Origin of the sequence: Helicobacter trogontum, assembly GCF_000765905.2 — a bacterium.
Taxonomy (GTDB): domain Bacteria; phylum Campylobacterota; class Campylobacteria; order Campylobacterales; family Helicobacteraceae; genus Helicobacter_A; species Helicobacter_A trogontum.
In genome coordinates, this window is sequence record NZ_JRPL02000004.1 from 57672 (window position 1) to 115342 (window position 57671).

Sequence of the window (57671 nt, forward strand, 5' to 3'; positions counted from 1 at the left end):
ATTTTGGTATGATATTTTACATATAAACACACACGTGCATCATTTGTCAGAGGTCTTCGTATTTGTATAAGAGTGTCGCTATTTTTTTTTAGAATCCGCTTCATATTAACACTTATCTGAAACTCATCAACAAGCTGTCGTATAGTGATACATTCCTTACAATTTGGACATTGGGGCACAAAGAAATACTCTCCAAAGCGACGATAGCCACGCTCAAGCAAACCTTGATAAAAGTATGGTGTGCAATCCTTGATACCCAAATATCTAAACTGACTTTCTTTATTTGCAAAGTAAGAACAAGGATGAAGCTCTGAAAAAAAATCAAAATATTCCATAATCCACCATTATTTCCTAGTGTAAAATACTTTTTTATAAGTTTTTATTGCAATAAAATAGAAGATAGGAATATCTAATAGATTGACAAGTGATTTAATACCATAATCAAATAAAAAAAGCATAAAAACATCATAGTAGGGCAGAACACCAAAAAATGCAATATGAAAAAATACAAACGTATCAACACATTGTGCTACACATGCACTCACACCATTACGAAACCACCAAAGACTAGGAAATTTTTTCTTCAACTGATAAAATATCACAACATCTAAAAACTGCGCCACAAAAAACGCACTCACACTAGCGACTGCGATACGCAATGCGATATGTGGCTCATTTGAAATAAATGCAATCGCACAAGATGGTAAAAATGCAAATAAAAGTCCATAACGCAATGCCCTCAACACATCTTTTCTACTATGTTTTTCGCTTAACACATCCATAATCAAAAATGAAAGTGGGTAAGTTAATGCCCCATAGGTGACATGATTTAGTTCTAATGTTATGTTGAAAAAAGGGATATGCACACTACCGATTGTAAAACTTACGAGGTAGTTGGAAGCCACTATCACACATGTAAACAACATAACAGCAACAACAAAAGTGTTCTCACTCATTTGTTTTTCTTGTGGCGGCACATAACTCATGCTATTTCTCCCTTGTGCAATTCTGATAGTTTTAACACAAACTCTACTTCACTTTTTGTAATGCGCAACTCCTTAGAAATCGCATCTATCGTGTAACCATTCTTAAAAAGTTCTAGAATCTGCTTTTCATTTCGCTGTTGCGATGGTGCATTAAAATGACCAAGACTTCGCAATCTCTCCTCTAATACCAAAATTTTATCTTCAAAATATTCTCTATCACTTTGCAGTCCATGCTGCAATGATAAAATATCTGCCTTTAAATCTGCTACCGCTTTCAAAGATTCTGCATTTGGTTTTGTATCAAGAGTGCGTTTTTCATTCTCCATAATCCATTTCTGTATCTTATAAATTTCTTTATATATATCTTCAATAGAAGCCTCAAGTCGCACAAACTTTTTTGCACTTTCCTTTTCTTTGAGTGAAACATAAAGCAATACGATAATAATCATAAGAATAAATAATCCTGCCATAATAACACTCATTGTCTCATAGCTAAGATTTGTTGCACTTGTAATATTCATATAGCCCCTTTCATTATTATTGTAGTTTTTGTGTTTTGCGCGCTTTAAGCGCTTCTCTTTCTATCCCCACAATATAACTATCATAATCTCTTAAATCCCTATCCGCCATTGTTTGCACCTGTAAAACCTGTGTATCCTTTGCAACCGCAAATAATGGTACACAACGCACTGGAAATACAGGCAAAAAGAGTCTCACATAATATTGTGAATCTGGTATAAGCGAAGCAGAATCTAAAATGATAATTCCATGCCCTAATTGCTTGGTGTGAATATTGTATTGCAATGGAATATAATGCACCGAAGAACCCGCTATAAGATTCTCAAGATGTTCTAACTTCTTGTAAATATGCACAAGCATTTCACCAAGCACTGCTGTACCACCACCACATTTACAATCGCCACTTTTTGCCTTAAGTGAGGATAGCCATTTATCAATAGAATTTCCATGTAGCTGTGTGATAACTTCATATTCTTTGATAGCCTCTAACCTTATAGAATCATCAAGGACTTGCAGCTCCACATTTAAACTAGCATCAACTAGGCGTGTTTCTAAATCCATACTAAAACCTCACTATGCTGTCCAAAATGATAAAAAATAAAAAAACAAAGCCTAAATATCCATTTGTTGTAAAAAATGCACGTGGAATATTTTTAAAATCTTTTCTCACAATCAAATGCTCATAAAAAAGCATACAGGCTGATAAAATAAGCCCAATGATAGCAAGATGATAAGTTGTGCTAAAACGCAAAAATAATGCCCAAAAGAACACGGTAAGGATATGAAAAATACGTGCAATCTGTAATGCATTCTCAGAACCAAAATATGCAGGTATGGAATATAAATTATGCTTTTTATCATGTTCTATATCCTGCAAAGAATATAATATATCAAAACCTGCCACCCAAAATAATACCCCAAGACTAAGAAAAATAGTCCATAAATGCACCTCACCGCTCACTGCAATATCTCCAGCAATAGGGGCTAAACCAAGTGATAAACCAAGTACCAAATGCGCAAGATAAGAAAATCTCTTCATCACGCTATAAATACCAAGGATAAATAAAAAAGGTATAGAAAGCTTGAAAGCTAAATCATTAATAAAATAACTCACAAGGATAAACAATAATGCATTTACACTACAAAAAAGTAGTAATGCTGAAAACCCTAAACGACCATCAACACTTGGACGATTTTTTGTGCGTTCATTTGTGGAATCTATATCTCTATCGCAAAGTCGATTAAATGCCATAGCAAAATTACGTGCAGTTATTAAGGCTATAGCACACAAAAAAAGCGTTTTAAAACCAAAAAAACCATCACCATGAAATGCATTTGATGATACAATCATAGCAATTACAATAAAACTTGCACTAAAAATAGTATGCTCAAACATTACCAATTCGCTTAAGGTTTGTAATTGCTTTTTTAATTTTTCCATGAGAAACCGCACTTTCATTATAAAACTAATAAACTCTATTATGCTTTACGTCTGCACTTCATACCCATGTATTGCATAATTATTTGTTTAAACTTTTAACTATAACTTAAAATTGCTGAAAAATCAATAAGACAATTTGCCTTTTTACTTATTATACACTTCTTTCAAGCATTGCCTTACTAACATTTATGAGTACTAGCAAAATAATATATAAATAATTGAATTATTTCTATTAATTGCTTATCATTATGAGTAGCCTTAGTGAATCAAAAACATATAATAGCGGCTTAATAAATATTAGCAAACTTGCATACAAATACAATAAACACACTAAAACTTTCCACAAAGATAAAATTCAAATAATCTTTATCTTACATTCAATAACATGCAAATGCATAGTTTTTTGGTATTTTTTGCTAGAATTATAATTCTATGTTTATTTGAATACATTTACTAAAGAGGTTATGTTTTGGAAACAACATTATCACCAAATATTCACATGCTTGAACAAAAGCTTAATTATACATTCAAAAATAAAAAGAAATTAGCAGAAGCATTGGCACACAAATCTTTTAAAAAACCATACAACAATGAACGTTTGGAGTTTTTGGGTGATGCTGTGCTAGATTTAGTTGTGGGGGAGTATCTCTTTGAGACTTTTTCACAAAAAAATGAAGGCTCATTGTCAAAAATGCGTGCATCTTTAGTGAATGAAGCCTCATTTTGTAAGCTTGCCCAATCCATTAATTTAGGTAAATATCTCAATTTATCTGCTTCAGAGATCAATAATGGAGGAAGGTTAAAGGCTAGTATTTTAAGCAATGCTTTTGAGGCTATTATGGCGGTAATCTATCTTGAATCTGGGTTAGAGACAGTAAAGCGTGTGTTTTACCCCATTTTACACAACGAGTTTCATATCGATGAAGAATTATTGTCAAAGGATTATAAATCAGGTTTGCAAGAATATACGCAAGAGAGGTTTGGTTGCACCCCAAGTTATGAAATGCTCTCACAAGAGGGACCAGATCATAATAAAGTCTTTACTATGCAAGTAAAGATTCAAGATAAAATATATGCAAGTGCAAATGGCACAAGCAAGAAAGCAGCTCAACAGGCTGCAGCAAAACTCACACTGCAAATCTTACAACAAACATAATATCCACAGGATAGCACTTTTATAGTCTGCAAGACTAGTGATGTTATGTTATAAGCAGTACTTTGGATAAAAATCAATATATCATCTCTTAAGATTTTGTCAAGTAGCAATGAATTTTAAAGATAGAATCTAAGTACTTCCTATAAAATTATCCAACAAATTGGACTGCAATTTATTCTAAGAAGCCTTATCTAGATTATTTTTTATCAAGCTTTCTCCCTAATTTACATAATAATACTCTTCTATGTAACTTTTTCATACAATTATTTTAAGTATCAAGTACTTAAAATCTAGCCATGATAATGCACAATAATTTAATAATATAAAGACCAACACACATGTCTCACAAGAAATTTTAATACAAGTATAAGTTTTCTTGCATTTATAATGAATCTCACCGCACTCCATATAATAAATATTGTCAAATTTTGATAAGCTTAAATCTTTATGAGAAATAACCTTAAAGATCAAAGAAATGGGCTGATATTTCCATATTACAATCTTTAGGGACTTGAAAATAATAGATCTTTAATTCTATACTGCATTGATAATGACTTTATGCTCTTACATATTTCAATAGATAGAATCTAATATCATAAAATTAATATGAAACAAAAAAACGGGAAACACAAGTTAACTTACATGACCACCTAGAAAAGATACTTAACCATCATATATTATCTCTAAGAGTAATATTCTAAATTGCAATCTTATCTACACCTTTGAAGTATAAAATTTAAAACTATACATTATTGTGCTATACTTTAACACATGAGCTTATCTAACTATACTCTAAAAACATGTGGAATCTTTTTTATAATACAATGAAATCATATAGAAATATCTTCACATACCGTTGCATTCTGTGTTCATAATGCATTAGGTAAATGTATTTAAGAGTTTAGCAACAAATAAACAAAGAAAGGAAAAACATGGCAAAAGATGCAAATGGAGTGACTTTAAATGCAGGTGATAGTGTTAGTGTTATTAAGGATTTAAAAGTAAAGGGTGCACAAAGCACAATCAAACGAGGAACAACGATAAAAAACATACGACTAACAAGCAAAGATGATGAAATCGAAGCTAAAATAGATAAATGTGGTGTCATAGTCTTAAAAACTTGTTTCTTGAAAAAAATTTGACATCCACTACAATCTTTTCTTATCTCTCATTGATAAAAGTTGTTGTATTACACAATATTCTACTAATAGAAATACAAGCAATACAAAGAAGTAGATATTCTTCTGATGTATAGGTTTTAAAACTCGTATGCAAAGGTTGTTAATGGGAGTTTTAGAATCTCATGTCCCCTTGCAACATTACACGCTGCTTATAATAACCTATAAAACATAAAAAAGAGGCAAAACTATTAAATAGAAAACACTAGATGAAAGCTAATATATATAAAGTATAAAAAAGAAAGAGGCGAAAAGCCCCTTTATAGTAGAAGTAAAAACGCTAACACGATACTGTGTAATCAGACTGCACAAATAGATACTAAATACTTATCGCTAAGCCTGATGGTTAAAACAAGTTTATAAACCCATATATTACAACTTAAAAGGATTTTCAACAACCTTTTTCCTATCTACAACATAAGGTATAAGTGCCATATGTCTAGCTCGTTTAATAGCTACTTCAACCCTTTCTTGCCACTTCTTAGAGTTTCCTGTAAGTCGGCGTGGCATAATCTTATAACGCTCTGAGAGAGAATGTTTCAAAAGCTCAACATCTTTATAATCAATAAAATCAATCTTTGCCTCTGTATATTTACAATACCTTTTTGAATATTTTTTTCTTTCCATAATATACTTTTCCTTTCACATAAAATTTATTAACATCTAAAATGGAATCTCTTCTTCGTCAATATCAATAACTGGTGGCTCAATACTGCTACCCTGCATTGTCATGGCATTATCTTGCTGCATATTGGGTGAATATGGATTACCAACATTCCTTTGATATGACTGGGGCTGATAACCTTGCTGCTGAGTATAGTTAGAATCATAACCGCCATTATAGTTAGCTGCCTGTTCATGAGTATTTTGCCCATACTCACCTTGCTGTCTTGTATCAAGCATCTGCATACTCTCAGCAATAATCGTATGCTTACTCCTTTTACCACCTTGCTGATCAGTCCATGTCTCAAAGTTAAGGCGACCTTCTATGAGTACTTTAGAACCTTTCCTTAAATATTGATTTGCGACCTCAGCAGTGCGTCCAAAAAGGGTTACATCAATAAAGCAAGTATCATCCACTTGCATACCATCAGACTTTTTGTATCTACGATTAGATGCTAACCCAAAGGTTGCAAGTGCGGCACCTGTATTTAGATAACGCAACTCAACATCTCTCGTAAGATTGCCTACCATAATCACCCTATTAAACATAGCAACAAGCCTTCCCTAGTATTTTAAAGCTCCGCTTGAGAAGACGAATCCTCACTCACTACACTTTCTTTCTTCTGTGTTTTTTCTACCCTATCTTCATCTTTTCTTAGAGTTCTAGGCTTCTCAGGCTTTTTTGCTCTTTCAACAAGAGTTTTCCACGCTTCTTGCTCTTTTTTGCTCTCATATTTAATTACAATAAAACGCAATACTTCTTCATTAATGCCATACAATCGCTCAAGCTCTGCAATCAAAGTTGGATTTGCTTTAAAGTAAATACCAAAATAATAACCTCGGCTATTTTTCTTTATCTGATATGCTAAGTTACGCATACCCATATCTAAACAAGTCTCAATCTGACCACCATTTTTCAAGATGACTTCTTTAAAAAAATCTATCTTTGCCTTAATTTCCTCTTCGACAAGAGTCGGTTTTAAAATAAACATCGTCTCATAATGACGCATAGAATCTCCTTATGGTTTCCGCCCCAAACAACTAGTGCAAGTTCGGAGCAAGGTTTTGAGACTGAATTGTATCATAAAATTTGTTGAATTGCGATTAAATGTTGCATAACCACATCCTTTCCTTGCAATTGTTGCACACGCCACATATTTATAATATCAAACAGCATAAGATACTTTTCTGTTGTAATCTTAAGACTTCGTTTTTGCCACACATTAAAAAGTTGAGGCGGAGCCTTATAACCCAACACTTCCTTAGAATCCATATTGCCATGCATTCTTGAGTGTCCATAAAGCTTAAATAGGATATAAAAGTATCGCGTAATCTCACGCAAGAGTTCCATGTTGTCCATACCTTCGTCGTGCAATATCTGCAATGTTGAGGTCAAATGTCCTTGTTTATCAAATAAACAATTCAGTAAAGATTCCAATTTTACATCACCAAGACTGTAGCTTAGCTCCTCTATTAACTGCGGAGTAATTGTTTCATAATAAATAAATTTTTCAAGCTCATTATATGCAATAGCCAAATCATCATGTTGCACATCCAGTAAAAAATTAAGCAACGATGAGTCTATTTTTAAACCAAGTTCACATGCTCTATTATACAGAATCTTCACCATATCATCTCGAAATGGGGGATAAAGTCTTACTTCAAACACTTCTTTTAACTTTGCTGTTGGCTTAAAAAGTGTCGCCATAGCCTTAAATCTTTTTGCATATTCAGCATCTGTAATTGTTGGCGACTTTAAAAGTTCTACAATAAGGAAACTATTAGGATTATGTTCAAGTATGTATAATATATCTTGCATTTGTTTTTTATTTAATGTCGCATAAAGTCTTAATACTAGGATATTTATCCCACCAAAAAGACTATTAACACCTAAATAATTCAACACCTCTTGATGGTCATATTCCTCAAAATATATACGCCGACACTCACCATCAAGTTTTTTTAAAATCATATCAGAATAATATGAGATTAAAAAATCACTATCACCATAGAGCAAAATAGCTCGTGGTACCTCATGTGATAAAAGCTTATCAAGCATTACCCTTGTCATATCATCTACTCACATCTCAATCTATATGTATCTAACACAACAGGTTTGTATTATACACCACCTTTACCTCAAGAATCTAAAAACCTGAAACTAAAGCAAAGTATATATCCTAGATTCTAAACTTTTGATAATGGCACTTGCATACTCTCATATAAACTATTATACACATCTTCGCCCATAAGTGCCTTTGCGATAGCTAAACCAAATAAAATAGCAGTTGCAGGACCAGCAGAAGTAATTACATTATCTCTTACCACAACAGCTTCATTCAGTCTTTTTGCATTTATGCCACTTTCACAACCAGGATAACAGGTAAATTCACCCGATATTACACCTGCCTTATTGAGTACAATTGGTGATGCACAAATTGCTCCCACAATTTTCCCTTTTTTATGTAATGTCTGTATAATCTCTATAATCTTGTCATTATTGCAAAGGTTTTTCATACCTTCAGATCCGCCCGCAAGGGCAATTCCATCAAGAGAATTCACATCAACACTTGATAAAGCCACCTCCGCTTTAATCTCAATGCCGTTTGCACCTTTAACATTACCCACAGAATCCAAGCCAGCTATCAAGACTTCTACATCAGTCCTTCGCAATACATCAACAACGCCTATAAATTCAGCCTCTTCAAAACCCTGTGCTAATGGGACTAATACACGTTTCATAATCTCTCCTAAATCTAATTTAATGGTGCTGGATTTTATGCAAAATTATTCAAGGCTTAGCAAATGCAAAATAATTATTGCCTTTCACCTGCAAATAATGTAAAATACGCCAAATTATCATGTATGACTTTTCATCATGATACTTAACAATATTTAGTATTTCAGGATAGTTATGCAATCTTTATTTCACATCGTGCTTGTAGAACCACAGATTCCACAAAATACAGGTAACATCGGTAGGCTTTGCGTTGCAGCACATACGACATTACACTTAATACACCCTCTAGGATTTAGCACAAAACAAAAAGATTTAAAACGTGCTGGACTTGACTACTGGCAATATCTAGAGGTTTATGAGTGGAATAACTTAGAATCTTTTTGGCAGACATATGTGCCAAATACCACACACTTCTTCTTTAGCACAAAAGCAAGCAAGGTATATTTTGATGCAAATTTAAAAGATGGTGGTTTCTTATACTTTGGTAGAGAAGATGCAGGGCTACCTCCACACATCTTAGAATCTTATGCAAATCAAGTCTATAAGATTCCAATGCAAAAAGGAGTACGCAGCATTAATCTTGCAACAAGCGTAGGTGCAGTATTATATGAGGGTGTGCGTCAGTCTTGCGTATATGAACGTTGGAAATAATACTTTAAAATTATCTAAAAAGCCATAAAATTGCATAATGCTTTCAATCAATATAGGGTGAGAATAATAAATTTCAAAAAAATAGATTCTAAAACTTGCTATAAAAACAACAAAACGCTACAATATTTACAATCTATTGTAGGAGTAAGTTATGTTTGATGAAATACAATTTGGAAAAATTAATCGTTTACCAAAATATCTGTTCAGTGCGATTAATGAAATCAAAATGCAGATGCGTCATAACAATGAAGATGTTATTGATTTTTCTATGGGTAACCCAGATGGTATGCCCCCAAAGATTATTATAGATAAACTTTGTGAAAGTGCCAAAAAGCCAAAAAATCAAGGTTATTCTGTAAGTAAAGGTATTTATAAATTAAGATTAGCACTTTGTGAGTGGTATAAACGGCGGTTTAATGTCGAACTTGATCCAAATCTTGAAGTATGTGTTGGCATGGGAAGCAAAGAAGGTTTTGTGCATCTTGTACAAGCAATCACTAATGTTGGCGATTGTGCAATTGTGCCTGAACCTGCTTATCCTATACATTATCACGCTTTTATTATTAATGGTGCTAATGTAAGCACTTTTGGAATCACTTATAATGACAACTATGAACTTGATGAAGAAGCATTTTTTGAATCCTTACAAAAGGCACTTTATGAAAGTTTTCCAAAACCAAAGTTTGTAGTTGTAAATTTTCCACACAATCCTACAACAACAATTGTAAAAAAAGAATTCTATGAAAAGCTTGTAAAATTAGCAAAAAAAGAAAGATTCTATATTATTAGTGATATTGCATATGCAGAGCTTTATTTTGGTGATTTTAAAACACCAAGTATCTTTGAAGTAAAAGGCGCAAAAGATGTTGCTGTAGAGACATATACTCTAAGTAAAAGTTATAATATGGCTGGTTGGCGTATAGGGTTTGTAGCAGGAAACAAGAAGATTATAGAGGCACTACAAAAGATTAAAGGTTGGATTGATTATGGAATCTATACACCAATTCAAGTTGCCGCTACAATTGCCCTAAATAAATGCGATAATGAGGTAATAAAGATCCGAAATACCTATGAAAAACGCATGGAGGTTATGATTGATAGCTTCAAAAAAGCAGGGTGGGAACTGCAAAAACCGCAAGCAAGCATGTTTATTTGGGCAAAGATTCCAGAACAATGTGCACATTTAGGAAGTCTAGAATTTGCAAAACGACTTTTAATCGAAGCAAAAATTGCTGTAAGTCCAGGTGCTGGTTTTGGAAAGGCAGGTGAAGGATATGTGCGTATTGCATTGATTGAAAACGAAAAGCGGATCAGACAAGCTGCAAAAAATCTAAAACAATTTTTAAAGCAATTTAGCGAATAAAATGTTTATTTTTACTTGCTTATTAAATTCTGTCCGTTACAATGAAATCTTCAATAATGAAAGGACATAAAAAATGAAGAAAGTTTTAATTCTTGGTGCTGGTTATGGCAACATAGCCCTCTTAACAAACATCAATAAAGATGTATTTTCCCAAGCAGAATTTACGCTTATTAATAATACCCCCTATCACTATCAAACAATTGGATTGCACGATGTTGCAAGTGGTAAACACGATAAAAGCGTATTGTTTCCTCTACAAGAAATTCTTGATGAAAGAGTGAGATTCTTGCAAGATAGTGTTGTGTCAATAGATTCTAAAAGTGTGAAGTGTATAAATGCTGAATATGAATATGATTACCTAATAGTTGGGCTTGGTTTTAGTGCTGATAGCTTTGGTATACCAGGAGTTGGTGTATATACACAAAGCATCACAAGTTATGATAGTGCAAAAAATATTCATAAAAGTATTGAGGAAAAATTACAAGCCTACATCAATGATAAAGATCCTAAAAATTTATCATTCATTGTATGTGGTGGTGGTTTCACAGGTATTGAGTTTGCTGGTTCCCTAGCACAAGAGGTAAAAAAACAATGTGAAACAAGGGGTATTAATTTTAATCTTGTTAAAATCTATTGTATTGAAGCCATGCCAAAAATTCTGCCAATGTTTAGTGAAAATCTTATGCAACTTGGTGTAAAAAGACTTAGGGAATTAGGTGTTACAATCCTCACAAACTCAAAGATTCTGGAATGCAAGATGAGTTCAGTTGTGATTGAAAAGGATGGAGAGCAAGAAGAAATACCTGCAAATACTATTATTTGGACGGCTGGTGTCAAAGGCAATGAAGTCATAGCAAACTCTAGCTTTTTTAAAAGTGGAAGAAGTAAGGTTGAAGTAGATTCTTATTTGCAACCTATCAATCAAGAAAATATTATGAATAATATTTTTATACTCGGAGATTGTGCAGCATTAAAAGATGAAGCAACAAATAGATTCTATCCACCAACAGCACAATTAGCACAACAACAAGGTGAATATCTAGCACAAATATTAGAGATATATTTATACGCAGAACAAAAGGGAGAGACTTTGCAAAAAGATCTTATCCCTAAATTTGAATTCATCATGCGTGGTAGCGTTTGCTCTATTGGTGCTGGGTATGCAATAGGCGTAATCGGCACAAAAGAAGTAAGCGGATATATTGGCAATATAACAAAGTGGTTTATAGAATCAAAATGGAATTATAAAATTGGAGGTTTTTCAGCAATATTCAAAGATGATTAAAATAAAAGGGTTCTAGGTTGTTTATCACTAGAGAACATAAAAACGTCTCACATTTTGATGCATGATTGTATGATTTAAAAGCCTAGTTTTATTATCTTAAAGCTAGGTAGAATCTCTATAATTAATTATGTCATTCCTTTTTAATAAAGCTTCATATTTTGAACTCATTTGAGATTTTATACAATATTTGCATTACTTTTTGCTAAAATATTATATTTTATGTCCCCTCCCCTCACAACAAGATACATAATAATCCAAAAAGCCGCATAATACACCCTGCAAAATCTTTAGCTTACCTCTCATAAGTTCTGTAACTACATAAACATTATTATCTAGTTATCAACCCATTACATTTTATATTATTTCAACACAATATTATTATCCCTGTATTCTTAATAGTTTAAGCATATATTAAGGTGTGATTTGTATAATTACTAGATTTTTTATGTATTACGAATTATAATTGCAATACATTAACTGACTTACATTAAGGAATACACACATTGCAACAAATTATTGGCTATGTATATAACGATAGCATCATTGACACACAGACAGCAGCAGAAAAGAATCTTGATACAGAAACACTTGAACCAATTTATTTCACCGATACACCAAATGCACATGAAATTATCCGCCATACTTGTGCACACCTACTTGCTGAAGCAATTAAAGCACTTTATCCAGAGGCAAAATTCTTTGTTGGTCCGGTTGTAGATGAAGGGTTTTATTATGATTTCAAGGTAGATTCCAAAATCGGCATTGATGATTTAAGTACAATTGAAAACAAAATGAAAGAAATTGCCAAAAAAGGGAATAGCCTTGTAAAAATACACTTAAACCGCAAGGAAGCAGCAGATAGATTCTGTGGAGACGAGCTAAAGCAAGCCGTTATGAGTAGAATAGAAGGCGATGATTTTAGTATCTATCAGCAAGGCGATTTTGAGGATTTATGTCGTGGTCCGCATCTGCCACACCTTAAATTCTTGCAGGCCTTTAAGCTTACAAAGATTTCTGGAGCCTATTTAGGTGGTGATGAAAATTCTGAGGTTTTAACACGTATTTATGGTATCGCATTTGCAAATCAAGAAAATCTAAAACAATACCTCTTCCAATTAGAAGAAGCAAAAAAGAGGGATCACAGAAAGCTTGGCGTGGAAATGGAGCTTTTCACATTCGAAGAAGATGTTGGAGCAGGACTACCAATATGGCTACCAAAAGGTGCAAGACTTAGGAGACGTATAGAAGAACTCTTAACTAGAGCCTTGATATTTAATGAGTATGAGCCCGTTAGATGTCCTGAGATTCTAAAAAGTGATGTATGGAAGATTAGCGGACACTATACTCATTATAAGGAAAATATGTATTTTACAACCATTGATGAAGTTGAGTATGGTATTAAACCCATGAACTGCGTTGGGCATATTAAGGTATATCAAAATAGCATTAGAAGCTATAGGGAATTACCACTAAGATTTTATGAATATGGAGTTGTGCATAGACATGAAAAAAGCGGAGTTTTGCATGGGTTGCTCCGTGTGCGTGAATTTACTCAAGATGATGCACATATCTTCTGTCGTCCCGAGCAAATAGAAAGTGAAGTAAATAATATCTTGCGTTTTACACACAAGATCATGAAAGCTTTTGGATTCCATTATGAGATGGAACTCTCTACCAGACCAGAGCAATCCATCGGTGATGACTCAGTGTGGGAGAGTGCTACTTTAGCTTTGCAAAATGCCCTTACAAGCAATAATATTGATTATCAGGTTGATGAGGGTGGTGGTGCGTTTTATGGACCAAAAATTGATATAAAGATTACTGATGCAATCGGTAGAAAGTGGCAGTGCGGTACTATACAAATTGATATGAATTTACCAGAAAGGTTTAATCTAAGCTATATTGATGAAAATAATGAGCATGCAATGCCTGTTATGATTCATAGGGCTATTTTGGGTAGTTTTGAGCGGTTTGTAGCAATTCTAACAGAACACTTTGGCGGAGAATTCCCATTTTTTATCGCACCAACACAAATTATTATCATACCAATCAATGAAGATCATGTGAATATGGCACAAAATTTGCAGAACGAATTGCGATTACGCGGTATTTATGCGGAGTTAAATCTTAAAAATGAATCGCTAAACAAAAGAATACGTACAGCAGAGAAGCAAAAGGTGCCTATGATTGTGCTTATAGGCAATAAAGAGCTGAGCAACAATAGTTTAGCGATACGCGATAGACGCACAAAAACAGATTCTGGAGAAAATATGCAATATGAAATGGCTTTGCAAGATTTCCTAGAAAAAACTTCAAATTTACATAGAGAGGTTAGCTTTTGAGCAAAGAAGAAACATTAGTGAATGGAAAAATTCGTTTTGATGAAGTAAGATGTATTGGCGAAGATGGTGAACAACTTGGCATTATGAGTGCGAAGGAGGCACAAAATCTCGCTTATAACGAAGGGCTTGACTTAGTGTGTATATCACCAAATGCAAAGCCTCCTGTTTGTAAGATTGTAGAGTATGGTAAATATCGTTATCAATTAGAAAAAAAACAAAAAGAAGCAAAAAAGAAGCAGAAGCAAGTTGAAGTGAAAGAAATTAAGCTATCAACACAAATTGCTCAAAATGACATAAATTACAAAGTAAAACATGCTAGGGAATTTTTTGAAGAAGGCAAACATGTGAAATTTCGCGTTTACTTACGTGGTAGAGAAATGCAAAATCCTGCTGGTGGTTTTGACATGCTAAAGCGGGTTGTCGCTATGGTAGATGACATAGCACATGCTGATAAAGAAGCAAAAGTTGAAGGGAAATATGCAAGTATCTTGATGATGCCAAATAATAAGCCAAAAAGCTAAAATTTTATGCTACAATTCTAGCTTTATTTTATGAAAGGAGAGATGATGCCAAAGATGAAGACTAATCGTGGTGCTGCAAAGCGTTTCAAAGTGAAGAAAAATGCAGTCAAAAGAGGCAGTGCTTTTAAAAGCCATATTTTGACAAAAAAGTCACCAAAACGCAAAGCAAGACTCAATTCGCCACAATATGTACATGACACAAACTTAGATTCTGTCAAGAGTTTATTGTGTATGAGTTAAATCTAAGGCTATGGCTCTAAATATTGCCTAACTTTTCTAGATCAAAATAGTAGAGTGCGGAATGATATTTTAAGGTGCCATAACCTATATGATACATCCATTATGGATGAGGGTTGTCCCCTTTTTTGTCGCTATGCAATTTTGTATGATTAAGGTTAAATTTAGTCTTATTGTATGGATAGTTACATAAGGGAAAGTTTAAACAATGTGTTTACACCTTAGAAATTTAAGGTAAAGTTACAGGAGAAACCATGAGAGTTAAAACAGGTATTGTAAGAAGACGAAGGCATAAAAAGATTCTAAAGCTTGCACGCGGATTTTATAGCGGTAGGCGTAAACATTTCAGAAAAGCAAAAGAACAGCTTGAAAGAAGTATGTGTTATGCTTTTAGAGATAGAAAACAAAAGAAAAGGGATTTCAGAAAGCTGTGGATTGTTCGTATTAATGCGGCGTGTCGCCTACATGGTATGAGTTATTCGAAATTTATGTTTGCATTAAAAAAAGCAAATATTGAGCTTGATAGAAAGATACTTGCAGATATGGCATACAGCAATCCAAGTGCATTTGCTAATCTTATTGAAAAAATAAAGTAAGGTTAGTTTTGGAGCAAATACACCTTTTGCTTATTTAGATTCTGACTCATGCAACTTAGAATCTAAAGTAAGCAGAATCCTCTAATATTTTTACACCGCGTTATTTTATAGATTGTTTTTTATAATGTTGTAGTTACGGAAAGGATGATCTATAAGCCATGGAATCACATTAAACATATTTAAAGGAATATCATGAGTTTGCATTCTACACTCAATAGCATTTTATTTAATAATATTTTGGAGGCATGTAATGTCAAATGAACATTATCAAAAAGATGAAGTGTTGAAAACAAAAAAGCCATCTTATAAGAACACAAAAGCAATGCGTTATGAAAACACGCGTCAAGATAAACATGATAAGGAATCAAAGAGCGACTATGATGAAAAAATAAAAAGTAAGGACATAGGAAAAAGAACGCATACGCCTGTTGAGGGCTTTAAAATGGAAGATCTACGCATCACGCCTCTGCAAAAGTTGCTAGAGATTGCAAAAACTCTTGGAATCCAAAACCCACAAGACCTGCTAAGACAAGATCTCATTTTTGAGATTCTAAAAAATCAAGTTAGTCAAGGTGGTTTTATCTTGATATCTGGTATTTTAGAAATCACATCTGAAGGTTATGGTTTCTTGCGATCAATTGATGAAAAGTTCTCCGACACACAACATGACACTTACGTCTCACAAAGTCAGATTCAAAGATTTGCCTTACGTAATGGTGATATCATTACAGGGCAAGTGCGTCCCCCCAAAGATCAAGAAAGATATTATGCGCTTTTAAAGATTGAAGCAGTCAATTACTTAGGACTAGAAGAAATTAAAAATCGTCCATTGTTTGAAAATCTCACTCCTCTTTTCCCCGCAGAACAACTAAGGCTTGAATACAACCGACAAAAAATCACTGGAAGAATGCTTGATTTATTTAGCCCAATTGGAAAAGGGCAAAGAGCATTAATTGTTGCTCCACCAAGAACGGGTAAAACAGAGCTGATGAAGGAATTAGCACATGGAATCAGTGAAAACCACCCCGAAGTAGAACTTATGGTGTTACTCATTGATGAACGTCCAGAAGAAGTAACAGACATGGAGCGAAGTGTCAAAGGGCAAGTTTTTTCAAGCACATTTGATTTACCTTCCACAAATCATATCCGCGTCGCAGAACTTGTGCTAGAAAGAGCAAAAAGGCGTATTGAAGTAGGCAAGGATGTGGTTATTTTGCTTGATTCTATCACTCGTTTGGCACGTGCTTACAATGCCACAACACCATCAAGTGGTAAGGTTTTAAGTGGTGGTGTTGATGCAAATGCTCTGCATAAACCCAAGAGATTCTTTGGTGCTGCACGAAATATTGAACATGGTGGGAGCTTGACTATTATTGCAACTGCACTTATTGAGACAGGTTCTAGAATGGACGAAGTTATTTTTGAAGAATTTAAAGGTACAGGTAATGCTGAAATTGTATTGGCACGAAATATTGCTGATCGTAGAATCTACCCTGCATTTGACATTCTAAAATCAGGCACGAGAAAAGATGATTTATTGCTTGGTGATGAAAAGTTACGTAAAGTATGGATGTTAAGAAATGTTATCAGTCAAATGGATGATATCGAAGCACTTAATTTCCTCTACTCAAAACTTGCAGGCACAAAAAATAATGATGAATTTTTAAATGGCATGAATGAAGCTTAGTAGCATTACAAAGGTAGTGTATGTTTGGCTTAACACTAGCAAGACGAATTCAGATAAAGCGGATTCTAAATATTGCAATTCCTAGTGGGTTGCAATCTGCTCTTGATGTGCTTAGTGTATCTTTGGCTCTCTTTTATTTAGGCAACCTCTCTTCATTACATTTTACAGCCCTAAGCACAGGTGCGAAGTATATTATTGTTTTTTATCCCATAAGTGCAATTTTTGGTATTGGCACTAATGTCTTAATGTCACGCCGATTTGGTGCAAAGAACTATGTAGAAATGAATAGGGTGTATGCCACAATTATACTTAGTGCCTCTGGTATATCAGTTCCAATGCTGCTTTTAATCTATCTTGGAATCCCATATTATCTTAATCTTTTGAATCTAAGCGATGAATTATATAATCTTGCCTACAGCTATGTTTCCTTGACTGTTTTTGCCCTACCTGCCATTATTATTAAGAATGTACTCATCTCTGGCTTTGCTGCCACTGGCGATACAAAACGACCATTTTTTATTAAGATCTTTCTTACACTTCTTAGTATGCTTGGCTATTCTTTATTGATTAATGGACTCTTTGGATTACCGCAATTAGGACTTACTGGTGCAGCCTATGTTAGCCTTTTTATTTCATATCTTGAGATATTTATCCTGCTTTTATTACCAAAATTTGTACAAACAAAGCTTTCTTTTTGCTTTTATTTTAATAAGGCTTTTTTACTAAATGCTTTTAAAATTGGTATTCCAACTGGTCTTGAGCGTATTTTTACCATTGCCTCACTCAATGTTGTATTAATTTTTGTAGGTTCTTATACAGCAATATATCATGATAGTGCTATATCTGGATTCCAAGCTGGGAGCACCATTGAAGGTTTTTCATTTATACCAGGCTTTGGTTTTATGGTGGCAATCATGAGTCTTATGGGGCAGAGCATTGGAGCAAAAAATTATCAAAGAGCAAGTGATTATACAAAACTTTGTGCTATTCTCTCAAGCATCATGCTAGGAATCTGCGGACTTCTTTTAGTACTATTTTCAGAGCCATTATCAGCAATTTTTATACGCGATGATATACTCGGAGTAGAAATCTCTGTGTACTATCTTATAGCTGTTGGTCTATCACAGATTCCATTAATCCTATCTTTCATATATGATGGAGCATTGCGTGGAGCTGGATTCACACAGATACCTTTATTTATCAACATGATCAGCATATCTTTTTTTCGTCTTTTGCCAATGTGGATTTGCACATATTTTGGTTTTTCACTCTATACACTTTTTATTATCATCTTTATTGAAACTTACATTAGAGCTTTTATTTTTTATTTCGTATTTCGAAGTGGTATATGGAAAAAACCTAAGACATTGTAGTAATTCATATGCTACGTATCATCACAATCTCATTACTATTTGCCAAAGTCTTATGGGGTAGGAACTAAAAGTATATTTTATACGAAAATATGCTACAATTAAGGAATTTCATTTTTAAGGAGCGGCTCAATGAAAAAGCATATCGTTTTTTTTGAAGCAGTAGGCGGTAGTGATAAAGGTAGAGATGGACACAGAAGAGACACCGTGCCAATGATGGACTACCTCAAAAAGCTTGGTTGGAATGCAGAAGTTATATTCTTTACAGATGAAATCTTAAAGGATTCCGCAAAAACAAATGAGATTTTTGAGTACGTCAAAAAATCTGCCGATGCGTATGTATCGCGTGTTAATCCTGGCAACTTAAAAGAAGAAAAGCTATATTTTGATGTATTACGTAAGCTTTGTGATGATGGGGTTATTGGTATGCCTCATCCTGATGCAATGATTGGCTATGGAGCAAAAGATGCACTCACAAAACTCCGCAATACAGAACTCGTTCCAACAGATACTCTAGCCTATTATGATCCATCAGAAGCAAAACGCATTGGTGTAAATTGGGTAGCAGGTGAAGAGCATGATTTTAAAGCAAACTTCCCAAAAACATTAGCCAAAGGTGAAAGAGTTCTCAAACAAAATCGTGGTAGCACAGGAGAAGGTATTTGGCGTGTGCAACTAAAAGATCAAAGCCAATATGGCAAGTTTGATTCTGTTCCGCTTGATACAATTGTGCGATGCACAGAAGCAGTGGATAACCATGTAGAAGAGCATAAGCTTGGCGACTTTATGAATTTTTGTGAGAAATATCTAACTGGCGATAATGGTATGCTTGTGGATATGACTTTCTTACCAAGGATTAAAGAAGGTGAGATTAGAATCTTAATGCTTTATAAGGATCCTATTTATGTTGTACATAAAAAACCAGCTGAAGGGGCTGATGCATTCTCTGCGACACTTTTTAGTGGAGCAAAATACCGCTATGATAAACCAGAACAATGGAATGAACTTGTAAGTTACTTCCTATCTAATTTACCAGAGATTAAAACAAAACTTGGTAATTATGACTTGCCTTTGATATGGACAGCTGACTTCATTCTTGATACTGATGAAAATGGTAAAGACAAATATGTATTGGGTGAAATCAACTGCTCTTGCGTTGGCTTTACTTCTCCTGTTGAGTTCTTGGATAAAACAGCACGAAGAGTAGCTAACACAATCATTAATATTGTAGAAGATTCACAAAAATAGATCATAAGCTTTAGATCCACAAAACATTTTTGCTTGTTTTCTATATAAACGCTTATTAATGTGATGTTTTATAAGCGTTTTGCTGCTATACTACTCATTTTAAAATCAAAGCTATCTCACACAAGCTTCAGCTACAAAAAAAATACTAAATTGTGAAGTTTAGTTTTGATTGTATTGACTACTTCTAACTCGTAAGGTTTTTTATGATTTTACATTACGTTAAAACAAGTATCTGCATATTACGCTTTTGTTTAATTGTGTTAATGTGCTTATACTTTAACGCTTGTATGAATGTTATGCAAGATGCTTTTAAAAGCTCCTCAAGTTATACCATTAAATATGCCTATGTCCAAAATGATAAAATATTCTTGGAAGAAGTAAAAGAAATTGCGAAATTACTCCCCAAAAAAGAAACATTTAGTGTCGCAATTAATGAATTGCAAGAGTTAAGCGACTCTTATAAATTGGCTAGGATTCCAGAGCTTAGCATTACTTTTACTTGTGCTTTCAATAAACATTATGAACAAACATTGCAATCCTTGCTGACAACTAGAAAATATCCATGTGATAATGAATTGGCAGGTTACACACTACATTCTTCCACGAAGAATCCATATAAAAAATATTATGGAGAGAAATTTGCAAATATACAAAATAAAGAACAATTTCTGTTTCAATACACAAAGGACTATGAAAATATACAAAGTAAAGCAGATTTAGAGAACGCAATACAAGCCATACTTGCAAACATAAAATCAAATAGCAATATTATTTATGATTTACGTGAGTTAAAGCACTATGCTTTTATACAAGGTATTGTGGGGTCTTATGATGATTTTTACATGCTGATATCTCAGTATGAAATCAAATGTCAAGGTATGCTTTTTAGCATAACACTTGATAAAGCCATTATGCAACGCGACTTACAATGCAAAAAAATTACACATATACAACAAAATAGATTCTAAAGTTGAAATAATTGGGGTGATAAATGTCTATCTTTAAAATATATAAGAAAATTATGTATGTATGTATGTGCCTATTCATATTTACACAAAATACACAAGCCAGAGATGAATTTGAAAAATTAGGTGATATCTTGACACTCGCACCATTTGGCGTATTAATCGTTAGCCTTGGTATGCGTGATTATGAAGGGGCAGCACAGCTTACTGCAGGCTCACTTGCCACGCAAGGCACAATAGAACTTATCAAAAGAGGGTTTGAGTATGCCCATCTTAATGGTACAAGCATAGATTTTGCTAAACGACCCTGTTGTGATGACTATAAAGGTATGCCAAGTGGACATGCAGGCGGTGCATTTAGTGCTGCTGGTTTTGTATATTATCGCTATGGCTGGAAACCTGCATTACCACTTATAGGGCTTGGAATAGTTACTGCGGCTTCTCGTGTATATGCCCAAAAACACACAATTTGGCAAGTTGCAGTGGGCAGTGCAATCGCATGGGGATGGGCATATGTTTTTACCACACGATATAAGCCACAAACAAGATTTATTGTAACGCCAGAGATAAGTGCGGACAGCCTTGGCAGCTTCTATGGTGTAAATATGCACTATCGATGGTAATCTTATGATAAAGCATACTTCTAAATTCCACATCTTTAAATATTATTCATCATACTTAACACATTATGAAACTCATATGTTTCTATAAAGATGTCATGATAAAACACAACTTAGTTTACATTTTTCTGAAATACAATTATTCCTAGGCACCTCAATCTATATGCTAGTCCCTACATCTTCTCAATAGACTCTTAGGATTGCAAAATATGAGGCATGTGTAAAAATAGTGTTTTTTTGCTATAATTAGACATATGTTGTTTTAATCCAATAATAATATTGTTGTTATATTGGTATTTATCAGTTTCTTATATTTAATATATTGCAAGACTAGTGAAGGAAAACCTACGTGAAATATTTGCTAACATCTTTCATTTTATTATGCGTATCACCTAGTATCGCATTTGCCTATCTTGATCCAGGTAGTGGTTCATTATTACTCTCTTCATTTGTTGCTTTTTTTGCCTCTATGCTCTTTTTTGTCAAAAATATTTTTTATAAAATTATCTCTTTTGGCACATATACTCCATTAACTTCTGTTAAAGAAATGGGGGGGGGGGGGGAGTCTCTCATAGCAATCTAGTGTTTTACTCTGAAGGACCTCAATATTATGGCACCTTTAAACCCATCTTGGATGCACTAGATTCTTTAAAACACCCATATACTTACTATACTTCCTCAAAAAATGATCCCGCACTGCAAAGACTAGAATTTGATAATTCATCAAAAAATGGTAAGTTTATATATATTGGAGAAGGCAATAAAGCTTATAGCCTCTTAAATAAACTTCGCACTGACATTTTAGTGCTAACTACACCTGGGCTTGATGTCTTACATATCAGACGAAATCGCGGTGTAGCACATTATTGCCATATTGTGCATTCACTTTCCCCCATGACTTATCGTGTATTTGGCATAGATTATTTTGACTCTGTGTTAGTAGCAAATGCAGCTCAGGCAGACTTTGTCCGCAACATAGAGTCTGCACATAACGTAAAAAGAAAACACATTGCAATCACTGGATCTACCTATCTTGACGATCTCTTCATTCAAACACAAAGTTTACAATCCCATACACAAGAAAGCACTACAAAAACTATACTTATCTCGCCATCTTGGGGAAAAGAAACACTACTAAACAAGTATGGTTTAGAATTACTTTTACCTTTAGCCAAAAGCTCTTATAAGGTCATCATCCGTCCTCACCCACAAAGCTACATCTCACCAGATGAAAGAAGAAATATACAATCTCTACAAGAAGCATTAGAAGATTATAAAAATGTCTCATGGGATCAAGGAACGCCCAATGTCCATGCATTTGCAAAAGCAGATATGATGATTTCTGATTTCTCAAGCGTAATATTTGATTTTGTGTGTTTGCAAGGTAAGCCTGTACTTACCATTGATAATGATATGGACTTGAGCGGTTACGATATGGCAGATATATCAAGAGATTCTATTTGGACTTTTAATGTATTAGACAAAATTGGCAGAAGAATATCACAAGAACATTTTTCAAACCTACAGCAAATTTGTGAGGATATTTTTAACTCTTACCACGATAATATATCAACTAACGCACATGAAAAGTTAAAAATGTATCTGCAAGAAACAAAAGAATTCTTATGGCAATTTCCAGGTAACGCTGGAGTGCAATCGGCGATGGAAATTCTAAAGATTGAACGAGAAATTGTTGAAGCAAAACTAAAACCGCAAATGTCGCTTGTAGCAAGACTAAGAGAGCTTGGTGATATTTTAATAAAAGGTCAGCAATGCTAGAGATTTTATATAGTGTTTTTATATTCCCTTTGGAACAAGTAATTGATTGGGCATTATTTACGCTCTTTAAGGCAACTAAAAGCTATGGCGTAAGCATCATTTTACTTGCATTTGTAATACAACTTTTTATGCTCAATATCACCCTATACTTTGATAGAAAGGCTATAATTTTTCATTCCCTAAAAGATCAATGCGATACAAAGATCAAAGAGTTTAAGCGTGTATTTAAAGGTGCAGAATTACAAAGTTATATCCGCACACTCTATAAGCAAAAGCATTTCCACCCTATCTTTGCCTTATTCAATCTTGGCGGATTGGCTCTACAAATTCCATTCTTCATTGCAATGATCCATTTAGTGGAAAATGCAGAGTATCTACAAAATATTTCATTTCTCTGGATCGATGACTTAAGTAAGCCAGATTCTATAACATTATTTGATATAAAAATTCACGTATTACCTATACTTATGACTACTTTTACGCTCATTAATGTCTTTTATAGCTCAGAGGAAAAGAGTGCAAGGATACAAGGAAGCTTGATTGCGTTGTTGTTTTTAGTGCTGCTTTATAATATGCCTAGTGCATTGGTCTTATATTGGACATGTAATATGGGGTTTGCACTATTTAAAGAGATATTTAAACGCTACAGAAACAAAAGACACCAAACTACAGAGAATGATACAAATGAAAATATGCCTTTAGAAGTAGTTACTGCTGATAGAGTAACCACTGCCTCTAACCATACACAACATAAGTTTCTTTTAAACAACAAGATGGTATATACTGAAACAGAGGTTCACGCAGTCACAGATACACAACATGCGGCATTGCAAAAAAACTCTAGCTTCAAGCAATTCGTTTCTAGTGTGTTTGCCCCATATATAGCTCTAGATTCTAAAACCTACAAGTTTTATCGCGATGTAAGCATTCTTGCTATTCTTAATATCTGTTTTATGATATGCGTCTTTAGTCCCTATGCTATTTATAGCAGTGATGTGTCTCAATTTGATATAAGTCAAACCTATCAAACTCTTGCGGTTTTGTTTGGATCATTTCTTTGTTCTAGTTTTATAATTACCTATATTACAAGCTTTTTTTATAAAACACGACTCTTTAAATTTGGTGTATATGTCGTAAGCACACTATTGCTTATGGGAATCATAAATACATTTATTTTTGTAGGAGATTATGGGGCCATGGATCATTTTATCCTACAAAAACCAAAGTTTGATAACCCCAACAATCTCTTATATGCCTTGTGTACGTTTATAGTAAGTGTGATGGTCGTGTATTTTTGTTTCAAATGGCTTAAAACTTTTTTTAGTGTTGTTTTTGCAACACTCTGTATATTAAGCATTATATCCGTCTACAAGATTGTGGAAGCAAATAAAACTTACATAACCCCAAAAAACCTTATACAAGATGGTGGTTTACAACCTTATGAAAAAGAATTATTTTCTTATTCTAAGAATGAGAAAAATATTGTTATTTTTGTGCTCGATATGTTTAGTGGTTCACATATGCGACCACTTTTAACGCAGTTCCCAGAATTCAAAACACAGCTTGATGGTTTTGTGTTATTTGATAATGCAATATCTACAACAAACTCTACTATCCACAGCATTGCTACAATCATAGGGGGAGAGTACTATTCTGTATACAACATGAACGCAAGAAAAGATATCCTTGCTGACAGTATTACTGAAGCTTTTGGTGTTATAGGTGACACTTTTGTGAAAAATGGTTATAGTGTAGGATATTTTATGGGTGATTGGGCTAAAGAACAGAGATATCTGCAAGCTTACAATGAGCAAATGTTTATAGTACAAAACGGTCACACCTATATTGATTACTATCTTATGCGTCATCCAGAAGATGCAATTGCCTTACAACTCGCAAACGAGGGGAATTCTGCAATCTATAAGCGCCTTCTAAGTTACGCTGTATTTCGTTTTAGTCCAGAGATATTGCGTCACAAGGTGTATAACAATGGGGAATGGTTGCGTCACAAGATAGTTGATTATAACGTAAAGACATCATTACCCTACGCCTCATCATTCTATGCTTTTACGCATCTACATAACACGGAATCCAAAAAGCCAACTTTTAAATATTTGCACTCTTTGATGACACACACCCCATACTCTATGTATTATGATGGAAAAACCTGTAGATTTCAGAGCGTGGAAAATAAACTTGGCACTAAAACTGCATGGAACGATTATCCACATAAAACAGAAATGTCTTATAGGAATAAAGCAGAAAAAAGACTTTATTTTAAACACTATGATTCTGAAGCATGTGCTTTAAGCTATCTTGGCACTTTTATACAATGGCTTAAAGATAACAATATTTATAACAACACACAAATATTTGTTGTAAGTGATCACGGTGGATTTGATAGTATAGGTATCTCTAATGATGTGGCGATGAAAGAGGGAAGACCCGATGTTCTCTTCTTGTTTAAAGATTTTAATGCGAGCGGAGAGTTAAAGTTAGATTCGAGACTCATGGCAAATTATGACATCTCAAGTATTTTTTGCTCAAATCTTCCACACGGTTGTCCCAATGTGCCAAACAATATCTTACAGCATAACATAAAAGACAGGTTTATGATACAGGCAACCCCTATTTCTGCAGGCCTAGAACAACACAAGGTAAACGAATGGCTTATAAGTCATTATTTCCGAGTCAAAGGCAATATTTATGATGAGAATAATTGGCAAGACATCACGCGAGAAGTCAAAAACAATGTACTAAAGATTGATGGTATAGCACATTAAATCAATACAAGAAAAGGAAAATAATATGGATAAGATATATTGGCGTAATTTTTACAATAAACATAAAATCAATGTCGAACCGTCGCTTTTTGCAAAATTTATATATGATAACTATTTGTTAGGATCCACAAACACAGATTCTACAGGAATTAAAGATACAAAGTCTAATGCTTTGTCTCTTCTTGAGTTGGGTTGTGGAAACGGACGAGATAGTCTCTATTTTGCCACCAACGCTATTGATGTAATTGCAATAGATCAAGTACAAGAAGAAATAGAATTTTTAAACAATTATATACAAACTCTTATCAAAAATGAGGAAAGTTTGCAAGACAATAAAAGAAAAACTATGCAACTTTTGTTACAAGATATGTCTCAAAGATTACACAAACAAAGTGTTCCGCACTTTTTAGCTGGCGACTTTACACAACTTGATAATTTTGGTTTTAGGCGATATTTCGATTGTATTTATTCTCGATTTACCTTGCACTCAATTAGTAAAGTACAACAAGACAAAACACTTGCGAATTGCCTCAAGTATTGCAAAAAAGGTGGAATTCTAGCTATTGAAGCTAGAGGTGAAAAGAATAGTCTTTGTGGTAGGGGCAAAGCCATAGATAATGAACCGAATGCATTCATTTATGATGAGCACTATCGAAGATTTCTGAATTTCGAGCAAACACTACGCGAGATTAAATCCTTGCGTTTTAATCCAAATGATACAATATATAGTCCATTAGCTTGTGATACTGGAAATACGTCAAACAACACTGATGCACATAATAATTTGGCAGTGGAGGGGGGGGTACCACTTACTGCTTTAAAATCCTTTATGCAATGGAAGACAACGGTTTTGCACCATTTAATGGTGAGGATGATTATTTTATTCGTATTGTTGCAAAAAAAGAATCTTGCGGGTCCTAGCGCCATTAATGCTTCTTGTGAAATTTATCCAAGGAGCAAGCAATGAAACCTTTAGTTGTCTATGTTGCTATGGCAGCAGATTTAATTCACCCTGGGCACATTAATATCTTAAAAATTGCAAGGGAATTGGCCGATGCTTTAGAAGCTAAAGAAGGTGTAAAAGGCGAAGTTGTACTAGGACTTTTAACTGATAAAGCCATTGCATCCTACAAAAGATTACCTTATATGAACTACACCCAGCGTTATGAGGTGATTAGTCATTTAAAAGAAGTTGATCGAGTTATTCCTCAAGATAGCTTAAGCTATGAGAACAACATTCGCACCTTACAGCCTCGCTATGTGGTTCATGGTGATGATTGGAAAAGCGGTGCACAGAGTAAAACACGCCAAAATGTTATCGATACGTTACATGAATTAGGCTGTGGTGAACTAATAGAGCCAAACTACACAGTAGGTATAAGCTCAACACAACTTAACCTTGACGCAAGAGCTATTGGTATCAGTACAAACGCAAGATTATCATTGTTACGCCGACTAATTAATGCAAAAACTCCACTTAGAATCTGTGAAACCCATTCAGCAATATCTGCCCTTATTGCTCAAAATTCCTTCATAGAAGTAGATGGCAAAAAATTAGAATTTGATGGTTTCTGGAGCTCCAGTCTTACAGATTCTACAAGTAGAGGTAAGCCAGATATTGAGGCAGTAGAGCTAACAAGTCGCCTGAATACAATTAATGAAATTTTTGAGGTAACTTCGAAACCCCTAATCTATGATGCTGATACGGGTGGCAAGCTAGAACATTTTGTCTTTTCTGTGAGAAGCTTGGAACGAACTGGGGTGTCTGCAGTTATTATCGAAGACAAAACTGGTTTAAAGAAAAACTCACTTTTGGGTAATGAGGTGGAACAAACACAAGAAGATATAGAGGTGTTTTGCGAAAAAATCAAAGCAGGAAAAAATGCTCAAATTACAAGCGAATTTATGATTATTGCACGCATTGAATCTTTAATCTTGGAAAAAGGGCAAGAGGATGCACTAAAAAGAGCTTTTGCCTATATAGAAGCTGGAGCGGATGGTATCATGATTCATTCTCGACAAAAAACACCCAATGAGGTGTTAGCCTTTATGAAAGCCTTTCGAGTCCGAGATTCTAAAACGCCCGTGATAGTTGTACCCACAAGCTTCAATGAAATTACAGCAAAAGAGCTAGGTGAAGCAGGGGTAAATGTCGTTATTTACGCAAATCACTTGCTGCGTGCAAGTTTCATCGCAATGAAAGAAGTTGCTGAAGGAATTTTAAGATACGACAGAAGTAAAGAGATAGAAACTAAATGTATGAGTGTGAAAGAAATTCTTTCACTTATTCCAGGAACGATATAATGCTAAACACACAAGAATTCGGTGATTATTTACAAAGTGTAGGGTTAAAAGATTTTGTGGGTGTGCCTTGCTCATATCTCGCACCACTCATTAATTATGCCATTAATATTAAATCTTTTATTATGAGTAATAATGAAGGGGATGCAATAGCAATTGCAAGCGGGATAAGTTTGTGTAGACATCAAAGGTATTTATCCTATAATTCTTCTTTAAACAACCACTTGCAATCCACGGCAACAAATCTTACGGCTATAAACTCTAGCGGTATTGACGTAAGTAGTACTAAGGTTTTTAATGAAAAAATAAAATTATGTAATTCTGAGTATAAAAATCAAATGCCTACTACACAAGAAATACATAAATTTCCTACCTTACCCCAAAAAATCACATCACAAGCCTATGGTGTGGTATTAATGCAAAATAGCGGCTTAAGCAATGCTCTAAGCCCACTTACAAGCCTTAACTATCCTTTCAAAATTCCAATTCTAGGCTTTGTGTCCTTGCGTGGTGAACGTGACGAAAATGACATAAATACCGATGAACCACAACATGAACTTTTAGGCATCATCACAGATAAGCTATTAGAAATTTGTAAAATCAAGTATGCCTTTTTAGATTCAGATATATCTCTAGCTAAGACTCAAGTGGATCAAGCTTTAAGCTATTTAGAACAAGGGGAAAGCTTTTTCTTTATTGTGAGAGACAAAACATTTTCTAAAGTCTCTCTTGCTAATGAACATTCAGTAGTCGCCAACATTAAGCACCTATCTTTAAGAAAATATGTGCGAGAGCATGTATCTTCAGAAGAAGTTCTTGCCTCAGATTATACACAAAATCAAACCTCAAGTGTTAGGATGAACGAAAGTGTAAATAAAGTTATAGATAAACAATCTACATTCTTTAAACATATAGATTTTAGCAAGAAAAAAAACAACCAGGTGTATCCAAACAAAGATTCTGAATTATCAGAATTCGCATGTAAAACTCCGACACGGCTTCAAGCTCTAACAGTTCTGCATAATCTCGCAAAGGTTTCCAACACTCTACTTCTTGCCACAACAGGTAAATGTGGTAGAGAACTCTACGAAATAAATGATAGTCCAAATCAACTCTATATGGTGGGTTCTATGGGATGTGTGAGCTCTCTTTCACTTGGAATTGCACTAAAAAGCAAACAAAAAGTTATCGCTATAGATGGAGATTCTGCCCTTCTTATGCGGCTTGGAGCATTAAGCACAAATGCATATTACACAAAAGATCAAAACAACTTTTGCCATATTCTACTTGATAATGAAAGTCACGATAGTACAGGTGGTCAATTTAATCTCTCACCATTCGTGGATTTCTGCTCTATCGCAAAATCGTGTGGTTATGTGCATGTATATGAGGCAAAAAGTTTAAAAGAATTTGAAACATATATTAAAGTATTCACGAATCAACAGTTGTCAATCGATAAAAAACATTCGACCTGTGAAGGTATTGCAGAGGTGGAAGCACCAAAAGAATCTATAGGACAACACTGCAATTCGAATAATAGAGATTCTAGAAAGGGTGCATGGTTTATTTACCTTAAGATTCAAAAAGGTTCCAAGGAAAACTTAGGACGCCCAAAGATTACACCACAAGAAGTAGCACAAAGACTTAGTGAGTATATACAAGGGAATGGTAATGAGTTTTAACTACTATAATCCGGTACAAATTTGCTTTGATATAGATATTTTAGAATCTTTACAGACTTTAGCTCAAAACAGCCAAAATAAGAGATATTTGCTTGTAACTTCTAAAGGATTTGGAAAGGGGTGTTCAAATCGAGACATTAGTATAATAACAGAAACTTTACCAACTGCTTGTTTGACTACTTCACATGCTGCATTTCAATATGATTATAGTTCAAAAAATCACCTCACAAAGCCACAATCTCAAAACTTCAATCATGCAACTTCCAATAACTCAGACACTAAAAGAACTAACTTAGTCCAGAGTATTGCAAATATTTTCAATAATATAATTGTCCTTGATTGCATAACGCCAAATCCAGAACTAGACTTCCTGCAAAGCATAAAAGCAAAATTAAAGGGGCAGTACGATGCGATTATTGCACTTGGCGGCGGTAGCGTAATTGATAGTGCAAAGTTTTTTGCTCTAAAAAATGAAATTGCAATTCATCATGAGACACTGGAAATACTAGGAGAAGCACAGGCTCTTCCTCTCTTTGCTTGTCCCAGCACAGCTGGTACAGGTAGCGAACTAACGCAATGGACAACTATTTGGAATAGCAAAACGAACATTAAATATTCTTTATCGCACAAATGCTTATACCCACAAATAGCATTTTATGATATCTCTCTTTTACTTTCTTTGCCTTTAGCACTTACACTGCATACAACACTTGATAGTCTATCTCATGCTATAGAATCTATTTGGAATAAAAATGCTAATCCAATTTCTACACAATACGCAAAAGCAGCTATTGAGCTAATTTTAGAAAATCTAATACCATTGTATGATATGTTAAATAAAAAAAACTTACCTTCTCGCAATTCAGAATACAACAAGCAATCTCTTAAAACCTTACGGAGAAATTTGGCTCTTGCTTGTATGCAAGCTGCCCTTAGCTTTTCAAACACACAAACAGCCTTAGCCCATGCAATCAGCTATCCCATCACAATGCAATGCGGTGTGCCACATGGCTTAGCGTGCAGTTTTTCTTTACCTATTTTACTAGATTGCATAAATGATGAAAGAGCAGATTTAATCTTAAACCCTTATAAACAAAAAATTAAAAATCTTTTTACAAAGCTTCAAATTTCAAGTAATCCGCGTATTTACGGATTAGATTCTGATATGATAAACAATATCTTTAATTCACTGAATGCAAGGGCTAAAAACGGACTACTTGATATAGCCAAAGTAAAAACAGAAATGCTTAGATTACTCTCTAGCTGATATTTTATGAATATTAAGAATATAATAGGTATTCCAATCTCTGTCTAATTTGTATAATTAGATATAATTTTTACTCCACTCAAACAAACAAAGTCTCATTAAATCAATATAAATCAATCATACCTCAAAACAAACTCTAAATAAACATACAAATTACACTCTTTCTAAATACACCTTTTAAAAAAGAGTTAAGATACAATAAGCCTCATATTAAGCTTCTCATGATACTAGTAAGAATAAATAAAAAAGCAAAGTCTAAAAGATGTAATTAATGTAGCTTAAATGTTTAAGCTTTTTTGCACTATCATTGCTTTTAATTTCTAACATAACAAACTTTAAAGAGCCAAATCAAAAGGCTTTAAATAGAGTAACCCTATCTCTATTTATTTTGTGCTAATCATAATTTTATAGTTCTTGTTAAAATAATTTAACCAATCCATCACATTCATATTTTTAAACATTATCAATGGTTGGAAATTTGGAGGATTTTTAAGTATAAGTTGAACATCAAACTCTTTTATTTTATTTTGCATCACATCGCTCAAACCTTGCATGAAAACCTGACTACTCTCACCTATATATGGTGTAAGAAATGGTGTGCCAATAAGTCTCATAAGGCTTAAATTTACCTCAGATTGTGTCAATAAGGCATCTTTTTGTTCTGTTGTTAGCTTATCATTAGATGCAATAAAATCATTAAAAGATTGTTTTGGTTGGATATTAAACTTCAATGAAAGCAATTCATGTGGGATATTTTGAGCTTGTAACTCCTCCTTGTTAGAATCACCATTCATTGCCATTGCTATATCATATAAAATCCCAATTATATGTGCTCGTTCAACATTTGGTGTAAAAGCATTTACAGATTCTAGCCTTGTATTAAAAATCTGTGATATAAGGGTGCATTTTGTATCTGCAGTGACTGTGTGAGGTGTGTCTTCATCAGTTGTATAGAGATATTCTTGCTCACACTCTAGTTTATTTGGCAGCAGTGAATCTACACTATGGTTAAAAAAGGCAGTAAGTGAATCTTTTGTAGAATCTCCAAACAATCTATTCGTAGTTGGATATTTTATATCTGTTTTTACCTTGAATGAAAGATGATTTCTGCTTTTTATATCTTCACCAGTAAGTGTGAAATTATAAAATTGTATCGCTTCATGGACATTGTGATTTGGCTCTGCAAAATCATCCATGTAAAGTGTTATTTCCTCTGATTTGCACTTATAATCCATAAGCCCACTGCATTCAAAAGGTTTGTATTCAAAACGTTGAATACCATATTGGTTGCTTTGAGCCTCTTCTACATAAACACGAGCAAACTCCATGCCTTGGTTAAGACGACTTTCTACCTCTTGCAACATCTTTCTTGAAGCAAAATATAGCACTATAAGCAATATCGCAATGATAACTGCTCCAAAAATAACAATATTTCGTGCAAGTTTATTCATAATATATTCCTTTTGATAATAGACATTTAGAATATAAATATTACCCTGTCTACATAAAAACTAATCTTTGATTCTAACATAAATTTTGTAATCTACAAAATACTCCCTCAATATCGCCTAGCTCGTGCGACAACAATAAAATATATTATTGTCGGGATCGTTTATAAAAATCATTTGTTGCTTTTACAAAACCATCAATACTGCCACAATCATAGCGGATTCCCTTAAATTTATAACCGATAACACGTCCTAATTTTGCCTGCTCTAAAAGTGCATCTGTGATTTGTAATTCACCATTAATGCCAGGCTTTGTCATGCGTAAGATATTAAAAATATCAGGTGTTAGAATGTAGCGACCAATAATAGCTAGATTGCTTGGGGCATTTTCTTTACTAGGCTTCTCAACCATAGACTTTACTTTATAGATCCCATCTTCTAGCATATCAGCTTCAATAATACCATACTTATGAACTTCATTAGAATCTACTTCTTCAATGGCAACTACAGAACAGCGATATCTTTCATAGATTCTCATCATCTGTGTAAGCACCCCCTCACTCTCACTATAACATAAATCATCAGCCAAAATCACTGCAAATGGATTCTTGCCTACAAGAGTTTCACCTGTCAATATCGCATGTCCTAATCCTCGCATTTCCTTTTGTCGTGTATAACTAAAGGTGGCAGTCTCCATAATATTTCGTATTTCACTAAGCAAATTCTCTTTTGAAGTATCTTTTATTTGATGTTCTAGCTCATAACTAATGTCAAAATGATCTTCAATGCTTCTTTTACCTCGCCCAGTAACAATTGCCATCGTTCTACAACCTGCATTGAGGGCTTCTTCCACACCATACTGAATGAGTGGCTTAGTAAGAATTGGTAACATTTCCTTTGGCATCGCCTTTGTTGCAGGTAAAAATCTCGTGCCATAACCAGCTGCGGGAAATAAACAAGTCTCTATCATTTTTATCCTTTTAATGTTGCTTTATTGACAAGTCTAATTATACAAAGAAATAATGCAAATTAGCCTTTTGCTTCAATAATTCCATATTTATTATGGCTCAAGTAGCCATTTCATTACACTCATTCTGCTACCATGTTGTAGATATTTGCGTAATGTAGCTGTGCCTTCAAAATACTTTTCATAATTAAAATTCTCATATGCCTTAAGCATATTTTTAGCCGTGCAATCGTTTTGCAAAAGCTCTTCATGTAAATATTCACTACCAAGTCCAGCTTTTTTAATATCTCTACCATTTTCCTTAAGCATAGCTTGATAGATAATATTTGCTAAACCAACAAACTTCAACTTCACAAACATTCGCGCAATGCAGTAATCAATCCATTTTGCTCGATAGACAAGCACAAATGGAATCTGCATGAGACTTGCCTCAAGTGTCGCAGTCCCAGCACATACAAAAGCAAAAGTAGCATTGCTTAGACCCTCTTGAGTATTATATACAACATGAAATAGATCTATGTTGCCATATATCTTCATCATTTCTGTATCACGGAATTTTTCTGGGACAATGAGCCTTAAAACGACATGTCGATATTTTTTTAAAAGGTTTTTGGCCACACTTCTATAATCATCCATGAGTTTTTTTATTTCACTTTTACGACTGCCAGGCATAAATACAAAAACATTAGAATCTTTATTGTAAAAATATTTAGATTCTGTATAGATGTCAAGCAGTGGATGCCCAACATAACGTGCTTTCTTATCGTAATATTGCAATTCAAATGGCCAAATACATGCAAGTTTGTCAAATAACTTCTCAATTTCTTTTGCACGCCATTCCTTCCATGCCCATACCTGTGGTAATATGTAATACATGATGGAAATGTTTGGATTTTTCTCTCTTATCTTTTTGGCAAGCCTTAGATGAAACGATGAACTATCCATTAAAAGAATCTTATCGCATGTAAGGGCAGATTCACTAAGAATTTGCATTGCTTTTTTAAAGAATCTAATCTTTTTTGCAACATCACTAAACCCCATAATAGCAAACTCTCTAGGACTTAGAATCTGAATGCCAACCTCACTTTCACACACGCCAATAAGTGTGCAATATTCCGGTAAAACAGATGCGAGATTTTTAAGATGCAAGTTAGAACTTGGCTCAAGTGCACTAACAAAAATTCTCAATTGTTTTTTAGTAGCTACAATCTCTTTTCTCATATCTTCATCTGCTACGATCTCATGCATTCTTATCCCTTAAACATTTTCTAAGATTTGTTACAATATTACTTATCATATATACTTATCTGTTTCTAGCTTTAAATGCCTCCAAAAACTCATCAGCACTTTTTTGACTAACCCCCTCCTCTCTTAACACATTAGAGAGTTGGCTTAACATTTCCTCGACTCTTTCTTTCTTTTTATCAATTCGTGCCATTCTATCAGCCTGAGTCTCTTCATCATAATTTTTTTGATTAAAAGTCGTTTCCTTAAAAGCTATATTGTTTGACATCTCATTTAGAGTATGGTTGGCTTGATTGTTTGCTGTTTTTGGTGTACCAATAGATATATAATCATCACTTGTATCGTCCATGCTACTTCGCATTTGCTCTTTAAAGTTATCTTCTTCCGTTAAGTCTCTAAGCTCTATATGTAGTTTGTCATTTTTAAGCTCAAGTTCACTAATTTTATCCTTTAAGCGGAAAAGCCGCTTAGCTGCCTTAAGATATACATCATGTAATTCCTTTGGATATATCATCTGTGCTGCCCTTGCCATAGCGGTCGCACCATTCTTGACATGCACACTTACAACATTTAATGGCTGGAATTCCATAACAATCCCGCTAAAATCAAGCAAATTAGAATCATCATCTTTTGATAGTGCAAAGCTTGTTTGCATATCAAAAGATTCAATACTATTTTCTTGTTTACTTTGTAATAGTTTATTTTTATAAAGTTGTGCTTTTCCTTGCATTTCTTCAATTTCAGCTTTTATATTTGCCAACTCTATATTTGCTTCTTTTAATAAATTGTTCGCATCTGTAATTTCTGTATTTAGATTTTTTAATTGCTTTTCTTTGGCTTTAATGAGAATCTCATATTCTTGTATATTCTCTATAAATTCTTTTTTCTTACTTTCAAAAATCTTTGCAATCTGCCATGCTTCTTTAATGGTTTCAGCTTTAGCAACAAACTCAAGAAAAATTTCTTGCTCATCAATGTTTTGTACAATATGAGCTAATACTTCTTTTTCATCTTCTTTTAAACTCAAGTTACACTCCTCTCTATTAGTTAGTTTCATCTGTTGCAAGACTCAATTGTTCAAGTCTTATATCCCGTCCCTGCGTAATATGCGTATTTTTACTTTTACAATTTGGACAAGTTGGATCATCTAAATTATGAAAAGTATTCTCACAATCCTTGCATTCTAATAAAAGTTTTTCTGTTGTAAGCGTCAGGGTTGCATCTTTAATAGAATCATATTCTACCTGCAAGATTTCAAAAGCACTCTGCAATAAGCTTTTATCAATATTTGCACGCTCACCAACACTCACAACGATATTTTCTACCTTTGCTGCATTATGCTCTTGCAGATGAATCAAGCAAAGATCAAGCAGTGAAGCTACAACTGAGTATTCATGCATATTATTCCTTATCTTATTTTTGGTTTCAATAATGCAACATGGAAATTATTGCGATAAAGTGGCATACTCTGCATAATCCACCCAAATAATGCTACATTACTATCAAGCATTGCACTATATAAATCTAGTGTATTTGCAAATACTAACCATAAAGTAAATGACATAAGCATGAATATTGCACAAACTCTATCAATACAATAGCAAATAGCAATTACGCAAGAAACACATAAGATTTTATATCCTAACGTTCCATATGCCCACTCAAAGACTCCAAAAGCATTACCTAACAATAACAACCATAAAATCGCTAAAAACAAAAAACCGCGATAGCCTATTGTAAAACCTATTTGATTAACAAAAGTCCTAATAATCGAAAAAAAACAAATAAAAAACAATAAAAAGCTTGGTATATCAAATATGCTATAAAGCAACATAGAGAGACTCATGTATTTTATAGGAATGAGGCTTAATATAAATACAAGCAAACTTATAAATCCACGCGTAATTGGTCGTAAAAATGTGCCAAAAAAAAGACGTGCAAGAGAGAGTAAGCCAAGTACTACTGCTGAACACATAAGTGAATATGTAACAAGTGAATAATAAGTCATTATATGCCTTTATGTATGCTTAATAATACTAAACTAATAAACACTAGAGCAAATAGAGTTATACATATAGAATAATTATAGAATCTTGATTCCACAAAGCTTTTACTCCAAAACCTAGCAACTATACAAGCATGAATTTTAGAGATTCTAAAATCCAAAAATCTCACTCCAAACCTCACAATCCACATAATTATGAAATATGTTTTAGAATCTATATCTCGCATAAAATTCCTTAATCTTCCTAATTTGCCATATTTTGATTCATCGCATTGTGTGATGTTATAAGATTGTTAATGTATGTTTCATTTAACGTAATTACATTAATCTTATCTTGCATGTCTTTTGCATAAACAATATAAGCATATGTGCCATATGTCAGTATCCTTGGGTTTATAAATTGAGCTTTTATGCTTTTATCAAGCTCTTTTAATGTTATAAAGTCGCTGCCATTCCACACTGCCAAATTAATTGCCGTATTCTCCTTATTGGTATAAATAAGTATAACATAACGTCCAAAAACAGCTGCACTCATAGCCCCCACACGCAACTCTTTGCTCTCTTGTATGTCTTCAAATTGTAATACCCCATTACTTATTTTACAAAGCTGATAAGCTAAGTTTGGCTTATTATCGCTTTGCCTTGCTGTATTTGTATATAATGCTAGACATTGGTGTGTAGTCATATCATTTACAACATGGTTAATATCGTAACGAGAAGGCAAAGGTATTAAGATTGGATCTGTATAAGGCACATCACTATATGGTTTTACTATCCCTTCAAGTTGCAATTCCTTATTAAAGATTCCAAAAAATGTCATATCGTCATTTATGTGAGTATAAAATGGCAAGATTATACCTTGTATAGTATTATCTACACCAAAGAATGTGCTTGGTTTATGAGAAAAAAATACATTTGTTCTTCCAAGTAAACTTAATGCAGGATTTTTATATAAACTAAAGAGTGTATCTGTATTTTTTTGTATATCATCTGATTCAATACTCTTTGCAATATCCTCTAGGCTTGATTGAAAAATGTATGTCCTTGTAATGAGCGGATTCTGTGATAAGGTAGCATTAAGAAAAAGATAAAGACTAGAATCAAAGTTTTGTGCTAAAACGCTATGTAGAGAGCGTGCATATTGTCTTGTTTGTGCTTTAAGCATTTCTAAGTTAAAAAGCACAATATCTTGACTATGTGTTTTTGTATTTGTAGTGATATTTTGCCATACTCCCTTTCTAGACATTGTGCTGTATTTGCTTGGATAAAAAAGTACACCATGTAATTTCGTGCTCTCTCCCTTATCCTTACTAAGATAAGTGATGAGGTATTTAGTAGGGTCTATTTGCGTCATATCGATTGCGACCAAATTTGCAGAATCCAATTGCCATTGCTCTTTCTCATACACCTCATATATTTTTGAAGATTCAAAAGTAGGTAATGAAAAGTATATATCTTCATCAAAATGAAAGTTCATTAATCCAATACTTGCAACTACGCATAACGTTAAGTAAAACAGATAATCAAGTATCTTCATACATTAACCTAACTTATAAAATTTCTATTTCATGCACTCTATAATCTAGCGAGGATTTTCCCATAAACACAGCGATATTACCCAACTTAGATTCTATACTTTCCCCAAAACTAAAAGAATCTTTTTTGAGGGTGATTTGCTTTGTAAAAGGCAATTTTATATCATATATTTTTTGTGCATTAAGACTTAAGAATTGAGGGAGATTTTCTAATCTATTATGTTTTGCAAAAAGTGTGCATAACGCCTCAAGCAAGATTGGGGCACTAAAGATTCCAGCAGCACCTTCTAACTTTGCTTGTATAGTGTGTGGTGCACTATCAGATCCAAAACTAATTTTAGAATCACCGCTCAAAGCAGCCTGAAGTATAGCATCTCTATCTGCAGGTGTTTTGACAACAGGCTTACAAAACATAAACGGATTTAGCTTGCCTCCTATAACATCATCAAGCGTTAATAACATATGATGAAGCGTAATGGTACCATAGAGATTCTCGTATTTATGGATACATTCTAACGAATGCCTATCGCTCAAATGCTCTATAATTATTGTTAATTTTGGGAAAGTTCTTGCTAATTCGCTAAATACTTCCAAAAACTCTTTTTCTCTATCCATACTAAACCCCGCACTCTCACCATGTATGCTTAGAATCATATTTAGTTTTTGTGCTTCTTCAAGTAGGGTAAGTAAATGCGGACACAATACATCACTCACACCATTCTCTGCGTTGGTAGTCGCACCTTTTGGATAAAGCTTTAAAATCTTAACTCCAGCTAAATGTGCTTGTTTGAGCATCTCTATTGTAAGATTATCATGAATATATAATGCAATGAGGGGGACAAAGTGATCTCCCTTTAATCCATTTTTTTCTGAATCAATTTGCGTTATCCTCATAATTTCTTTTTTATAAGCAAGTATAGCTTCTATGTCCATTAGCGGTGGATTTAGGTTTGGCATAGCAAGTAATGCACTAAAATGCCTTGCACTATAAGGCAACACAGCTTCCAACATAGAATCTTGTCGTAAATGTATGTGCATATCTATTGGATTTTGCAAGATAATAGTATCCATGTTTTACCTCTTGAAAGTAATTGAGATGTTGAAGGTAATCGCACTGAATAAGCTGGAGCGAACTCTCTTTAGAATAAAGGCGAAATTATAACATAAGAATGGAATATATGTGGTTTAGAAAGTGCTAAATTATCGCTTACTTTTAGCAATAAAGTATAATTCACTTACCTTGCAAATAAGTGATCGCACACATATGATTTGTTATTAATACTCAAGGTTACCTTATCTTCATTGCAAAACGCTAACATATAGCTCATGCTCACCTTGACTACTCACATGCAGATGATAATAAGCTCATAAAAATCATTGTAAATTACAGGAGTAATAAAAAATTGTCAATGCTAATAAATATAGATTAATCACCTTGCATTCTGTATGAGATTCTGAGCAATCTAAAGAAGCTTAGAATCTAAGGTGAAATATGATTCTAGAATCCACTATTTCTTAATGCTTCACCAATGGTTTTCCCACGCAAATTACTCATAGAAACATCGCTTGTTGCTACAGGTGCTTCACTTAATGCACGAATTACTTCCATGCATGCACTTATCTCTTCTTTCTTTGCATCTATATATTGGTGTAAAGATTGGAAATCTTTAGCATTTAAAAGTGGCATGGGACTTGCCATTTCAAAAGAGACACTGTGATCTCCCATTGATGCACTTAACTCTGTATCAAATAAATCTCTATCAATAAAACGCGTATTCATTATCAAATCTCTAGCTTGTGAAAGCAGAATCTCGCTCATATTAACATTTGCTGGATTTGTTGGATCTTCTTCTAAACTGAATTCGACCTTTGAAACAATTGTTTGCAATTTATTAAGTTTTGCACTTAATACTTGTAGACAGCCAACAAGCTCATTGGCAGCCTTTATCCCCTCACCAAAACGATGTGTTTGCATTTTACTTTGTGGAACTGCATTCATCATAATATCTTCAATATTATCCAAATCACCCACATACTTTTTAAAAGTTTGCAACATCCTATCCATAACGCGTCCTTGTATTAAAATTTTCTTAAACTAAGCAAATAGTATGCCAACTCTACAAATCATTCCAAACAAACCCACAACGCAGAACATCTAATCCCTTATCAATTCCTAATGTTGCTAGACAATGATTCTAAGTGTAATTACAATTTATAGTCAATAAGACAAAGGCATATCGACAAATATTTACACAGAGTAAAATACATTTATTAAAACAGCATATATTTTCATTAGAATCCTAGACCATGGAATATTACTTTTGGGTGTATCATGCAGCACAATGATGAAGCAAAATTATATAAGTATTTAAAATCGCTCGATATGCTATATCGACATGCAATGCTTGGAGACAATTTTATAGATCTCACTAAGATGACGCAAAATTCCGATATACAAAAGCAAGAAAAATATCCCAATCCTATGCAGATAAACCAACAATACAATAGGCAAACAACAAACCAACCAACTGATTATAATACACAAAACAATATGCAGCAAATTACACAAAAAGTTATGCAATGCAAACTTTGCTCTCTTTCAAAATCTGTAAAAGATTCTGAAAGATTATGTGCGATTTTACCCACAAACCAAGCTTTCAATAATGTAAAAGAAGCTCAAACAAAATCAAAAATATTTCCAAATATTGCCTTTATCATAGAAACACTCCATCTCAAAGAGGCACCAAAAGCTGGCTATGCAATACTAGAGAATCTTGAGTTAAATAGAAGTAATGAGATGCTTTTTGATATTATCGAAAAAGTGTTTTTACTCCATAAAGAAAGTGTATTTTTATTTCCACTTTTTAAATGTGCTGAAGTTGGTGATAATCAGCAAATAAGTAGGCAGGTACGCACACAAGCCCTTGCCACGCAAAGACGTATTTGTAGCAATTATCTTCATACGCAACTAGAAAATGTAGATTATGCTGTATTTTTTGGCGAACATATATGTTTTGACTTCTTTGAAATCACATTGCAAGAGGCAAGCGGTAAGCTACTTGATTACCATACCATGGAGAATAAAAAAGTCATTTGCGTATGTGTGCCAGATATTATGCAAATGCTCATAAATCCAAAGCTGAAAAAAGATGCATTTATTAATTTTGTATTGCTAAAAAATGCAATTTATGCAAATTCATGCTAGAATATGCTTTATCATTGCATTAAGGATAGAAATGTTACATAGTAAAATCATGCAAAAAGTAGCGCTATGCCTTGTTGTGTTCATCCATTTAGCAATCGCAAAAGAGCATATTATGTCCCCATTACCAGCTCCTGAACAAGAGGTTATGGATGTTGAAATAAGAAAATGCTCTAAATCATGTCTCAATAAGTTATATGAAAGTGAGCAATTTTTTAGCTTTGCCTCACACTATCGTCCTACAAAAGATAAAACTATTAATGAAAGATATCAAGCTGTTGCCGAAGAGCTTGGCATTAAAGCCTTGTTACCCTTATTTGACTCAAGCAATGGCCTACGTGTCGCCTTAATGATTCCACAAAAAAATGTAGGTCGATATTCTGTAACAAGTTCAGATGCAATCCTTGCTTATCTTATCGCACATGGTGATAATTTTTCATTCAAAGTCTTTGGTACACAAAATGAAGAAGTAAATAATCTTGTTGCAAGTTATAATAAAATCAGTGAAGAAGAGTATGATCTCATAATTAGCATTCTTACACCAAGAGGCTTAGAGAATCTTTTACAAAATGCAGATATTACAACACCACTTTTTGTGCCCACTATCAATGAAAAACAAGCTGTAAAATTTGCACCTAATAAAAATATATTTTTTGGTGGTATTGACTATGAAAGTCAAGTAAACATGATGGTAACACTTGCTGAACAAAAAAAGAGTGCGATTATAAGCTTTAATGATGATAGTATGATTGGAAAAATGATTGGTGCAATTATGCAATCACGCACGAATACTGCCAAACAAGAAGTAATAGATTCCAAGAAATCTACAAACTTTGCACCCGTTATTGCAAAATATAAACAAGGTATTAGGAATTCTATGGTTATGCTAAATACCTCTGTTATAAAAAGCGGATTGATTATACCTCAAATGGGTAATGCACGTGCTATGCCTTCAGTCTTTCTTTCTACGCAAATTAATTATAACCCATCACTACTTACTTTAATGCCAAAAGAAGACACCAAAAAGCTTTTTGTTGTGAGTGCGATAAGCCCTATACACACACGTTTATTATTATTTAATGAGATTTTATCTGCTGATTTACAATATGATTGGGTTAATTACGCAACCGCGTTAGCCCTTGATATATTTTTAACTCAAGGTAATAGAACAAATATGCGTTTTTTTATGGAAAGCCTACAAGGCAACCAAGTAATGTATAATAATAGGTTTTATGGTGTTAAAGATTCACATTTTATCCCTGTGAAGTTAAAGTGAGTAAAAACAGATCATGAACAAAAATAACGAAGACATAGAAGAACTAAGCATCTTCCTTGCAAAATATGCTGCTGCTCTGCTATCAAGCGGTGCTTATACTTCGCGTATTTCTCGTTGTACAGAGCGTATTGGAGCAAGTTATGGATATGATGTGTCAATGATTATTTGGCTTAAATACATTAACCTTAGCATTGCACAAAAAGATAATTATGAATGTCGTCGCACCCAAGTTAGCTCAAATCCACCTATGAATACAAACTTTAGAATCATATCAGAGCTTAGTGCATTAAGTTGGCAAATACATGATAACAAAATAACACTCAAAGAAGCACGCATAAGATTTGAACATATCATGCAAAACAAGCATAATGGCTTTTTTAAAACACTCTTTTTTGCAAGTCTTGCTAATGCTGCATTTTGTAAGCTATTTGAAGGCGATATTGGTGCATTAATATGTGTCTTTATGGGAACTTTTGCAGGATTTGCAAGTAAGCATATACTTGCAAAAATGCAAGTTGATATACGTGGAATCTATGTGCTTGTGTCATTTATTTCTTCGTTTGTTGCATATATTGGTGTGCATTTTGGTATTACAAAAATGCCAGGAGTTGCTATTGGTTTAAGTATTTTATATCTCATTCCTGGGATACAAATCATAAATGCTTTAACAGATGTTTTACATGAATACACACTAATGGCGTTAAGTCGCGGTGTCAATATGATTATCTTGCTTACCTGTATTGCAGTTGGTGCCTATTTGACTCTAAGTATTGCACATGTGAGCGTGTTTGATGTTTAATCTAGACTTATATCCACAATTACAAGAGTTTTTATATACTGATTTTTTTAATACAGATTCACTGCCACATATATTCTATAAAACTTTATTTGCTATGATTGCAGGATTTGGCTTTGCATATGCACTACATCCTCCCAAGAAGGTATGTTTTGGGATAATTATTGTCGCGGGGCTTGGCTACTTTATCCGTTCAATTTTATTGCAGAGTCCTATTTTTAGCCTAGCTGGTGCGAGCTTTTGTGCAGCCCTTTGTATGGGTTTTGCTGCAATGCTGCTCGCAAAGTATAAAAAAGTTCCTGCAGAAGTTATTGTATTTCCCGCACTTTTGCCTATGTTTCCAGGTAGCTATGGATACAGAAGTATATTATCACTCCTTACTTTTACGCAACACGCCGATGATCCAGAGCAAATCACTTATTTACTCACGTTTTTTAATAATATTACAACAATGCTTTCTGTTTCACTCTCTCTTGTCGCTGGAGTACTAGCAATTTTTATTATCTTTCATGAACAAAGCTTTACAATGACGCGAGGTGCTACAAAAATTTCAATCTACCAAGTGTTGCGTGAGTTGCGTAAAATCAGAAAACACAAGCAAAAATAATCTGCTCTCTTAGCATAACATCTGTATGTTTTAAGTATAAATCTTAATCTTTAGTTGATGCTTGATTTAATATTGTGTTATAGATAATTATTCTGTGTTTTAAATAGTTTAAGTCTAATTTCTTAGCATTCATCACACACAAACTCCTCCCCTAAAAACTTAAGACTAGAAGCATGTAATAAAAGTCTATCTATCCCACAATAAGACGCCCTTATATCTTTAAAGATTTTTTGTTGGTGTGTAGGTAAAGCATAATAAAAAATCAAAAATGTAAAAAAGCTAGATTTAAACTCATCATTACACACAACTTCAGAAGATTGTTTGCATGTGTATGATTTATGTATAGTTTGATAAGGATACTTAGATTCACCACTATTACAAGTGCAAGATGAGAAAAAGCAAGGGATTATATTCTGACTAAGAGATAAAGATAAAAATTTATATGATGGAAAAATAACTTGTATATTTTCCATACTTTGATAGCTTATAAATGCTGCTTGTATAGAATCTTTTTTGCCTTCTATTTCACACTCCACACTCATGCTTAAAGGTATGGAGCTTAAAGATTTTGACATTTGTGCAGATGTTTGGCATGTTGGTATAGAATGTGTAAAATCTAGTTTTTTTCTTGTTTGCAATTCACTCTCACAATACTTAGAATCTGACGTCTTAAGAGTTGCACTAAAAGTTCGATGCGTATCAACAAAAGACGCTATACTGCACAGCAGTTTTTGAGCTATAGTTTTATCTCGTTGTAATACATGAGTTGCATAAATATACCCCTTGATGTTACTAGAGTGCATTTTGGTTATAGTTTCAAAAAGATAAGATTCTATAGTTGCTTTTAATTTTTTACTTTGCAAATCAAGAAATAAACTTGCAACAATCGGGCACAAGCCATAAAGTGTGTCGCCTAAGATTTTATGCTGTAAGCTTGATGTATGAATTCGCAATTGATGTGTTTTACCACTTAGAGGTATGAGCCTTACAAGTGTAAATTTTGCATTAGATTTCGCCTTTGAAAGCAATAAATGATTTCTTTCATACTCAAGAGTCTTATTACATTCTAAAAAAGCTTTATGTTGATCAGTAGCAAAACGTCTAAATATTGCATCTTTAGACACTTCATTATGTGAGGGATAATGATTCATAGATTCTACATTATTTTCACTTTGTATCCTAAAATTTGCAGTCCAATCTGAATAGTTCCTAATATATGAGAGAAAATTTTGGTATTGTTGCAATAATCTTTTTTCATTATAAAAGTCTTTGTAGTGCAAGGTAAAATCAATATCTTGTCTAAAACCTTGCTTAAAATCATTGACAATATCAACCAAATTTTCCTGGATTTGAGATGGGAAAAATGGATTTTTAGACTTATAGAGATAACCCAAAACCTCATTAAAATCACTCAATACACGGAGTGGTACAAGAATGCTAGTAGCACCTTGTTGATCATTTTGCACAAACTCTTCAGTAATACTTTTTATTTTATTGCAATCAATCGCCTTTACTTTGATGTTACTTGCCTTACCTTGAATACAAAGATTCCCAAAATCTTTTGGAAACATAATCTCTGATTCTATCAGTAAAGGTGTTGTAATTTCTCCATGCAAAATAGCAGTATAGCTTTTTTGAACTCCTCTTTCTGAAAAAAGATTTTTGAGTATAGATTCACTTTTTTTATCAATCGAACATAGTAAAAGACCGCTTGTTTCATAATCAAGTCTATGACATGGATTAGAATCTACACCAAAGTAATACCGCAAAGAATCAAGAATGCTTGCAGAATTTAGCAAATTCTTAGGATGAGTTAAAAGCTTTGATGGTTTATTAAATAGGCAAAAATAAGGTGGCAGTTGTGAGATCTTTATCTGCATATTTGCAATATCTTGTTGCACAATGGCATGATTTGGTGGCACACAAGCAAAGAATGGAGTTAGGCTGATATTATCTGGGATAAAACTTAAAACTTCTATAATCCCCTTTTCTAAAAAATCCTTCTTTTGAATGATTTTAGACCCTTGTCTCACTCGTCTTTTATCAAGTAACTTTTGCGTCTCCTTTTTACTATAACCACATTGTAAAAGAAAGTGCGTAGCTTTTATGCACTCTATCACATGATGATAAGTTCTCTTAAAGCCCATATATTCTATCGATAATAAGCATGATTTGTTGATTATGTGTATTTAGTCGTGTGTTATAAAAATAGTTATTTTGGGAATCAAGGGTTATGGTAGCACGAAATTGTAATTTTGTGCCACTAAGAAAATTATAATCTGCATACTTTTGATTAAAAAACATACCCTTAATAGTGCTATTTTCTGTGTGTTTAAAGTGAAATTCACTAAAACCCTGCCCTGTTTTTTTGCATTCAAGTATTTCCATTTCACATAAAAACTTTGGCAGTGGATTCCCATTTCCATAAGGCTCAAAACTTGCAATACATAAAAAAAGTTCATAACTAATTAAATGTGATGACAAAATACCTAATACATTTTCCTTTTTCTCTATATTATGAGCAATAGGTTTAAAAGATTTTATAAAAGATTCCAAATTGCAATCTTTTAATTCCAAACCAACAGCACCAACATGCCCCCCATATCTCTGCATTAAATGCCCTATTTGCTGCATACTAGAGATTAAATCTACATTGCCACAACTTCTACCACTGCCCTTACACACACCATTGATATTTGTTAAAACAAAGCATGGTTTTTGAAACTCATCTGCCATTTTACCTGCAACGATCCCAAGCACACCCTCATGCCAATCATCCCCCACTGCACACAACATATTCTCATTTTGGGGTATCTGCGTAATAGATTCAAATGCTTTATTTGTTACCTCATCTTGCAAATGTTTTCTTTGTATGTTTAGCCCTTTTAACTGCTTAAGATAGAATCTAGCACTTGCTAAGGAATTTGCACGTAAAAAAGATAGGGCGATCTTGCCATCACTAATCCTTCCTGCTGCATTTAAAAGTGGAATGATTCTAAACCCCAATGCTTGAGAATCTATGCTGCATCTTAGATTCTCCATAAGAGCTTGAAAAGCATATCTTTTACTATTTGGAATATGCTTTAAAGCATACTTACAAATAGTGTGATTTATCGCATTAAGTGGCATTACATCAGCAATTGTTGCAATACCCACAAGCAATAAAAAAGATTCCATTCTTATAGCTTTTAGATTGCTTAGATAAAAATATGCAAGCTTTTGTATTTGCCTGTAATGCAAGGAGCAATCTTTAGTGTTTTCTTTCAAGCTACGGAAAAGCGTGCTAGAATCACTACAAAGAGTTTGCATATTAATTTTTATGGCACAGCAAAAATACCATGCTACCAAACTCCCACAAATATCACTATAAGAAAAGTTGCATTGTATCTGTTGCGGATTAATCATAAAATCACAATAAGGAATTTTTTGGTTTTTATTACTATCTACTTCAAGTGTATGATGATCGGTAATAATCAATCTTATGTCATGCTCTCTACATAATTCCCCTGCTTGAAAGCTACTCACACCATTATCAACAGTTATAATTACTTTCACATCACCATGCTCTCGCAAAATCTCATGGAACAATGTTGTGCTAAAACCATACCCATGCACAAATCTATTTGGCATAGCAAAGGCTACATTATTGTATGAAAGCTGCTCAAAAAAATCAAGCATAATAGAAGTCGCACAAATACCATCAGTATCATAGTCTCCGACAATTACAATCTTTTCATTGCGTAATATACTCTGACACACTATCAAACCTGCTTCCATATTATTATGAAGCTCTCTTGGATGTGGCATATCTTTTAATGTTTGGAATGAAAAATCTTGAAATCTTTCTTGCAAAATAGATTCTATTTCATCAATATGGCTAAAAGTTTGCAACCCCTCTTTAACATCATAACTACACTGCTTTACATCCATGGTAGAATCAGGCATATCACACCTTATTTATGATTCTGCAAGGCTTGTTGCACAAATGCAAGGATAATTGCATTCGGGTTTTGCAATCTTGAAGTAAATTCTGGGTGGAACTGCACACCAACAAAGAATGGATGTGAAGTAAGCTCTATTGTCTCAATCAGCCCATTACACTCACCGCTAATAATTAGCCCTTTCTCTTCAAATAAAGGGCGATACTTTGGATTTGCCTCATATCTATGCCTATGTCTTTCACGTATAACTTTCACATTATTGTAGGCGTTTGAAATCCTTGTATTTGGCTTCAAATAACACTCATATTCGCCAAGTCGCATTGTACCACCAAGCGGAGAGTTATGTGTCCTTACCTGCTTTTTACCCTCTGTATCTAAGAAATCTTCAATCATATAAATAATAGGGTTTTTACAATCTTTATTAAATTCTGTTGAATTAGAATCTTCTAATTGCAACACATTTCTTGCAAACTCAATTAATGCAAGTTGCATACCAAGACAAATTCCAAGAAATGGTATATTATTCTCTCGTGCATATTTAATAGCAAAAATCTTACCCTCTATGCCTCTCTCGCCAAATCCACCCGGCACTAATATACCATCTAGATTCTCTAAATTTGATCCTTCAATATGTTCAGAATCTAAAAAAACAACATCAACTTTTGTATCTAGGTTCGCCCCTGCATGAGTTAAAGCTTCTAAAAGCGATTTATAAGATTCCTTAAGAGAAAGATATTTACCAACAAAACCTATCTTGATTTGCTTTGTAGGAGAGAGAATCTTTTTTACAAGTAAATCCCACTCTCTCATATCTGGCGTAATTTGCAACTGTAAAACTCGTGAAAGCGGTGCCAATATTCCCTCACTCATAAAATTTATAGGACATTTATAAATCGTTTGTGCATCTTCGGCACTAATCACACTATCAGTATCAACATCACACGCTAGAGCAATTTTTTGCTTCGTATCTCTTGATAATGGCACTTCAGAACGTGCTATAATAATTTGTGGGCTAATACCTATCCTACGTAATTCTTGCACACTATGCTGTGTTGGCTTTGTTTTCAGCTCATCTGCTGCTTTGACATAAGGCACAAGTGTAACATGTATGCTCAATACATTATGTGCACCTTTTTCATGCTTTATCTGTCTCATAGCTTCCAAATAAGGCATACCTTCAATGTCGCCAACCGTGCCCCCAAGCTCCACAATCAACACATCAAAGCCATCTCCCGCACGTTTTATACGAGTTTTAATCTCATCTGTAATATGTGGCACGATTTGTATCGTCTTGCCAAGATATTCTCCTTTTCTTTCTTTATCGATTACAGATAGATAGATTTGTCCCGTTGTGAAGTTATTATTTTTGGAAAAACTAGTATTTAAAAATCTTTCATAATGTCCTATATCCAAATCCGTTTCTGCACCATCAAGAGTAACAAACACTTCACCATGCTCAAGTGGGCTCATAGTCCCTGGATCCACATTAATGTAGGGATCAATCTTTAAAATAGATACAGAAAATCCAGCATGTTTTAATAATGTCCCAATAGATGATGATGATATGCCCTTTCCAAGAGAGCTTAAAACACCACCTGTAACAAAGATATATTTTGTATCCATGCAAACACCCTTTTTATTTTTTTCAAACATAATTATAAAATAAAAGTATGTAAAATATATAATGCTTTGTGATTTCTTGTAAGTGCTATTCTACTTATTTTTTGTAGTGTTGAGATTTTTATTTTACATTCACTTGATCCATAGATTAAAAACAGCAGATATTCTATCACGCATAGATAAACTTAGAATCTACACTAAATATAAGATCAATCTTTAAAGACACTACGTATTGCATCAATATATCATTTATATATAAATTTTCAAATGCTTACACAAGTATGACATCATATCTTTAATTTTAATATTTTCTAGATTCTAATAAAAGATATTTAAATATATCAATCTCTTAGAATCTAGTAGGTTCTATGGGAGTAAAAACCCATATTCATAGACTTTGGATTCTATATTTTTGGCTAATGCTTTGAGTGTGTAGGTGAGTGTGCCTAGCTTTTGTTTATAGACTTCATCATTAGCTTTTTGCGGGGGATTCATTCTGCCTTTGTCATTAAATCCTTGAAAATACGCTTTTATATCATAGAGTGAGGCGTTTGGATTGTAGTCTTTGTCATCTTTTGATTGCATGTGATAATGTCTAAAAAACTCTTTTCCAGCATCTAAGACTTCTTGTGCTTCTTGGCTAAAATTCAGTGGCTTAGTTGGGATAAATGCCATATCATCATCGCCAAAAAGGCTTTGCTTTGAATCTTTGTTTGCAGCACAATCGCGCTTAATCTTACCTTGCAAAAAATCTCGCATAAAATGAGATTCAAAGGCTTCATGCGCTCCTATTTCTTTTTCGCTAAAGGGTATAAAGTGATTTGTCCCTTCTTTGCTTGTGATTCTATTTTTTCCATGAAAAAGCATAAAAACAAGGCAATCGCTTTGAAACACAGAATCTTGTGCCCATTTGTTGTTTGGGTAGAGAAACTGATCGTTGTGATTTATCCAAGTGTGCGGAATGCAATGGCGGACAGAGAAATAGACAGAAAATGGGATAAGATTGCTTTGTGTGATATTAAGACAATATCTTGCTAGGGGTTTTGATAGCAAACAAACTTTTTGCTGGTTTTGAAAATCACTTGGATAATTTGAAATTAACCCTAGCATTTCATTTACAGAATCTTTAAAATTAACCCACCATTGATTCAAAGATTTGTGTTTATCTAGCGTTGTATAGAATCGCTTTTTCCCCAAACTCGCACCATTTTCATTAAAAATATCTAGTGTAATTATCCGTTTCATTTTACTCACTTTTGCAATCTAATATGCTTAGGATTTGTGTTAATTCTTCCTTGCTCACACTATCGTTAGCTACACCTACGATAATATCTTCTAATCTTTGATAGAAATCAAGTGGAAGAGAATCTGGGTAATTTATGATGATAAAAGCTTTTGCTATATATATTGCAGTGCGTTTATTCCCATCACTAAAAGGATGAAATTTCACACAGGCAAACACCAAATGTGTGAGTTTGTCTATAAAGCTCGGATAGTATTCATCGTTTTGAATTTGTGTCAAAACAGAATCTAAGAGTGCAATTTGCTTAGGATTTGATCCTTTTAGTCCACCTATCTCTTCTATTATATCATCGTGCATTGTTTGCACTTCCTGCAGATTTAAATATCTCATTTATCTTTTAGCCTTTCAAACACGGCTTTGTTTTCAGGCTTTTTTAAATCTTGTAGCATATATTCACGCAGTTGTGTAAAATCATTGATTTGTGTTTGCTCTATTTTTAAATTTGCTTGTGTTTTTTTGGCTAAGGCTTGAAACTCTTGCAAAAATTCTTGCTTCACATTTTCTACTATTAATGTCATCTTTGCTCCTTAAGGGTTTATATTTTCATTCACTTTGGCTTAGATCCCATATTAAAAATCCAATAGGGAAATTTCCCTTGACATTATCAAAGGTATAGGCAGGACAGATAAAGCCTTTTAAAAATTTGGCTTTAAAAGTTTCTCGGAATTTTACAAAATTACTAGAATTTATATATTTAAGAGTGGAGAAACTTGCAAGTGTGCAGTGGGGAATCTCTTTGTAGATTCTAAAGAAAAATTGTGCAAAGATTTCATTACTTGCCTTGCCCATAGAATCTTTGTAACGCTCATAGGTAGCATTGCCTAAGGCTACTCCATCTTTATTTTTTCCTGTGCCTGAAGTTTGAGATATTGTCCCTGCTTCTGCATAAGGCGGATTGATAAAAATAATTAGCTTTTTGCGTTTTTCCTCATTTTTTAGAATCTCTTGCAGGGATTTTGGCAGTTTGGATTCTTTGCAGTTTTGACATTTGGGATCTAGTTTGCTTCTTGCATGTTTGGAGCAGGGTTTGTCAAAAAACTCATCGTTTAAAAAATCAAATTGAAAAATATGTCTAGGAAGCAGGTTTAATGTGCCATTTGCTGAGAGCTCTTGTATAATCTCTACATCGGATCTATCAAGTGTGGAAGCATATAGAGAGGCGGATTCTGTGAGATTTGCTAGGAGATTGCCTGTGCCTGCAGCACAATCCCAAATATAATACTCACTTTGATAGTTTTCACCTAAGGCTTTTTCTAAGTAATTTTGGGCTTTATTGACCCAAATTTGCGGGGTGAAAAACGCACCTTTTCTCTCGCGTATATCGCTAGGGACAAGCAGATCGCGTCGCTCTATGATATAACCCCAATACTCTTCTTTTGGTGGGCGTTCATAAAGATTCCAAAACTCTGTGTGTGCTTTTTGATTATCATTAAAGCCAAATTCTGTGAAATTAAAACTTGTGCTATTTGCGCGTTTTTCAAGCTTAACTTTGTAAGAATCGCTTTGCAATAAGATTCTAAGGGATTTGAGAATCTCTTTTGTGTTGTTGTTTTCGCTTAAGAGATCGGCTAGATAAAAATCACTGCTTAGAATATCTGGCTTTTCATTTTCCCAATCAATGCTAATGCTAGGCGCGACACTTTGGAGCCATTTTTGGTAAATGGTGGTGAAATTGTTTTTGGTTATGGGGATTTTGGTGATGTTTGTGTTGTGGATTGTAAAATTTGTTTGTATGAAGTCTTGGAGTTCTTTGCAATCCTTTGTAAAAGAAAATTGCAATCTTTTGGATTCTAAGAGATGTTTTGTGAGTGCGTGGAGTTGTTTAAATTCTTTGCTATCGTGATTGCTTGGGGTAACATTCCAATTAAAGTCGTTTTGTGCGAAAATATGATCTAGCTCGTGATAAGGGATAAAGGCTATCTTTTGGCAATCAAATGCTCCTAAGAAAATGGGCGGGAGATTGTTTTCATAGGTTTTTTCTTTGCCTATGGTGAGGATTAATTGTATAAAAGATTCGATAATATCGGCTTTATTGCCTTTTTTGGCTTCAGCCCATAAGAAGTTTATAGGTTGAAAGAGTGTTTGTGCTTGAAAACTCACACAAAAATCAACACGCCCTAAAATCTGTGTGGAATCTAGATTTTTTAGAATCTCTTTTGCCGCTTTATCAAGCTTTATGCTCCGATTTTGTGGATTTGGGCTAAAAAAGTCGGTGGCGACTTTATTTTTTAGTTCCTCTTCGGGTAAGTTTATAGGATACATATTTACTCACTTTTGATCTTTAAAACTGCACTATAATAAGGCGTAATCATATAAAAATCTTTTAATCTTTTTGATGTAGTTGATTGCATTTGTATTGCCCTTAAGCATGGAAAGCAATCTTACACTTCCTTGGTTTGTCAGATAAAAATGCTCTTTTTAAAGATTCTATATCAAGACGCAAATAAGATTCTAATCCTACAATCTTTGCAAGGACTAGACTGCCTGCAAGCGCTACAATCAAATACCCTTATTTTATCTTGCTGCTACTAAGATAATCTTGCAATGACTTGGTATTACTTCTTGCTTGTTGTGTATCATTGCTATTTGCCTGCATGGCAATAGCTGCACTCTTTGCACCAGATATTGTCGTAAAATAGGGGATATTAGCACGTAAAACTGCTTCTCTAATTAACCTTGCATCAGGTTGTGCCTTATTACTGCTTGTATTAATCACCATGTCAATCTCGTGATTTGCTATCATGTCGTTAATATGTGGTCTACCCTCGCTTACCTTTAATACTGCCCTAGCCTCTATACCAGCCTCACTCAAAATCTTGTGTGTGCCAAGTGTAGCTACAATCTCAAAGCCTAACTCATGCAAAGTTTTTGCAAGTCCTGCTGCATGTTTTTTATCACTATTTCGTAGTGAGATAAATATCTTTCCTTTTTTTGGTAATGGATTTTTACATGCACTTTGACTTTTATCAAAAGCAGATGCAAAACTTTTACCAATCCCCATGACTTCACCTGTGCTTTTCATCTCTGGTCCAAGCAACAAATCAGCTCCTGGCAATTTGTTGAAAGGAAATACAGATTCCTTAACACTATAATGCTTTAATGATTTGTGTGTCCAGATTTTGTGTCTTATATTGCCTGGAGTTATTTTTTTGACATCTTTATAAGAATTTGATGATGTAATTGTCTTATCATTATCTAGGTGTGATTCTATATTACTCATATTTACATTCGCTTTAGAATCTAAACTCACTCCTTGTGTTTGCATGAAACTCTCATGTAAAGATTCTGCATCAATGTAACCTACTTCTTCGATCATACCATACTTATCATAGAATCTCAATGCTTCTTCTAGTATGGAATCTTGCTGTATAGAATCTCTAGATTCTGTCTTTTTCACACTATGCTTCCACATAACTCTTGTAGCTACCTTTGCTAAAGGCAGCCCAGTAGCCTTACTTACAAAAGGCACAGTGCGACTTGCACGAGGATTCACCTCAATCAAATATAACTCATTATTATAAATTGCATACTGCACATTCATAAGTCCAACTACACCAAGCTTCAAGGCAATCTTGGCAGTGCTTTGCTCAATCTCTTTTAACATAGATTCTCTGATATTTATTGTCGGCAATGAGCTTGCACTATCCCCACTATGGATCCCTGCCTCTTCGATATGCTCCATTATACCGCCAATATATACACTCTCACCATCACTAATGCAATCTACATCAAGCTCAATTGCATATTCCAAAAATTTATCAATAAGCACAGGTGAGCTATCACTCACCGCAATTACTTCATCCATATATTGCTTTAACTCATCATCATCATAAACGATTCGCATAGCTCGCCCACCAAGCACATAGCTAGGTCTCACAAGCACTGGAAAGCCAATTTTATTTGCTACACTATAAGCTTGTTCTTTCTCATAAGCTATGCCATTTTGAGGTTGCTTCAATCCTAAGTCATTGACAAATTTTGCAAACTTTTCTCTATCTTCAGCAATATCAATAACTTTTGCACTTGTGCCAATAATTTTAGCATTAATTTTTGTAAGAGAGCTAGAAAGTTTTAATGGAGTTTGCCCACCAAAATGCACAATTATGCCATCTGGCTTTTCCCTCTCAATAACTGCTTTTACATACTCAAAATTAATAGGCTCAAAATAGAGCACATCACTTGTATCATAATCCGTGCTCACAGTCTCAGGGTTACAATTATACATTATGCTTTGCACACCTAAATCCGCTAGAGCAAAACTTGCATGAACACAGCAATAATCAAACTCTATACCTTGACCAATTCTATTTGGACCACCACCAATAATCATAACTTTTTGTGGTATTACATCTTCATTAGCTGCGACACAATGTTCATTTAAACTTGAATCACTATGCTTTAAATAATTTCTTTTACTTCGTAGGTAATGACCACTTAAAGACAAATCATTTATTGTTTGAAAGTTGCCAATTGTTGAGTAAAGATAAGGTGTGAGACTAGGAAATTCCGCTGCACAAGTATCCACTTCGTTATACTCATGCACCACTCCAAGCCCAACCCTGACTTGATACACCTCGCTCTCACTCATCTCTATTCCATCATTATTTTTTAACCAATGAGAAATCATCTTATCGCTAAATCCATAGCTTTTTATCCGACGCATGAGCTCCTTATCACTTAGAATCTGTGAAGTGATGCAAGATTCAGCATCTACGATCTCTTTAACCTCATGTAAAAACCACTTATCAATCTTACATAGTTCGTGCATCTCTTCAATGCTCATTCCAAGCCCAAAACCCTCTGCGATATAAAGCAGTCTGTTTGCATTTGGTCGCCTAATCTCTTTTTTAACAGTCTCTAATTCATTACAAATTTGATTTAACCCAAAGATTCCTGTCTCAAGGCTGCATAATGCCTTTTGCAAACTCTCCTTAAAAGTCCCACCAATTGCCATTACTTCTCCAATGGATTTCATACTGGTCGTAAGTGTAGAATCTGCTTTTGGAAACTTTTCAAATGTGAATCTAGGTATCTTTGTAACAATATAATCAATACTTGGCTCAAAGCTTGCGGGTGTACCTGTAATATCGTTTTTTATCTCATCAAGAGAAAAGCCAACTGCAAGCATTGTAGCAACCTTAGCTATTGGGTATCCTGTGGCTTTTGAAGCTAATGCAGAACTGCGAGACACACGCGGATTCATCTCAATAACAGTCATTCTACCATTTTTTGGATTTATTGCAAACTGCACATTGCTCCCACCTGTATCTACACCAATCTCTCTTAAGATCTGAAAACTCGCATCTCGCATTCTCTGATACTCTTTGTCTGTGAGCGTTAGAGCTGGTGCAATAGTAATGGAATCTCCTGTATGCACACCCATGGGATCAAGATTCTCAATGCTGCACACGATAATACAATTATCGTATTTATCGCGAATAACCTCCATCTCATACTCTTTCCAACCAAGCAAAGACTCTTCAATCAAGATCTCATTAATCGGACTTGTCTCTAAACCATTTTTTGCAATTTCTTTAAACTCATCGATGTTGTATGCTACACCACTACCCCCACCTGCAAGAGTGAAACTTGCACGGATAATAAGAGGAAAGCCAATTTCTTTTGCTGCCTCTAGTGCTTCCTCCTCTGTATAAGCATAACGTGATTTTGGCAAATCCATGCCGATTTTTAGCATAGCCTCTTTGAATGCCTGTCTATCTTCACCTTTCTTAATAGCACTAGGCTTTGCACCTAAAAATTCTATACCTTCAAGCATCCCTTTTTCATACATACTCATCGCGACATTAAGAGCTGTCTGTCCGCCCATAGTAGGCAAAATCGCATCAACATTTTCTCTTTTAATAATATCTGCAATAATTTCTTCAGTGATTGGCTCAATATAAGTGCGGTCTGCAAAGTCTGGATCTGTCATAATAGTTGCTGGATTTGAATTAATAAGAACAACGCGATATCCTAGAGCTTTTAATGTTTTTACTGCCTGTGTACCTGAATAATCAAACTCACAAGCCTGCCCTATCACAATGGGTCCAGAACCTATCAGTAAGATTGTATGTATATCTGTGCGTTTTGGTGTAATTTTTAGTATTTGTTGTGTAGAGTTTGGCATATATATCCTTTGAGAAGCTATATTTTTGCGAAATTATACAATAGAATCTGTATTACTTTGTCATTATTCTTTACATTGCCTTTGTGCTATGTAAATTCAATCAATAAGCCTTGCTTTATGATATAAAAATATGCAAAAAACAAAAGACAATATTTATCATATTGATTGAAACTTTAAGACGTCATAGCCCCATCTTATTTGGATTTAATATATTGTTTG

54 protein-coding genes and 2 pseudogenes (2 of these 56 cut by a window edge) are annotated in these 57671 nt (G+C 34.0%); 25 read left to right on the forward strand and 31 right to left on the reverse strand.

Features of this window, described 5'->3' with window-relative positions:
- The 5 genes in view from LS81_RS02830 to mqnP are tightly spaced (at most 16 nt apart) and all read right to left on the reverse strand, a layout consistent with a single transcriptional unit that may run on beyond the window.
- Positions 1-335, reverse strand: partial view of an arginyltransferase gene (locus tag LS81_RS02830; RefSeq protein WP_034346814.1) — the 5' portion only. It extends 388 nt beyond the left edge of the window; only the first 335 of its 723 coding nucleotides appear in the window; it begins with the start codon at positions 333-335; the stop codon falls past the left edge of the window.
- 9 nt (positions 336-344) lie between these two features.
- On the reverse strand, positions 345-986 hold the full coding sequence (locus tag LS81_RS02835; protein ID WP_034319882.1) for a queuosine precursor transporter: 642 nt from the start codon (positions 984-986) through the stop codon (positions 345-347).
- The gene (locus LS81_RS02840) at positions 983-1507 is read right to left on the reverse strand and encodes a DUF6115 domain-containing protein (protein WP_034319880.1); all 525 of its coding nucleotides are present in this window, start codon (positions 1505-1507) and stop codon (positions 983-985) included. Before LS81_RS02840 ends, LS81_RS02835 begins: the two co-directional genes overlap by 4 nt.
- 16 nt (positions 1508-1523) lie before the next feature.
- Complete coding sequence (locus LS81_RS02845) at positions 1524-2066, reverse strand: hypothetical protein (RefSeq protein ID WP_034346815.1); 543 nt, start codon at positions 2064-2066, stop codon at positions 1524-1526.
- Position 2067: 1 nt separating this feature from the next.
- A complete protein-coding gene (gene mqnP / locus LS81_RS02850) occupies positions 2068-2946 on the reverse strand; it encodes a menaquinone biosynthesis prenyltransferase MqnP (RefSeq protein WP_034346817.1) in 879 nt (292 codons plus the stop codon).
- Between the two features lie 469 nt (positions 2947-3415).
- On the opposite strand from mqnP, the gene rnc reads away from it, so the two are divergent.
- On the forward strand, positions 3416-4102 hold the full coding sequence (rnc, locus tag LS81_RS02855) for a ribonuclease III (RefSeq protein WP_034319871.1): 687 nt from the start codon (positions 3416-3418) through the stop codon (positions 4100-4102).
- Between the two features lie 932 nt (positions 4103-5034).
- Positions 5035-5244 carry an alkylphosphonate utilization protein gene (locus LS81_RS02860; RefSeq protein WP_034346818.1) on the forward strand — a complete coding sequence of 70 codons (210 nt, stop codon included), beginning with the start codon at positions 5035-5037 and terminating at the stop codon, positions 5242-5244.
- A 408-nt stretch (positions 5245-5652) separates the two neighbouring features.
- On the opposite strand, the gene rpsR is transcribed toward LS81_RS02860, so the two are convergent.
- The 5 genes from rpsR to LS81_RS02885 all read right to left on the reverse strand — a co-directional run bounded on the left by rpsR (position 5653) and on the right by LS81_RS02885 (position 8688).
- Positions 5653-5907: a 30S ribosomal protein S18 gene (gene rpsR / locus LS81_RS02865; RefSeq protein WP_004087751.1), complete on the reverse strand. Its 255-nt coding sequence runs from the start codon at positions 5905-5907 to the stop codon at positions 5653-5655.
- Between the two features lie 36 nt (positions 5908-5943).
- Positions 5944-6492 (reverse strand): single-stranded DNA-binding protein, encoded by a 549-nt coding sequence (locus LS81_RS02870; protein WP_034346820.1) that lies wholly within the window; start codon positions 6490-6492, stop codon positions 5944-5946.
- A gap of 23 nt (positions 6493-6515) precedes the next feature.
- Positions 6516-6953 (reverse strand): 30S ribosomal protein S6, encoded by a 438-nt coding sequence (gene rpsF, locus LS81_RS02875; protein WP_034346822.1) that lies wholly within the window; start codon positions 6951-6953, stop codon positions 6516-6518.
- Positions 6954-7024: 71 nt separating this feature from the next.
- Positions 7025-8014 (reverse strand): DNA polymerase III subunit delta, encoded by a 990-nt coding sequence (gene holA, locus LS81_RS02880; protein WP_034346823.1) that lies wholly within the window; start codon positions 8012-8014, stop codon positions 7025-7027.
- 116 nt (positions 8015-8130) lie between these two features.
- Positions 8131-8688, reverse strand: coding sequence for a DJ-1 family glyoxalase III (locus tag LS81_RS02885; RefSeq protein WP_233715908.1), 558 nt, complete (start codon positions 8686-8688; stop codon positions 8131-8133).
- Between the two features lie 169 nt (positions 8689-8857).
- On the opposite strand from LS81_RS02885, the gene LS81_RS02890 reads away from it, so the two are divergent.
- The 19 genes from LS81_RS02890 (at position 8858) to LS81_RS02980 (ending at position 31380) form a co-directional block, all read left to right on the forward strand.
- Positions 8858-9334, forward strand: coding sequence for a tRNA (cytidine(34)-2'-O)-methyltransferase (locus LS81_RS02890; protein WP_034346826.1), 477 nt, complete (start codon positions 8858-8860; stop codon positions 9332-9334).
- Between the two features lie 151 nt (positions 9335-9485).
- Positions 9486-10697: an LL-diaminopimelate aminotransferase gene (locus LS81_RS02895; protein WP_034346828.1), complete on the forward strand. Its 1212-nt coding sequence runs from the start codon at positions 9486-9488 to the stop codon at positions 10695-10697.
- Between the two features lie 73 nt (positions 10698-10770).
- Entirely contained in the window at positions 10771-11982 is a 1212-nt protein-coding gene (locus LS81_RS02900) for an NAD(P)/FAD-dependent oxidoreductase (protein WP_034346829.1), read from the forward strand.
- A 503-nt stretch (positions 11983-12485) separates the two neighbouring features.
- Positions 12486-14324 carry a threonine--tRNA ligase gene (gene thrS / locus LS81_RS02905; RefSeq protein WP_034346831.1) on the forward strand — a complete coding sequence of 613 codons (1839 nt, stop codon included), beginning with the start codon at positions 12486-12488 and terminating at the stop codon, positions 14322-14324.
- Positions 14321-14845, forward strand: a complete 525-nt coding sequence (infC, locus tag LS81_RS02910) for a translation initiation factor IF-3 (RefSeq protein ID WP_034346833.1) — start codon at positions 14321-14323, stop codon at positions 14843-14845. The genes thrS and infC overlap by 4 nt, the downstream gene beginning before the upstream one ends.
- A 45-nt stretch (positions 14846-14890) precedes the next feature.
- Positions 14891-15085: a 50S ribosomal protein L35 gene (rpmI, locus tag LS81_RS02915; protein ID WP_034317516.1), complete on the forward strand. Its 195-nt coding sequence runs from the start codon at positions 14891-14893 to the stop codon at positions 15083-15085.
- 251 nt (positions 15086-15336) lie between these two features.
- Positions 15337-15678 (forward strand): 50S ribosomal protein L20, encoded by a 342-nt coding sequence (rplT, locus tag LS81_RS02920; RefSeq protein ID WP_034317513.1) that lies wholly within the window; start codon positions 15337-15339, stop codon positions 15676-15678.
- Between the two features lie 442 nt (positions 15679-16120).
- Positions 16121-17365, forward strand: a complete 1245-nt coding sequence (gene rho / locus LS81_RS02925; protein WP_199769754.1) for a transcription termination factor Rho — start codon at positions 16121-16123, stop codon at positions 17363-17365.
- Positions 17366-17385: 20 nt separating this feature from the next.
- The gene (locus LS81_RS02930) at positions 17386-18738 is read left to right on the forward strand and encodes an MATE family efflux transporter (protein WP_034346834.1); all 1353 of its coding nucleotides are present in this window, start codon (positions 17386-17388) and stop codon (positions 18736-18738) included.
- Positions 18739-18867: 129 nt separating this feature from the next.
- A complete protein-coding gene (locus LS81_RS02935) occupies positions 18868-19983 on the forward strand; it encodes a Cj0069 family protein (RefSeq protein WP_034317507.1) in 1116 nt (371 codons plus the stop codon).
- Between the two features lie 287 nt (positions 19984-20270).
- On the forward strand, positions 20271-20951 hold the full coding sequence (locus tag LS81_RS02940; RefSeq protein WP_034347272.1) for a hypothetical protein: 681 nt from the start codon (positions 20271-20273) through the stop codon (positions 20949-20951).
- Between the two features lie 23 nt (positions 20952-20974).
- Positions 20975-21571 (forward strand): phosphatase PAP2 family protein, encoded by a 597-nt coding sequence (locus tag LS81_RS02945; protein ID WP_034346836.1) that lies wholly within the window; start codon positions 20975-20977, stop codon positions 21569-21571.
- A gap of 346 nt (positions 21572-21917) precedes the next feature.
- Positions 21918-22151 (forward strand): hypothetical protein, encoded by a 234-nt coding sequence (locus LS81_RS02950; RefSeq protein WP_138069870.1) that lies wholly within the window; start codon positions 21918-21920, stop codon positions 22149-22151.
- Positions 22151-23347 (forward strand): CDP-glycerol glycerophosphotransferase family protein, encoded by a 1197-nt coding sequence (locus tag LS81_RS02955; RefSeq protein WP_233715904.1) that lies wholly within the window; start codon positions 22151-22153, stop codon positions 23345-23347. The genes LS81_RS02950 and LS81_RS02955 overlap by 1 nt, the downstream gene beginning before the upstream one ends.
- On the forward strand, positions 23341-26130 hold the full coding sequence (locus LS81_RS02960) for a YidC/Oxa1 family membrane protein insertase (protein ID WP_034344482.1): 2790 nt from the start codon (positions 23341-23343) through the stop codon (positions 26128-26130). The genes LS81_RS02955 and LS81_RS02960 overlap by 7 nt, the downstream gene beginning before the upstream one ends.
- Before the next feature lie 25 nt (positions 26131-26155).
- Complete coding sequence (locus tag LS81_RS02965; RefSeq protein WP_104696492.1) at positions 26156-27097, forward strand: class I SAM-dependent methyltransferase; 942 nt, start codon at positions 26156-26158, stop codon at positions 27095-27097.
- Entirely contained in the window at positions 27094-28434 is a 1341-nt protein-coding gene (gene aepX, locus LS81_RS02970; RefSeq protein ID WP_267892489.1) for a phosphoenolpyruvate mutase, read from the forward strand. The genes LS81_RS02965 and aepX overlap by 4 nt, the downstream gene beginning before the upstream one ends.
- Complete coding sequence (locus LS81_RS02975; protein WP_034344479.1) at positions 28434-30113, forward strand: thiamine pyrophosphate-dependent enzyme; 1680 nt, start codon at positions 28434-28436, stop codon at positions 30111-30113. The genes aepX and LS81_RS02975 overlap by 1 nt, the downstream gene beginning before the upstream one ends.
- The gene (locus LS81_RS02980; RefSeq protein WP_034344478.1) at positions 30103-31380 is read left to right on the forward strand and encodes a phosphonoacetaldehyde reductase; all 1278 of its coding nucleotides are present in this window, start codon (positions 30103-30105) and stop codon (positions 31378-31380) included. The genes LS81_RS02975 and LS81_RS02980 overlap by 11 nt, the downstream gene beginning before the upstream one ends.
- 383 nt (positions 31381-31763) lie before the next feature.
- Here the strand turns inward: LS81_RS02980 and LS81_RS02985 are convergent, their stop codons facing one another.
- From LS81_RS02985 to LS81_RS03030, 10 genes are all read right to left on the reverse strand, one after another.
- Entirely contained in the window at positions 31764-32831 is a 1068-nt protein-coding gene (locus LS81_RS02985) for a hypothetical protein (protein ID WP_034344477.1), read from the reverse strand.
- Positions 32832-32976: 145 nt separating this feature from the next.
- Positions 32977-33798: a UTP--glucose-1-phosphate uridylyltransferase GalU gene (gene galU / locus LS81_RS02990; RefSeq protein ID WP_034344476.1), complete on the reverse strand. Its 822-nt coding sequence runs from the start codon at positions 33796-33798 to the stop codon at positions 32977-32979.
- A 90-nt stretch (positions 33799-33888) separates the two neighbouring features.
- Complete coding sequence (gene lpxB / locus LS81_RS02995; RefSeq protein WP_162846240.1) at positions 33889-35016, reverse strand: lipid-A-disaccharide synthase; 1128 nt, start codon at positions 35014-35016, stop codon at positions 33889-33891.
- An 82-nt stretch (positions 35017-35098) separates the two neighbouring features.
- The gene (gene mua, locus LS81_RS03000; RefSeq protein ID WP_034344475.1) at positions 35099-36067 is read right to left on the reverse strand and encodes a nickel-binding protein Mua; all 969 of its coding nucleotides are present in this window, start codon (positions 36065-36067) and stop codon (positions 35099-35101) included.
- Between the two features lie 16 nt (positions 36068-36083).
- Positions 36084-36440: a hydrogenase/urease nickel incorporation protein HypA gene (gene hypA, locus LS81_RS03005; protein ID WP_034317861.1), complete on the reverse strand. Its 357-nt coding sequence runs from the start codon at positions 36438-36440 to the stop codon at positions 36084-36086.
- A gap of 8 nt (positions 36441-36448) precedes the next feature.
- A complete protein-coding gene (locus LS81_RS03010; protein WP_034344470.1) occupies positions 36449-37048 on the reverse strand; it encodes a hypothetical protein in 600 nt (199 codons plus the stop codon).
- Positions 37048-37272, reverse strand: a complete 225-nt coding sequence (locus LS81_RS03015; RefSeq protein WP_034344467.1) for a hypothetical protein — start codon at positions 37270-37272, stop codon at positions 37048-37050. Before LS81_RS03015 ends, LS81_RS03010 begins: the two co-directional genes overlap by 1 nt.
- A 17-nt stretch (positions 37273-37289) precedes the next feature.
- Positions 37290-38582, reverse strand: a complete 1293-nt coding sequence (locus tag LS81_RS03020; RefSeq protein WP_034344465.1) for a hypothetical protein — start codon at positions 38580-38582, stop codon at positions 37290-37292.
- Positions 38583-38595: 13 nt separating this feature from the next.
- Positions 38596-39651 carry a dihydroorotase gene (pyrC, locus tag LS81_RS03025; RefSeq protein WP_034344464.1) on the reverse strand — a complete coding sequence of 352 codons (1056 nt, stop codon included), beginning with the start codon at positions 39649-39651 and terminating at the stop codon, positions 38596-38598.
- Between the two features lie 427 nt (positions 39652-40078).
- Positions 40079-40645: a flagellar FLiS export co-chaperone gene (locus tag LS81_RS03030; protein WP_034317876.1), complete on the reverse strand. Its 567-nt coding sequence runs from the start codon at positions 40643-40645 to the stop codon at positions 40079-40081.
- A 267-nt stretch (positions 40646-40912) separates the two neighbouring features.
- On the opposite strand from LS81_RS03030, the gene LS81_RS03035 reads away from it, so the two are divergent.
- From LS81_RS03035 to LS81_RS03050, 4 genes are read left to right on the forward strand one after another with little or no spacing between them, the layout of a single operon-like run.
- Positions 40913-41785 (forward strand): hypothetical protein, encoded by an 873-nt coding sequence (locus tag LS81_RS03035; protein WP_034344463.1) that lies wholly within the window; start codon positions 40913-40915, stop codon positions 41783-41785.
- 31 nt (positions 41786-41816) lie between these two features.
- A complete protein-coding gene (locus tag LS81_RS03040; protein ID WP_034344461.1) occupies positions 41817-43058 on the forward strand; it encodes a hypothetical protein in 1242 nt (413 codons plus the stop codon).
- Positions 43059-43071: 13 nt separating this feature from the next.
- The gene (locus tag LS81_RS03045; RefSeq protein WP_034317884.1) at positions 43072-43857 is read left to right on the forward strand and encodes a threonine/serine exporter family protein; all 786 of its coding nucleotides are present in this window, start codon (positions 43072-43074) and stop codon (positions 43855-43857) included.
- Positions 43850-44461, forward strand: a complete 612-nt coding sequence (locus LS81_RS03050; RefSeq protein WP_034317887.1) for a threonine/serine exporter family protein — start codon at positions 43850-43852, stop codon at positions 44459-44461. The genes LS81_RS03045 and LS81_RS03050 overlap by 8 nt, the downstream gene beginning before the upstream one ends.
- A gap of 122 nt (positions 44462-44583) precedes the next feature.
- Here LS81_RS03050 and LS81_RS03055 read toward each other — a convergent pair whose 3' ends face one another.
- The 11 genes and pseudogenes from LS81_RS03055 to LS81_RS03095 all read right to left on the reverse strand — a co-directional run.
- Positions 44584-46608 carry a pseudouridine synthase gene (locus tag LS81_RS03055; protein ID WP_034344459.1) on the reverse strand — a complete coding sequence of 675 codons (2025 nt, stop codon included), beginning with the start codon at positions 46606-46608 and terminating at the stop codon, positions 44584-44586.
- A complete protein-coding gene (locus LS81_RS03060; RefSeq protein WP_034344453.1) occupies positions 46598-48406 on the reverse strand; it encodes a single-stranded-DNA-specific exonuclease RecJ in 1809 nt (602 codons plus the stop codon). Before LS81_RS03060 ends, LS81_RS03055 begins: the two co-directional genes overlap by 11 nt.
- Positions 48407-48414: 8 nt before the next feature.
- Positions 48415-50025, reverse strand: coding sequence for a glutamine hydrolyzing CTP synthase (gene pyrG, locus LS81_RS03065; RefSeq protein ID WP_034344451.1), 1611 nt, complete (start codon positions 50023-50025; stop codon positions 48415-48417).
- 363 nt (positions 50026-50388) lie between these two features.
- Positions 50389-51267, reverse strand: coding sequence for a hypothetical protein (locus LS81_RS03070; protein WP_034344447.1), 879 nt, complete (start codon positions 51265-51267; stop codon positions 50389-50391).
- Between the two features lies 1 nt (position 51268).
- Positions 51269-51655, reverse strand: coding sequence for a type II toxin-antitoxin system death-on-curing family toxin (locus LS81_RS03075; RefSeq protein WP_034344445.1), 387 nt, complete (start codon positions 51653-51655; stop codon positions 51269-51271).
- The gene (locus tag LS81_RS03080) at positions 51652-51843 is read right to left on the reverse strand and encodes a hypothetical protein (RefSeq protein WP_034344443.1); all 192 of its coding nucleotides are present in this window, start codon (positions 51841-51843) and stop codon (positions 51652-51654) included. Before LS81_RS03080 ends, LS81_RS03075 begins: the two co-directional genes overlap by 4 nt.
- Before the next feature lie 25 nt (positions 51844-51868).
- Positions 51869-53587: a hypothetical protein gene (locus LS81_RS03085; protein ID WP_034344440.1), complete on the reverse strand. Its 1719-nt coding sequence runs from the start codon at positions 53585-53587 to the stop codon at positions 51869-51871.
- 100 nt (positions 53588-53687) lie between these two features.
- Entirely contained in the window at positions 53688-53828 is a 141-nt protein-coding gene (locus LS81_RS11210) for a hypothetical protein (protein ID WP_158659408.1), read from the reverse strand.
- A gap of 6 nt (positions 53829-53834) precedes the next feature.
- Positions 53835-54422: pseudogene (gene carB / locus LS81_RS12570) on the reverse strand (carbamoyl-phosphate synthase large subunit); the annotation flags it as partial.
- 213 nt (positions 54423-54635) lie between these two features.
- A pseudogene (gene carB / locus LS81_RS03090) lies at positions 54636-57452 on the reverse strand (carbamoyl-phosphate synthase large subunit); the annotation flags it as partial.
- Between the two features lie 181 nt (positions 57453-57633).
- On the reverse strand, positions 57634-57671 hold the end of the coding sequence (locus tag LS81_RS03095; RefSeq protein WP_034320390.1) for an FAD-linked oxidase C-terminal domain-containing protein. The gene runs 1342 nt beyond the window's last position; only the last 38 of its 1380 coding nucleotides appear in the window; its start codon lies beyond the right edge, outside the window; it ends in the stop codon at positions 57634-57636.

Coding starts and splice junctions, on each gene's coding strand:
- LS81_RS02835 (WP_034319882.1), bottom strand. CDS start 986: ATGAGTTATGTGCCGCCACAAGAAAAACAAATGAGTGAGAACACTTTT.
- LS81_RS02840 (WP_034319880.1), bottom strand. CDS start 1,507: ATGAATATTACAAGTGCAACAAATCTTAGCTATGAGACAATGAGTGTT.
- LS81_RS02845 (WP_034346815.1), bottom strand. CDS start 2,066: ATGGATTTAGAAACACGCCTAGTTGATGCTAGTTTAAATGTGGAGCTG.
- mqnP (WP_034346817.1), bottom strand. CDS start 2,946: ATGGAAAAATTAAAAAAGCAATTACAAACCTTAAGCGAATTGGTAATG.
- LS81_RS02860 (WP_034346818.1), top strand. CDS start 5,035: ATGGCAAAAGATGCAAATGGAGTGACTTTAAATGCAGGTGATAGTGTT.
- rpsR (WP_004087751.1), bottom strand. CDS start 5,907: ATGGAAAGAAAAAAATATTCAAAAAGGTATTGTAAATATACAGAGGCA.
- LS81_RS02870 (WP_034346820.1), bottom strand. CDS start 6,492: ATGTTTAATAGGGTGATTATGGTAGGCAATCTTACGAGAGATGTTGAG.
- rpsF (WP_034346822.1), bottom strand. CDS start 6,953: ATGCGTCATTATGAGACGATGTTTATTTTAAAACCGACTCTTGTCGAA.
- holA (WP_034346823.1), bottom strand. CDS start 8,014: ATGACAAGGGTAATGCTTGATAAGCTTTTATCACATGAGGTACCACGA.
- LS81_RS02890 (WP_034346826.1), top strand. CDS start 8,858: ATGCAATCTTTATTTCACATCGTGCTTGTAGAACCACAGATTCCACAA.
- LS81_RS02895 (WP_034346828.1), top strand. CDS start 9,486: ATGTTTGATGAAATACAATTTGGAAAAATTAATCGTTTACCAAAATAT.
- LS81_RS02900 (WP_034346829.1), top strand. CDS start 10,771: ATGAAGAAAGTTTTAATTCTTGGTGCTGGTTATGGCAACATAGCCCTC.
- rpmI (WP_034317516.1), top strand. CDS start 14,891: ATGCCAAAGATGAAGACTAATCGTGGTGCTGCAAAGCGTTTCAAAGTG.
- rplT (WP_034317513.1), top strand. CDS start 15,337: ATGAGAGTTAAAACAGGTATTGTAAGAAGACGAAGGCATAAAAAGATT.
- rho (WP_199769754.1), top strand. CDS start 16,121: ATGGAAGATCTACGCATCACGCCTCTGCAAAAGTTGCTAGAGATTGCA.
- LS81_RS02930 (WP_034346834.1), top strand. CDS start 17,386: ATGTTTGGCTTAACACTAGCAAGACGAATTCAGATAAAGCGGATTCTA.
- LS81_RS02935 (WP_034317507.1), top strand. CDS start 18,868: ATGAAAAAGCATATCGTTTTTTTTGAAGCAGTAGGCGGTAGTGATAAA.
- LS81_RS02940 (WP_034347272.1), top strand. CDS start 20,271: ATGAATGTTATGCAAGATGCTTTTAAAAGCTCCTCAAGTTATACCATT.
- LS81_RS02945 (WP_034346836.1), top strand. CDS start 20,975: ATGTCTATCTTTAAAATATATAAGAAAATTATGTATGTATGTATGTGC.
- LS81_RS02960 (WP_034344482.1), top strand. CDS start 23,341: ATGCTAGAGATTTTATATAGTGTTTTTATATTCCCTTTGGAACAAGTA.
- LS81_RS02965 (WP_104696492.1), top strand. CDS start 26,156: ATGGATAAGATATATTGGCGTAATTTTTACAATAAACATAAAATCAAT.
- aepX (WP_267892489.1), top strand. CDS start 27,094: ATGAAACCTTTAGTTGTCTATGTTGCTATGGCAGCAGATTTAATTCAC.
- LS81_RS02975 (WP_034344479.1), top strand. CDS start 28,434: ATGCTAAACACACAAGAATTCGGTGATTATTTACAAAGTGTAGGGTTA.
- LS81_RS02980 (WP_034344478.1), top strand. CDS start 30,103: ATGAGTTTTAACTACTATAATCCGGTACAAATTTGCTTTGATATAGAT.
- LS81_RS02985 (WP_034344477.1), bottom strand. CDS start 32,831: ATGAATAAACTTGCACGAAATATTGTTATTTTTGGAGCAGTTATCATT.
- galU (WP_034344476.1), bottom strand. CDS start 33,798: ATGATAGAGACTTGTTTATTTCCCGCAGCTGGTTATGGCACGAGATTT.
- lpxB (WP_162846240.1), bottom strand. CDS start 35,016: ATGAGAAAAGAGATTGTAGCTACTAAAAAACAATTGAGAATTTTTGTT.
- hypA (WP_034317861.1), bottom strand. CDS start 36,440: ATGCATGAATACTCAGTTGTAGCTTCACTGCTTGATCTTTGCTTGATT.
- LS81_RS03010 (WP_034344470.1), bottom strand. CDS start 37,048: ATGACTTATTATTCACTTGTTACATATTCACTTATGTGTTCAGCAGTA.
- LS81_RS03015 (WP_034344467.1), bottom strand. CDS start 37,272: ATGCGAGATATAGATTCTAAAACATATTTCATAATTATGTGGATTGTG.
- LS81_RS03020 (WP_034344465.1), bottom strand. CDS start 38,582: ATGAAGATACTTGATTATCTGTTTTACTTAACGTTATGCGTAGTTGCA.
- pyrC (WP_034344464.1), bottom strand. CDS start 39,651: ATGGATACTATTATCTTGCAAAATCCAATAGATATGCACATACATTTA.
- LS81_RS03030 (WP_034317876.1), bottom strand. CDS start 40,645: ATGGATAGGATGTTGCAAACTTTTAAAAAGTATGTGGGTGATTTGGAT.
- LS81_RS03035 (WP_034344463.1), top strand. CDS start 40,913: ATGCAGCACAATGATGAAGCAAAATTATATAAGTATTTAAAATCGCTC.
- LS81_RS03040 (WP_034344461.1), top strand. CDS start 41,817: ATGTTACATAGTAAAATCATGCAAAAAGTAGCGCTATGCCTTGTTGTG.
- LS81_RS03045 (WP_034317884.1), top strand. CDS start 43,072: ATGAACAAAAATAACGAAGACATAGAAGAACTAAGCATCTTCCTTGCA.
- LS81_RS03050 (WP_034317887.1), top strand. CDS start 43,850: ATGTTTAATCTAGACTTATATCCACAATTACAAGAGTTTTTATATACT.
- LS81_RS03055 (WP_034344459.1), bottom strand. CDS start 46,608: ATGGGCTTTAAGAGAACTTATCATCATGTGATAGAGTGCATAAAAGCT.
- LS81_RS03060 (WP_034344453.1), bottom strand. CDS start 48,406: ATGCCTGATTCTACCATGGATGTAAAGCAGTGTAGTTATGATGTTAAA.
- pyrG (WP_034344451.1), bottom strand. CDS start 50,025: ATGGATACAAAATATATCTTTGTTACAGGTGGTGTTTTAAGCTCTCTT.
- LS81_RS03070 (WP_034344447.1), bottom strand. CDS start 51,267: ATGAAACGGATAATTACACTAGATATTTTTAATGAAAATGGTGCGAGT.
- LS81_RS03075 (WP_034344445.1), bottom strand. CDS start 51,655: ATGAGATATTTAAATCTGCAGGAAGTGCAAACAATGCACGATGATATA.
- LS81_RS03080 (WP_034344443.1), bottom strand. CDS start 51,843: ATGACATTAATAGTAGAAAATGTGAAGCAAGAATTTTTGCAAGAGTTT.
- LS81_RS03085 (WP_034344440.1), bottom strand. CDS start 53,587: ATGTATCCTATAAACTTACCCGAAGAGGAACTAAAAAATAAAGTCGCC.